This window comes from Neobacillus sedimentimangrovi (genome assembly GCF_010614825.1).
Classification (GTDB): Bacteria; Bacillota; Bacilli; order Bacillales; family Cytobacillaceae; genus Neobacillus; species Neobacillus thermocopriae.
This window is the reverse complement of sequence record NZ_JAAFZF010000027.1, coordinates 1-40,864: the sequence shown is the minus strand read 5'-3', so window position 1 is coordinate 40,864 and position 40,864 is coordinate 1. Positions and strand designations below refer to the sequence as shown.

Here is a 40,864-nt window from a genome sequence, read left to right as displayed (position 1 = left end):
TTACTCTGTATCACCTTCGGCAGAAAGGGCTTTGTTTTGTCATGCAAACTCACCCAGTGATACCTAGCCTCATATGAAGTTCGTGTTCCTCAGACCGGAAGTTTGCCGCTCGCTTCCTTCAGATTCCGCGTCACCACGGACACCCTTGCGTTAAGCTAACTGCTACTTCTGCCTTCGCAGCTCGGGACTTTCACCCTATAGATTACACCCATGCCGGGCGCACACAAAAAAGGATTGCCGTTTTAAACGTGCAATCCTTCTCGAAAATGCTAGGGTCGTTCAAAATTATACCATAATTTTACAAATATTATTCGTAAACTCTACTGGATCTTCGATTGGGAGCCCTTCAATAAGAAGCGCTTGGTTGTATAATAATCCAGTATATAGTGTCAATCGATCTTTATCTTTTTCAAAGGCATCCTTCAATGATTGGAACACCTCATGGTTAACGTTGATCTCCAACACCTTATCAGCTTTAACATTTTGACTGTTTGGCATCGCATTTAAAATCTTTTCCATTTCAATGGATAAAGCGCCATCGGTAGTCAAGCAGACAGGATGTGATTTCAGACGTTTGGAGATACGAACATCTTTGACTTTCCCATCAAGAACCTTTTTCATAAAGTCAAACAGTTCTTTATGTTCTTTTTCCTCAGCAGCAGTATCTTCTTGCTTGTCATCCGCGTCCAAACCTAAATCTCCGCTTGAAACGGATTTAAATTCCTTATCTTTATAAGACATTAACATACGTATAGCAAATTCATCGATATCGTCCGTGAAGTATAAAATTTCATAGCCTTTATCTGCGACAAGCTCGGTTTGAGGTAGTTTTTCAATACGTTCATTTGTTTCGCCGGTTGCATAGTAAATATATTTTTGATCTTCAGGCATTCTAGAAACATATTCATCTAAAGTAACAAGTTTCTTTTCTTTAGAAGAATAGAACATTAAGAGATCTTTTAATTCCTCTTTATGTGCACCAAAATCGCTATAAACGCCAAATTTCAGCTGTCTACCAAATGACTGATAAAATTTCTCATATTTCTCTCTGTCATTTTTCAATAGGTTTAATAACTCACTTTTAATTTTCTTATTAATATTTTTGGCAATTAGCTTTAATTGGCGATCATGTTGTAACATTTCTCTTGAAATGTTCAGTGATAAATCTTCTGAATCTACCATACCCTTAACAAAAGAGAAATAATCAGGTAATAGATCCGCACATTTATTCATAATCAAGACTCCACTTGAATACAGCTCCAAGCCTTTTTCATATTCGGCTGTATAATAATCGAATGGAATCTTTTCTGGAATGTATAAAATGGCTTGATAACGTACCGCACCATCTACATTAATATGGATGTGTTTAAGCGGTTTATCAAATCCGTAATGTTTTTCTGAATAGAAATTATTGTAATCTTCCTCAGTCAATTCTTTTTTATTTTTTCGCCAAATTGGAACCATGCTGTTAATGGTTTCTTCTTCTTTGTATTGCTCATATTCTGACTCGCTGCCTTCTTTGAGCCTGCTTTTTGTCACATCCATCTTAATTGGATAACGGATGAAGTCAGAGTACTTTTTAATGATGGATTTTAAGCGGTATTCTTCCAAATACTCATCATAATTTTCTTCTTCTGTGTTTTCTTTAATTTTTAAAATAATCTCTGTTCCAACGGATTCTTTTTCACAAGGTTCAATGGTGTAGCCTTCTGCCCCTCTTGATTCCCATTTATAGGCTTCTTTACTACCTAAAGCTTTACTAATAACCGTAACCACATCTGCGACCATAAAGGCGGAATAGAAACCAACACCGAACTGGCCAATGATATCATAACCATCCTTTAGTTCGTTTTCGGTTTTAAATGCCAAAGAGCCACTCTTTGCAATGGTTCCAAGGTTATTTTCAAGCTCTTCTTTCGTCATTCCGATTCCTGTATCGATGATTTTTAATGTACGGCTTTCTTTATCTGCTTCTATTTTTATATAGTAATTGTCTTTGTCAAAAGTTAATGATTCATCTGTTAGCGCTTTATAATATATTTTGTCAATGGCATCGCTTGCATTGGAGATTAACTCTCTTAAAAAAATCTCGCGATGGGTGTAAATGGAATTGATCATCATGTCTAATAACCGTTTGGATTCCGCTTTAAACTGCTTCGTTTCCATTTAAGACCTCTCTCCTTTGTTTTGTAACGTTTACATTCAATCGATTATATATTTAAAAACAATTAGCACTCTATCAATCAGAGTGCTAATCCAATAATTAAATAACATAAAATACCGGTTCCGTCAATAGGACTCCACTAGGTACCAAACTTTCCTTGCCCCCCGCTCACTATCGACTATGTAAGGGAGTCTATCCAATAAGTGAAACTTCCGAACTGCTTATTCGTCACATTCCTCAGGTTTAGACATTTGTAGTAATTCGTTTAGGATCCATTCCATCCGATTCACTTCTGTTTGAATCCTTTCAATATACTTTGAATTCATCTTTTGTTCTGCTTCCATTTGCAAAAGCACTTCTTTTATTGAGGATAATGGGTGATTAATTTCATGGACAATACCGGCTGCCAACTGCCTAGCGGCTGAAAGTTTTTCCGTTTGTAGTAGCATTTCTTGCCTTTTTTTCTTTTCAGTTATATCGCGTATCATAATATGGCGTACAGGTTGATTCTGGTAGATCGCTGGAATCGATTTTATCTCTGCGTAAATGATTTCCCCGTCTTTCCTAATCAGTTTTTCTTCCATTATTTCAGCCGTTTTTCCAGACTCGACCTCTTCCACTCGTTTTCTAACAATGTCGCAGTAAGCATCATCCAAGTAATCATAAACACTTTTTCCAATCAATTCACTTTTATCTTTAGCCCCAATTAATGCGACCGCGGTGTCGTTTGCATAGAGTATCTCCTCTTTCTTTGCAATGACGACTGCATCAGGAGAATGTTCCACGATGGCCATATAAACTTCTTCTCTTTGCCGGAGTTCTTCATTCTGTTTTCTTCTTCTTTCCTTTATTTCGGTGATATCTTTGGCAATCGCATATACCCCAACAATCTCTTCTGAAATGACAATCGGATAGATAGTAATATTGATATCAACGAGTTTTCCACTTTTATGGATGATTTGGCAATCGAAATTTTGCAGTTTTCCTTCCAGCGATTTATAAAAAAAGGAAATAGCTCGATCCAAATGCTCCAATTTGACTACTTTAACATACGACATTTTTGATAGCTCAGAAGCTTCATAACCAAAAATTTGTTCACAAGCTGGATTTAATGGAATGAAATATCCATCCAAATCCATCGCATAAATCGCATCAGAATCACAAGCAAATAAGGATTCATAACTGCTTAGCCCTTTTGACAAATGCTTTTCCAGCAAGATTTTCTTTTTTCGCTTTATATTTGATATAGAACTTGTCATCTCTCTTAAAAAGTTCCTTTCTTTATGATTAAAATTAGCAAAAAGCCAAATTAGAAAAAGTCAAATTTACGACTTCTAATTTGGCTCTTGTCTTAGATCAAGTATTCCTGTCCATCATACTTACGATTTCCCAATCAACAATGATTCTCATTATTACTCCTACTATCTTATAGTAATAGGAAATGGATATTTTATCAACAATCATATTTTAACATGCTTTTACATAAAATAGACAAGCAAAGCTAGTCCAGGGGGAATGAATGTGGCAATAATCCAAAAAATTCTTAAAGTTCCATATCAATAGGATGAAACGATTCATCATTACTTATAGCTGTTTGTTTTTTGGAGCTACTCTACAAGGTATGGCCATGTCCTTGTTTTTATTCCCACATTCCATTCCTTCTGGGGGTGCGGCAGGACTAGCCATATTGATGAACCATTGGTTTAATCTCTCACTCGGTTTTTCCTTATGGTTGGCCAATATTGTCTTTCTCCTATTTGCCTTAAAATTTTTTGGGTTTACATGGACGATTCGGACAATCCTTTCCGTGGCAACCACTTCTATGACAGTTAGTCATTTCACTACCCATATTCCACATATACATACTCATATGATATTAGACTTGATTGCTGGAAGTCTGTTTTTTGGAATCGGGGTAGGGCTATTAATCAGATCAGGTGCCTCTAGCGGGGGAATGGTGATTCCTGCCTTGATGATTGCAAACTATAAGAACTGGAGCCCCGGCAAAGTAATGATGGGGATTAATTTGTTCATCTTTTTATTAACCGCTATGGTCATTGATTATAAAATTGTCCTTTTTGCGGTGATCTGCCAATTTTTCTCAACCAATATTATTGATTTTATCTATCATTTACGATTTGAAAAATTAATGTTCCTGACGGCGAATTGGCGAAGGAGATAGAAGATCCAGTCAGAGGATCTTTCTATCTTCTAAATAGGTGATGATTTTATGGACCGCTTCCTCCATACTCTCACGATTGGATTCAATGATGATCTCTGGATGTTGGGGGATTTCATAGGGAGAAGAAATTCCTGTAAATTCCGAAATTTCTCCTTTTCTTGCCTTTTCGTATAATCCTTTTGGATCACGCTCCTCACATACTTGTATCGGACAGTTTAAGTAAATTTCAATAAACTCTCCTGGTTCAAACATGTTTCGGACTAACTGTCGATCTGCAAGATAGGGAGAAATAAAAGCAGCAGAAACAATTTGGCCACTGTCCACAAAGAGTTTTGCTACTTCCCCAATTCGGCGGATATTTTCCCTTCGATCTTCTTTATTAAATTGTAAATCTCGATTTAATCCATGACGAACATTATCTCCATCCAATACATAACTATGGACTCCTCTCTGATATAAGGCTTGATCAACAGCATTTGCCAAAGTGGACTTTCCTGATCCTGATAAACCAGTAAACCAAAGGACACAACTTTTATGGCCGTTTAAAACATGTCTATCCTCTTTCGTCACTGAAGAGTGATGCCATGTAAGATGATTGCTTTTTCCCATGTTCCTCCCCCCTAATGTTTGTAATATAGTTCCTTCATGCCTTGGATTAATATCTCCACAACCTCCGGACGGCTAAATTCTTTTGGCGGCTGCTCCCCGTTGGATAACATACTTCTCACCTTTGTACCAGAGAGAATGACATGGTATTGAGGATCATGGGGGCATGTTTTTTCAGATGCCATATTTTCGCATTTTTTGCAGTAAAAACTATGTTCAAAAAATAGCGGTTTGATTCCCAACTCCTCCTCACTAAAGTTGGAAAAGATTTTCTGAGCGTCGTACGTACCATAATAATTCCCTACTCCAGCGTGATCTCTTCCCACAATAAAATGAGTGCAGCCAAAATTTTTCCTAACGAGTGCATGAAAAATGGCTTCCCTCGGGCCTGCGTAACGCATTGCTGCAGGGAAAACGGACAAGAACACTCTATTTTTCGGATAATAATGTTCTAATAATACTTGATAACTTTTCATTCGTATTTCACTTGGAATATCATCAGATTTCGTCTCACCCACTAATGGATGTAAAAATAATCCATCAACTGTCTCTAATGCCGTTTTTTGAATGTATTCGTGAGCCCGATGGACTGGATTTCGAGTTTGAAAGCCAACCACCGTTTTCCACCCTAATTTTTGAAACGTTTCTCTTGTCTCTTTCGGGTCTAGAAAATATCGATCAAACATGCCTTTTTCCGGTCTGTTGATAAGGGTAATCGGTCCACCGATGTACACATCTGGCCGTTCAAACAGTTTTTTAACCCCTGGATGTGCGAGTTCAGTGGCTTTATAAACTTTTTCAGCTTCCAGCCTTTTATCTGGATAAAATTTTTCTTTTACCTCCATGACTCCATAGACTTTTTGCTTATAAGTAAGATGAATATGTTCCCCTAATTTTAGCTCTTTCGCTTTATTATGGGGGACGGCCAATGTTATCGGCAGTGACCAAGGAAGACCTGATGTAAGCCTCATATGATATAACACGGATTCATAATCCGCTTCTCCCATAAAACCTTCTAGAGGACTGTATGCTCCATTTGCAATTAATTCTAAATCACTTAGTTCTAATCGACTTAATTCCACATGGTTCAAAGAGGGATCAACTTTTAGATTTTCATTGATTCGATGAATCAGTATTCCTCCGTGTGGGATACTTCTTGTCATTTGCTTCTCCTCCTCAAAAATGAAACGACTCTCTATGTTAGATGGATCCCGCATTCGGTTTTATTATGGCCTGCCCATCTGCCGGCCCGTTGGTTTCCAGGCTCTGATACAGGTGAGGTGCAAGGTGCACAGCCAATACTTGGGTACCCGTTATCATGCAAAGGATTGTATGGAAGTTGATTCAAATCTATATAGGTTAAAACATCCTCCCATGTCCAATGGATCAGTGGACAAATTTTGATCTTATGAAATTTTTCATCTTTATTTATATATTGGGTATTCATTCGGGTGGGCGATTGTTCCCTTCGTAATCCGGAGATCCATGCAAGTGAATTCCTTAATGCTTGCTGTAATGGTACGATCTTCCTCAAATAACAGCATACATTCGGATCACGAAGCCATAACTTTTCCCCATATGTTTTCGCTTGCTCCTCCAATGACATGGTTGGTTTAATAAGGGAAATTTCTAAAGAAGGGTAGCGTTTTTTCACTTTTTCAATTAATTCGTATGTTTCAGGAAAATGGAGACCTGTATCGAGGAAAATAATCTTCGCTTTTTTGTTAATCTTATAAATGAGATCGATTAACACGATCCCTTCTGCTCCAAAACTACATGCATACACAATGTCATCCTTGTATTCCTTATAGGCCCATTTTAAAATATCGAGATAATCCCGATGTTCCTTTAAAATTTCAGCGATCTTTACGTCACTCCAATTTTCATACGTCAGTTTGTCACTCACGTTTCACCCCTCCGATCTAATGGTTATTTCTGGTAAAATCTTACATGTATTATTTGGGACGACCACTTTGTTCATATGATTGACATGACCATGTTCTGCATAAGAGAGCATCGCCCGAATCCAGGAACCATGACCAAAAATTAATACCTTTTTATAACTTCGATACTTTTGTAAAAATGCAACTAATCTTTCTTCCAGTTGTAAAATACTCTCTCCAAGCAAGAGTGCTTTTGGATTTTCAATCCATGTTTCTCCATAAGTTTCCATTAATTTCTCCCGAGGTTTACCTTCGAAGGGGCCAAAATCTAATTCATCTAACAAGGGATCAATTTCTGGTTCAAATTCGTAGAGTCTTGCCGTCTGTTGGGTTCGTTTTAAGCTGCTTGCTAATACAAGATCAAATGGCATTTGCTGTCTTAATATAGACAAATTACGGTTCATTCCTTTTCTCCATTCCTCGGTAATCGGGGCAATCGAGATATCCCTTCTCCCTTGAAGGATTTGATTTTTATTCCATTCTGTGGGCAGGTGCCGAATCATAGTAAGTTGCATTCATGCTCCTCCAAATAAAAGGTCTCACTTCTTAATCCACAACGTTGTGCCTCTAGCATTAATACATCGTTTATTTTTACATTACCTAAATTTACATTCGGACCAATTTCCTTGATAAAGTACATTTGGTACTTAGGAGTTGGAGCTTCAAATATGATTTTCTTCGGATCAATATTTTTTATTAATTCATGTATTAACTCACATCGAACTGTACCGCATTCTTCATAAATACCGGATGTTCCCGAATCCCTTCCTTCTGTAATCACATACTCACAGCCAGCTTCCAAAAGGAGCTGGATTTCTTCTATCCACTCGGAAATCCTCATTTCTTTCCTACAATCTTTTGAACCAACTTCAGCAATTACATGAAACGACTTTTTTAATTGTGAAATCAATTCAATCCTTGTTTGTAAGGGAATATCCAAAGTACCGTTCGAAACCTCGATCCATTCGATCCCGAGATCATGCAAATAATGGATATATTCGCTCATTTTATTTTGGTAGTAGCATTTTTCAAATAACGTCCCACCACAATAAGGTTTTATCTCATGCTCTTTATAGAGGTTTATTTTTGTTCTGAAGTTGGGTGTCACATATGCAGAACCAATACCGATTTTTGCGATATCAATAATGGTATGATAATCGGCTAATATATTCCTCAATTCTCCCATGGGAGTTCCGAAATCAGCGATACATGTTAAGCCATATACTCGATTTCCGGTCGTCCTTTTGGGCAAGCTTAAAAAATCCATAGGGAAAATACCTCCTTTTTTCTAGGATAGATTATTCAACTAATGGGTGAATGTGTAGATAAAAGGACCTTCTCCATCGAAATTAGGCGTTTGCCTTGTATAAATCTATCATCCAATTCAAACAATAAAATAGCTTATATTTTCAGTTAGGGGTGTCATCAGTGCCAAAGCAAAAACACAAAGGCATGACCATCTTTGCCATCAGTTCGATTCCGCTTATTTTAGTATTAGGAAATTCCATGCTCATACCGATTTTGCCAAAAATGAAATCAGTCCTTCATATAAGCCAATTGAAAGTCAGCTTGGTGATTTCCGCTTTTTCCATTGCAGCTGCAATTTCAATACCGATTCTTGGTTATTTATCTGACCGGTTTTCCCGAAAAGCGGTGATCATACCTGCTCTGATTTTATATGGCAGTGGAGGACTTTTAGCAGGCGTAGCAGCGGCTTGGTTTTCCAATGCTTATGTATGGATTATGGTAGGAAGAATTATGCAAGGGATTGGGGCTGCTGGTACTGCACCCATTGCCATGGCATTAACCGGTGATTTATTTAAGGGCGGAGAGCAAAGTAAAGTGTTAGGCTTGGTCGAGGCATCCAATGGAATCGGAAAAGTAATTAGCCCCCTTATTGGGGCTTTATTTGCCTTATTGTTTTGGTATGTCGCCTTTTTTGCCTTCCCTATCTTTTGTTTCTTATCGGTCTTATTGACTATTTTTTTTATTAAAGAAAAGAAAACGAAAAAAGAACCCCCTTCCTTCGGTACATATGTAAAAGGATTGGCATCTGTATTTAAAACAGAAGGGCGATGGCTATTTGCTGCCTATTTAACAGGAGCGATTTGTCTTTTTACTTTATTTGGGATCTTGTTTTACATCTCTGATATCCTTGAAAAACGATATCAGATTGATGGGGTTTTAAAAGGAGGAATCTTAGCTATTCCTCTGTTATTCATGACCACGACTTCCTATTTTACAGGGGCGAAGATCGGCAAAAGAATGAAACGAATGAAATCACTTATCATTTTGGGGTTACTGTTAATGACAGTTTCGTTTGCATCCTTGATTTTCTTTCAAAAGCTTGTTCCCTTTTTTACCGTATTAGCAGTGAGCAGTATTGGTACCGGCCTTGTGCTGCCATGTATCAATAGCTTTATTTCCGGTTCAGTCCCAACTGACAAAAGAGGCTTCGTGACATCACTATATGGGTCGGTACGCTTTCTCGGAGTCGCAATAGGGCCTCCAATTTTCAGTAAATTAATGGAATGGTCCCGTACTGGGATGTTTTTAACAACAGCAGGATTAACATTCATTTGCGCCCTCCTTTGCATGTTTCTTATTCGAGTGGCCAAGAAAGAATCCTCAAAAGAAAAAGAAAAGGATACCTTATTTGAGAAGCTTCAATTTACTTAATAAACTCGCTTACTTATGAACTGGATCTGAACGGAAAGGAGGCAATCAAAGGTGCAAATATTTTTCTCACCAGAAGTGATTACCCCCCAATTTCAAGTGCTAAATGTGGTGGATTCCAAAAATAAAGCAGTAGGGAATGTGGCCTTTTTATTTGAAGAAAAAAAGTTATATGTTTTTGGAATTTTAGAAGAAGAAGGGGTTGGGGCTGATTTTAAAGATTTAGTCACTCCGTATGTGAAAGGATTAGCTAAAGCAAAACCAGACGTAGAAATCTTCTCTTGCTTATATATCGGCTGTAAAAAAATTAAACTAAATGATGAGGAAGAAGAAGAAAAATAACGGAATAGAGAGCGGCTCATGAAATGGGAGGGCCCTCTCTTTTTTTATTCTTTTAGAAAATGGGCTAACAAGGCACTTACCTACTTCATATTTTAGTGATGTATATAAAGATCAAAATAACTGAGGTGTGTGTGCCTAATGAGTATCGGCATCATCATAATGGGGCTCTTAATCGGTTTTATGGTTGGATTGACAGGTGTTGGCGGTGCAGCCATGCTTACACCAATTTTAATTTTATTGGGGATAAATCCTTCCATTGCAGTAGGAACAGATCTTTTTTATAACTCGATTACAAAGCTTTTTGGTTCCATCCAACATTACCGGCAAAAAACCATTGATTTAAAGCTAGTCAAATATTTAGCGATCGGAAGTATTCCAAGCGCCATTTTCGCCGTTGGCATGCTCCATCTTTTTGACACCTATTTTCATAACCAAGAGCAAATCATTAAACATGCGCTAGGCTATGTGCTCATATTAGTGGCTATTGCTACTTTAATAAAAACATTTATGAAGAAAAAGATGGAATGGAATAGATGGCAATTAATCCCTCTAAAAGAGAAGCGAATGTTAACGATCACGATTGGTGCCATCTTAGGCTTTATTGTTGGAATGACTTCCATTGGGTCTGGTTCCTTATTTGCCCTAGTCATGCTTTATCTTTACCGAATGAGTCCTTCACAGCTGGTAGGAACAGATATCGCTCATGCCTTTCTACTAGTAACTGCTGCTGGTTTGATGCATGCCGGAATCGGAAATGTTGATTACTTATTAACGATCAACCTATTATTGGGATCTATTCCCGGTGTTCTTTTTGGAAGTACACTATCTTCTAAACTCCCTGCGAAGCCATTAAGAACCGTAATGGCCTTAATGATCTTATTTAGTGGGATTAAACTCATTTAGCTGCTAGGTGTTTTCATTTTACTCCCCCCAAGATGAAGGTCCCTTCATCAACGATAAGGGGGCTGTCTAAAAAGTCCATTTAAGAGAAAAATGAACCCAAATTAAAAACCCAAGAATGTTGATTTAACAGCATTCTTGGGTTTTGCTTTTATAAAGATTTCGGCTGAAATACCACTTTCCGGACAGCCCCCTCCTTTAATTCGATTCATTGGATAATCCTTTCCTTTTTGCTGACTTTTTTACAATAATAAACAAGATGAGAATCATGAATTCCAATATCAATCCAAGGGAACACCAAGTTTCAAATGAAAAATGGAGATGTTCCATACTGTTTTTAAATAAAAGAACGGAAAGATACCCAAGAATAAAAGATATCGGAAATAAAAATTTATTTGTGTTCGATTTGTAATAAATGCTTAAACAATGATTGAATGCATAAAACAAAAATGCAATTTTTGTGATAATGGTGGGAAGCCAAATAGCAACAATAAATAAATCTAGTCGATCAAGAAAATCCGTTAGATGGATTTGTTGAAAAAGGATATAAGCAGGATACGTTGCTTCCGTCACAATTTTTGTTCCTAGTACTAGGATTTGAAAAACTAAAACAAGAAAAAAAAGGAAAAATCCAAGAGTTGTTCCTTGAATGACGGCCCTTCGTGCTGCTTTTATCGGATTGACATTCCCTATAATAAGAAGAAATAACAGAAATTCTCCCAACCATGAAAAACCAATGAAAGAAGACTGTAGAAGTGCCTTGATCACACTGAAATTAGGAAGTGGTAAAAGATTGCCCACTTCCGATTCATTTATTAACAGAAAAGGAATGATTAAGGTCACGATCGTTAAGAGAAAGAAGTGGATCCCATTGATCCTAGCAATCACTTCAAGCCCTGACATAGCAATATAGACAATTACTAGGATGGAGAGGATCATCAATATATCAATTGGAGTGTTGGGTAATAGAACCGAAGAGATAAAATCGATCATCGCCCGTAAATCACGTAAAAGAATAAGAAATACAAATAGGAGAAAAAGGAAGACAAACCCTTTTTCTAAAAGTCTCCCTTGTTTTCCAATAGCAAATAAATTCTTGTATTCATCTTTTGATGTTTTTCCGAAAATCAGAAAAATCATTAGTAAAAAAATAGGATATAAGATGATGGGAACAAGCCATGCATTTTGTCCCCCTACTTGGATAATGATCTGAGGCAAAGTGATAACAGAGCTACTTAGGATAAAATTAGCTACTAAAACAATCAACTGAAAATTTGAAATTTTTTGTGTCATATTTTCACAACCAATCTCGTTATTCTTCCAAACGTATTACCCAAAAAAGAGGTAATCCCATTTAAAAACATATTTTGCATGGCTAGAACTGAAACAGCAATGGCCAAGGCAAGAACAAGAATGACCCATTTTCGTTCTTTCTTATCGATCATTTTGGCTTTCCAAATAATGATGGCATAAATGGCTAGTGCTATCCAAACGAAAATTACACCTATGGTCATATCATCATTCCTTCTTCCATTCCCCCGAATTTGTCGTTCTTTGAATATCTGCATCTACATCGACTGATACATCTACATGGGGTAGTCTCTGTTCCCAATCATTCTTCCATTGTTCCTGCCATTTTTGGTGACGCGTCTTGTAGAGGTGCCAACCAAAACCAACAATGTCAGCCCCCTTTGAATGAGAGTGTTTGATCACGGACTGAATATTCCGTTTGATTTCTTGTTCCATTTTCCTTTTCACCAATTGATAGGTTTTCGGATCTTCAATTCGAAGATTGGCCTCATTTTCAATGAGGATCCCTGTTACCCTCACTTTTAAATGGAACGAAGGATAGGCACCATTCCCCGTGAACTGAGGTTTCACTTGATTTTCCAAAATATTAATCGTCATTTCATTATCTTTTGACACTGAAAAGGTAAAAGATTTCTTTTTCATTTTTTCTAATAACCACAAAATACCTTGTGTTTCCTCGATATTCGTAATAAAAGACACCTTATCCCCCTTGAAGACTGCAAATTTCTCTATTTCTAATTCTTTTCCTTTCTTGTCCTCTTTTATTAATCCTGTCACATTAACGAATGGGATGACCGGATCCTTTCCAGGCCGGTCCAAATCTATAAGTGTATCCTTAACCGTTTTGTTGGCCATTGCCTTTGCCATTTCACGAAGGGCTTCCCCTGAATACTGTTCCATTCTGGGTTGTGCTTTTAATACTTGAATGGCATCCCCTTTGGAAATAAGGAGCAGAGTAGATAATCTAGACTCCGGCTGAATAACGACAGCCCTTAATGACTTTGAAATTCCTTCCTTAGCCAAATCCTCCCCAATGACTAAAACTCTTCGATGGGCAAAGTATAATTTTCTTGATAATCGAAGTTGTACATCTTCCATACTTTCTCTTATGTTTTTTCCTGTTCCTTGTGCAATAAGCACCGGGCCTTCTCCACTGGTTCCACCGCCACCGCCGCTAGAACCTGCTCCTCCCATGGAACTTGGCAGAGGAACTTGTACCGTATATCGATATTTTTTGTTTCCCGCTTTATCTATACCAGATGTCACAACAAAAGCATTGTCATTAATTTCTGTGCGATCCCAACATCCTGTTAGACATACAACAATGCTTATAAGGCATATAATCAGTATTTTCTTTATGATGGATCCCCTCCTTCCCCCATCTTTGGAGGCGATGGCATTAAATGATCGACTTGTCTTTGCTGATCTTCTTTCACAAATTGATCCGGTCTTCGGTTCATTGCCCACCAAGGTACACGTATAAGGACATCTTTTAAGGATTTAAATGATATAGGTGCCAACGGCCAAAAATACGGAATCCCAAATGACCGTAATTTACATAAATGTGTTAAGATAAGAAGAAATCCCAATATGACGCCATAAAATCCAAACATCGCGCCTAAAATCATTAATGGGAAACGTAGCATACGAACGGAAATCGACATATTAAATCTTGGGATCGTAAAAGAGGCGATTCCCGTAATAGACACAATAATAACGGTTGGTGCCGAAACGATACCGGCCTCCACCGCAGCTGTCCCTATGACAAGAGCTCCAAGAATTCCCACTGCCTGTCCAACTACCTGTGGAAGCCGAACCCCCGCTTCGCGCAAAGCCTCAAACGAAACTTCCATGATTAATGCCTCTACAAACATAGGAAACGGAATGGCTTCCCTACTTGCTGCTATGCTAAATAGCAAGGAAGTAGGAATCATTTCCTGATGATATGTCGTGACAGCCACGTAAATACCAGGTAAGGTAAGGGCAATAAATAAGAAAAAAACTCGAAGCAATCTTAAAAAAACTGAAATGTGGTAACGTCCATAATAATCCTCGCTTGATTGAAAAAACTGCCAGAAGGTCGCCGGCATGATTAAGACAAAGGGGGTTCCATCAACGATAATGGCAACTCTCCCCTCAAGGAGGTTAGCTGCAACCGTATCCGGTCGCTCCGTATTTTGAATTTGAGGAAACATACTCCAAGGACTATCCTCAATAAACTCCTCAATATATCCACTTTCTAATATACTGTCAGTTTTAATCCGATCTAGTCTTGATAATACTTCTTTCACTAATTCGGGGGCTGCCAGGCCTTCCACATATAAAATGGCAATTTGTGTTTTCGTTTCTTCACCAATATCTCTTGCTAAAATTTTCAAGCGATTCGAACGGATTTTATGACGAACTAAAGCCGTATTGGTTCTAATCCGTTCCGTAAATCCTTCTCTCGGCCCTCTTACGACCGATTCCGTTGTCGGCTCAGAGACCGTCCTCCTGTCTCCTCCCTTTGCATCAAAAATAATGGCCGTTGATACCCCATCCACTAACAAAACGGTATTTCCTTTTAACACATTACTGACCACTTCATCGAGTTCGGTCGTTTCATCAATCGAGCTAATGGAAATCATTTTTTCTTTAAGTATTTCCGCTGTTACCCGCTCGCCCTGTAATTCATCTAATAATTGGCGAAGACCATTTAACTCAACCGCTAATGTATTGATAAAACCATCGACAAACAGCAAATAGGCCTTCTTTCTTCCCGCAAGAAAAGGACGAAAGACGATATCTGAACAGTCTTTAAATAACTCTTTCAAAATTTCAATATTTTCCATAATATTTGGTTCAACATTTTTATTTGTTTCATCACTAGCCAATGCCTGATTTTTAGTCGATTTCTTCCTCAACAATTTTTTCATGGAAACAACCTCGGAAAGAATATTTTTTATAATTTAACCCACAATTTGAAAATTATCCCTTTTTAAGACAGTAGAAGCAAAACCAAAGTTTGAACTTAAAAAAACTTGTCCTTCTATGAAGCTCCATCTCATACAATGTGTAATAACGATTTTTTTTGGAGGTACAAATGTTTATTTTTATTGAAAAAGCGGTATTAGGTATGGCCTTATTACGAATTTTATCAGGGGGTATTGAAATTTTTGCAGCGTTTTTAATGATTAAATTCCATACAGTGGAAAAAGCATTAATCATTAATAGTTCCCTCGCCTTTGTCGGTCCCACGGTATTGGTTATAACGACTACCATTGGTGTACTTGGTTTGTCTGGCGATCTTTCCTTAATGAAAATTTTTTGGATTTTTCTAGGAGTTAGCAGTATTTTAATTGGGGTAAAATGGTAATTTGATTTGTTGATGGAGAGAACGAAACGCTTATTGCTTTTTTCAAGCAATGAGCGTTTTTTTGTATTCCCTTTAAAAGGGATATTTAATTTTTAACGTCCTAATAAAACTAACGTTGTGCTTAAAAGAAAGGTGGCACGAATGATGAACAAAATTGCAAACACTGTCAGGAGGTTAACGATGGGAATTTTAAGTGGAAATCCTAAAGAAGAACCTTTACATTATGGAGAGGTCTTTCATATATGGTCATCCAATTTAATTAGAAACGGTAAAATCGCCGCTTATCAAACCATGTTGAATCATGCGGGGGACGAGGATTTAAAAAAATTGTTAAAAGAAGCGATTGAATTAGCACAACAAGAAAAGAAAGAAATCGAAGCATTATTAAAAGAAAATGGAGTTGGATTGCCCCCTGCATCCCCAGAACCACCGGAAGCATGTTTGGAAGAAATTCCAGTCGGGGCTAGAATCCCTGACCCGGCTATTGCAGCCACCCTCTCAGCGGATATTGCTGCAGGATTAGTAACTTGCAGCCAAATCATCGGACAGTCCATTCGAGAAGACGTTGCCATGATGTATGGACAATTCCATATCCAAAAAGCGCAGTTAGGCGCAAAAGTCCTTCGCTTAAATAAAGAAAAAGGTTGGCTCATTCCACCGTCACTACATCTTCATAAAAATCATGAGTGTTAACGATAAACAAGGGGCTGTCTAAAAAGTCCATTTAAGAGAAAAATGAACCCAAATTAAAAACCCAAGAATGTTGATTTAACAGCATTCTTGGGTTTTGCTTTTATAAAGATTTCGGCTGAAATACCACTTTCCGGACAGCCCCTTCCAGTGTCATTACCTATTTAAACGAAAACCGCACCGAAACGTTATTCATTTTTGTGAAATAAAACTAGCTGGCTCCTTAATGCATGAAACCTGGCTGTAAGTAGAAATAATTCATCATAGTGATTGTTTACATACTCATCAATGATATAGAAACCCTTTGTAAAATGATCTACCAAATAATATGTGTACTTGCCATCCCAATCATATTCATTCACTCTTTTCAATTCATCAGCAATGATGGAAAACTTAAAGTCTTCGATGATAAGTTTGATTTGAAACCATTTGTCTTTATCAAGGTAAAGGTTATTTGGATTTTCATACGTTTTTTGGACAAAATCGATCAAACCCCGAATTTGTTCAGCGAGCATCATTGCCTTTTGCCTTTCATAAATCATGACTTTCTCTCCCTAATGAACATTTATAAAAAGAGTGTATGATTGGAATTTTACTTCTATCACGTTGAATTTCGATTAAATCAATCTTCAGCCATTGATGGTTGGTCGTTTTTCTTGTAATAATCGCTCTTTCGCTTCCATATATTCTAAATAAAGTTTCTCTACAAAGTCTCCTGCCCCGGTAATTTTATGAATAACACCGATTCCTTGACCACAGCCCCAAATATCCTTCCACACCTTGGTCTGGGCATCCCCTTTAAAACTCATTTTGGAAGGATCACTTTCAGCGAGATGATCAGGATCTAACCCTGCTGCTCGAATGGACGGGGCCAAATAGTTTCCATGCACACCCGTAAATAAGTTGGTATAAACAATATCATCAGACGTCGAGTCAACAATTGTCTGTTTATACTCCTCTTTTGCATTGGCTTCATGTGTAGCAATAAACGGGGAACCGATATACGCAAAATCAGCCCCCATCGCTTGGGCTGCAAGGATGGCCCCACCTGTAGCAATAGAGCCGGATAAAGCGAGCGGACCGTCAAACCATTGACGGATTTCTTGAATCAATGCGAACGGACTCTTTGTCCCTGCATGACCGCCAGCTCCGGCCGCAACTGCAATTAACCCATCGGCTCCTTTCGATATGGCCTTATGGGCGAACGTATTATTAATGACATCATGAAAAACAATTCCACCATAACTATGGATCTCATCATTTACATCTTCGCGTGCTCCCAAAGAGGTAATGATGATGGGAACTTTATATTTTTTACATAGTTCTACATCCTGTTCAAGGCGATCATTGGATTTATGGACGATTTGATTGATCGCAAATGGGGCAGCCGGCCGCTCCGGATTTTTTTCATTGTACGCGGTCAATTCCTCAGTGATTTCGGCTAACCATTCATCAAGCAAGGAAGCAGGTCTGGCATTTAGTGCCGGCATCGATCCAACAATCCCCGCTTTACATTGAGCAATGACAAGTTTCGGATTACTAATAATAAACATCGGTGCACCAATGACCGGGAGACGCAAACCTTTTAGAATAGATGATATTTTTGACATATGTGTATATATTCCCCCATTCGAAAAATAGAAAATGCCACAACTTTTTTTAAAATAATAGTTTTAAATCCTTCTATTTGACTCCATCTTACCATATATTTATTTGAAATTTCAAAATTATTATAACTGTATTGCTGTTTTATGAACCTTCCTATTTTAATACAAAAATACTACTCTTTCATTTCCATTCAAGAATGAGATTCCCTATGCAGTAAAGGATGAATCATCAAAATGATCAAATTGACAAGTTTGGAAAAAAAGTATAATTTTAATCAAAATCTCCCTTAAATCCTATGTTCCATCAACAACAGGCGTCTCAAAACTCCCAAAAATAAGCATTAAATGAAGCCAAGCTATTCTTCCTTTCATAAAAAAATGTTGGGAAAATTTTCTCATGGTAAAAATTAAAATTCATATTCTTTTGAATTTTGAAAATACTTTTATCATCAAAATTTTCCAATTTTGATATAATGGTAATACACCAAGATTTACCTTAGGTCAAAAATACAGGCTTAAGGAGTGTGAGAAACAAGTGGTAGATGACATTATTTTCTCTGTTGTAATTGGTGGAACTGTAGGCATTGTTGGACATGTTCGGAAACATGGCAAATTGATTATGCCTCGTCGAACAAAAAAGTTTTTGTATCTCGGTTTCCTCGAAGAATGGCTTCTAGGTGCCATTGCTGCTCTTCTTCTCGTATTGTATACCTCTCCTCGTTCTTATGTAGAAACGATCATCCTCTCTTTCATTGCCGGAATTGCTGGTGATGCCACTCTTTCAGGTTACCAACTCTTCAAGCAGAGCCATGAAGAATCGCACTCAAAATCCAATAATGAATAAGCCCCTTGAATCAAAAATCGTAATCCTCTCCTCAAATCCCCCTATAAAATAGAATAAATAATTAGCCAAGAGCGGAAATCCCTCTTGGCCCCTGTTTTTAATTAAAAAGTTGAACCACTTTTTTGACTCACCTTTTCTCTTCCTAATTCCTTTTTAAACTGTTCGATCAAAAGTGGGATAATTTCTAAGGCATCACCAACGATTCCATAATGACAGTTTTGAAATATAGGGGCTTCTTTGTCCTTATTAATCGCAATAATTAATCCGGAATTTTTCATCCCGACGATATGTTGAATGGCGCCAGAAATACCAATCGCAAAATAGATTTTTGGTGTTACCGTTACGCCGGTTTGCCCCACTTGGTGAGCATGATCAATCCAACCTGCTTCCACGACATCCCTGCTGGCACCAACTGCTCCACCGAGAGTTTCGGCTAATTGGTGGATGAGCTGAAATCCCTCATAGCTTCCCATTCCTTTTCCGCCAGCGACAATGATATCCGCTTCATCGATTCTTACTTTCTTTACCGTTTCCTTCACAATTTCCAACACTTTTGTCCGAATCTCTTCTTCATGTAAGGATATCGTTTCTTCCACCACTTTTCCTGTTCTTCCTGGCACCGGGTCAAGCGCCTTCATGACTTTGGCTCGTACGGTCGCCATTTGAGGTCGGTATTTTTTACATAAAATAGTTGCCATAATATTTCCACCAAATGCCGGTCGACTCGCCAATAATAACCCTGTTTCCTCCTCCACATCGAGCTCTGTCGTATCTGCTGTCAAACCTGTCGGCAAATCCGTAGCTACTGCACTTGCCAGGTCTTTACCGGTTGACGTGGCACCGAAGAGAATAATTTCTGGTTTATATTTTTCCGTACATTCTAATAGTGCCTTCATGAAAGGTTCCGTCCGATAATGTTTAAAGATTGGTTGATCATATACATATACAGTGTCTGCACCATATTCAAACACGGTTTTTGTTAAAGGCTTAACATTTTCCCCGATCAAAATTCCCGCCAATTCCACTCCCCGTTTGTCAGCCAATTTCCTCCCCGCTCCTAAAAGCTCAAGGGAAACGGGGGCAACTACTCCGTCCTTTTGTTCGATGAAAACCCAAACACCTTTATAATCTTGTAAATTCACTTACCTTTCCCCCTTTTGTTCGAACAGTTCTTTCTTTTCAAGAATAATAGAGAGTAATTGTTCCACTTGCTCCGTTGGGCTTCCTTCTATAAATGTCCCTCCTGTTGGTTTCGGCGGAGCCCATACTTTGGAGACGATCGTTGGGGACCCTTTTAAACCAAGCTGTTTCACATCGACTCCTTCCAAATCATCGACAGACCAAATATGCGGCTTATATCTAGCGGCTCTGATCATGTTTGGAAGGGGTGAGTATGGTACTTCGTTAATCGTTTTTTCAACAGAAAACAAACATGGCAAAGTGGAACGGACGACTTCATATCCGTCCTCTAACTTGCGGTGGACGATGGCATAACCTTCCTCTTTATTAATTTCCACTACTTTGTTCACTGAAGTTAATGGTGGGATATCAAGTCTTCTTGCGATTCCCGGCCCAACTTGACCTGTATCTCCATCAATAGACATTTTTCCGCAGATGATCAGATCGACGGGCTTTGTTTTAGCGATTTTTTCAATCGCTTTTGTCACCGCATAACTTGTTGCCAATGTATCGGCTCCTGCAAATCGACGGTCGGTGATTAAATACCCTTCATCCGCGCCAATTTCAATACATTTTTTTATGGCACTGACGGCAGGAGGTGGACCCATTGTCACAACAGAAACAGTCCCTCCATATCTTTTCTTTAATCGAACCGCTTCTTCCACCGCATGGGCATCATATGGATTTAAAATGGCTGGAGCCGTCCGGCGGTCCATCGTATTTGTTTTCGGATTCAACTTAATAATTTTCGTATCAGGCACTTGCTTAATACACGCTACAATATGCAGCATGGAATCCCTCCCTTGATCAATCACATCATTCTTTCTTTTATTCTAGAAGCTTTCTATTCATTCATCAGTCATTGATAGCCCGTTACCACTACTATATTAATCGTCTCCCTCTCACATTCGAGTTTTCTGATAAGTTTAAAAGTAATGTTTTAAAAAAATATACGCCCTCGGAAATATTTAATTTTTACAAAATTCTGATAATGATATATGATAGGAATAATAATATAAAGGCGGGAGATGAGTGAGCATGAGCAAGAACAATAAGGTGGTTAGTTTACAAAAGTATAAAAAAGCGAAAGAAAAGAAGAAAAATCGATTCCTATTAATACCACTCTATCTAACTATTATTCTTGCCATATATGCTTCGTTTTATCTTTATGTGGCACCGTTTGCCAATAAGGATGTAAAAACAGTGACGGAAACTAATTTGTATTTATATAAATAGTCAATTTAGGATGTTTCTCCTTATCGGTGTTCATAATAAACATGAATCCTGATAAGAGAGGAGGATCGAAATGCAAAAGAGACAGCAAACAAATAAGACGTTAAGCGCAAATTCGATTATGCAACCAGACTTTGCGGGTACCGATGCCCAAAAAGTGAAACAGGAAATTCAACATGATGTCAGTGCTGGACAAGGTGCGATCACTTCCCGAGAAGCAGGAGCACTTAGGAAAAATGATTGATTGAAAGAAGGAAATACTTTGATTTAATTGGGGTTTAATCATTTAGGTGGCAATCATTTGGCTAGCAAGGCTATGTAGATGTGAACCCGCCAGCCAGTCTTTTGCCACCAATCTTATTTGGAGAAAAGGATCATATAGGAAGGCAAATAAAGGATTTGCACCAGTGATGAGGCCGTACCAAATGGGAATTCTTTTTCCTATCCATCCTTTTATTATACAAATTGAATGGATCCATACTCCCCATGAGGATGTATTTGTGATCGATATCTTCTATATTCATTTTTTAATTTTGAAAGAGACATCTCATAAAGTTTTTGATCATCTTTGTCGTATACATTTAAGAAAATAAGTTTATTAATTAGTTTTTGTCGCTTTTTATCATCACTTCTTCTCATCCCGAAACACCTCTTTCACGATTCGTTCGAACAATTGAATAAGATTAATTGCATTATAAACCTTAAATTCCTATCTGTAAAGTATGAATTGAAAGTCTATTCCATTCTTTTGAAAAATTCCACACAAATAATAACTATTCAAGCAGATTAGTTTTGTTTATATAGTTCGCTTCTCCTTCCTATTTACCCTATTACTTCAGCCTAGGCATATCATTTGCTATACCTCCTTCAATAGCTTTATAATAAATGTCAGAAAATTATTTATTTACAAAAAGTAACATTTAATTTTCTTCCTTTCGTACCCCTTTTTCACCATCAAGTAGACGAAAACCCGCATGAATTAGTTGTTGCAATTCATCATTTTCTTCCAAGTGCACTCATAAATAATTAATATCATGCTAGTTTTTATGTAAAAAACTAGATGAATCACCTATTGACCTTAATTTCATAGAAGGAGTGATAAGATTAATGGATTTGAAGAACAATCATTCAAACGAAAAATGTCCATTTCACGGTAGTGCCACAAAGGCCAAATCAAGTGGTACGACCAATCGGGACTGGTGGCCAAATGCCTTAAACTTAAATATTCTTCATCAACATGATCGAAAATCAAATCCGATGGGAGAAGACTTTGATTATGCGGAGGAATTTCAAAAGTTAGACTATGAAGCCCTGAAGCAAGATCTTCGTAAACTTATGACCGATAGTCAAGATTGGTGGCCAGCGGACTATGGGCATTACGGTCCTTTGTTTATTCGCATGTCGTGGCACGCTGCCGGTACATACCGTATTGGTGATGGACGAGGTGGCGGCGGCACAGGCAACCAGCGTTTTGCCCCGCTCAATAGCTGGCCGGACAATGCCAGTCTTGATAAAGCAAGAAGACTCCTATGGCCGATTAAGCAAAAGTATGGCAATAAAATCTCATGGGCAGACTTGCTGCTTTTGGCAGGGAATGTAGCGATTGAATCGATGGGTGGCCCAACCATCGGTTTCGGTGCTGGACGCCCAGACATTTGGCACCCGGAAGAAGATATTTATTGGGGATCCGAAACAACATGGCTTGGTGATAATCGGTACACAGGCGATCAAGAGCTTGAAAATCCATTGGCAGCGGTCCAAATGGGACTGATCTATGTAAACCCAGAAGGTCCAAATGGTAAACCAGACCCTATTGCGGCAGCAAGAGACATTCGTGAAACATTTGCACGGATGGGGATGAATGATGAAGAAACCGTGGCCCTTATAGCCGGAGGTCATACTTTCGGTAAGGCCCATGGTGCTGGAGATCCTTCCCATGTCGGTCCGGAACCGGAGGCGGCACCTATTGAAGCCCAAGGATTAGGGTGGCTGAGCACGTACGGTTCAGGCAAAGGCCGTGACACAATTACAAGTGGGATTGAAGGGGCTTGGACCGCCAACCCAACAAAGTGGGATAATGGATATTTTGAGCTGTTGTTTGGATATGAATGGTGGTTAACAAAGAGCCCTGCTGGAGCATGGCAGTGGATGATCGTAGACCCGGCTGAGGAGCATCTGGCACCCGATCCAGAAGATCCATCCATTAAAGTACCAACCATGATGACCACTGCCGATATGGCCTTGCGTCATGATCCAGTATACGAAAAGATTGCCCGCCGTTACTATGAGAATCCGCAGGAGTTTGCCGATGCCTTTGCCCGTGCTTGGTTTAAACTATTACACCGTGATATGGGACCTAAAACGAGATATTTGGGTCCAGAAGTGCCAGAAGAAGATTTCATTTGGCAAGATCCTGTACCAGCAGGAAATTATGATTTAACAGAAGATGATATTGCTCTCATAAAAGCCAAAATCTTAGACTCAGGGCTTACTGTTAGCAGGTTGGTAACTACGGCTTGGGCATCTGCTAGCACCTACCGTGGATCCGATCATCGCGGAGGAGCCACTGGCGCCCGCATTCGACTTGCTCCACAGAAGGATTGGGAAGTGAATGAGCCCGAACAATTGGCTCAAGTCCTTCAAGTATTGGAAAACATCCAAAAAGAACTGGATGTGGAAGTCAGTTTGGCTGATTTGATTGTCCTGGGTGGTTGTGCTGCCATTGAAAAAGCCTCAAGAGATGCTGGCTTTGATGTAACGGTTCCTTTTGCCCCAGGACGAGGTGATGCCACGCTCGAACAAACCGATGTCGAAAGCTTTAACGTGCTGGAGCCTGTGGCGGACGGTTTCCGAAACTATTTAAAGAAATCCTATAGTGTAAGTCCAGAAGAGTTACTCGTTGATAAAGCTCAACTGTTAGGCCTTACAGCACCAGAAATGACCGTTCTAATTGGCGGTATGCGTGTTCTAGGTACAAACTTTGGAGGAACGAAGCATGGCGTATTTACGGATCGCGTCGGTCAACTCACGAATGACTTCTTTGTCAACCTTCTCGATATGAGCGTGGAATGGAAACCAGTCGGCGAAAACGTCTATGAAGGACGTGATCGCAAAACAGGAAAAGTCGTACGTACAGCAACGAGAGTGGATCTTGTGTTTGGATCCAACTCTGTTCTACGCGCCATTGCCGAAGTTTATGCTCAAGATGATAACAAGGAGAAATTTGTGAACGACTTTATCTCTGCTTGGGTTAAGGTCATGAATGCCGACCGATTCGATCTAAAAGCCATTGACCGTAAGAAAGCGCAATTAACAAGAAAATAAGGGACGAAGTAACCGCCGGTTCAATTACGGCGGTTACAATTTTATCGAAGGAAGGATGAAAAAACGCAAATTGACTTGTAACCATCCTTTCCCCCTTCTCACCAGTCTCGACGGAAATACCCCGCTATCGCCGGAAATCGCTCAAATTCTTTTCTCATTTCCCGAAACGAAATCACCTCATTTCCTCTTTCTATTTGAAAATCAAGTGGATATTCGTGACAGTTCAATGGAGCTTGTTGAAAGGTGTTGGTAAAAAATTCGATTGCCTCTTCTTTGTTGGCTGCAAAGATAAAGACAAAATCCTTCTTGTTCACCTTCAAGGAGTAGATCCCTATCTTATGAAGCCCCAACACATTTTTTCGAATCAATTCCTCTATTTTTTGCCGATCCATTTGATTGAAATGGATGTTGGATATATCGTCGTGTAATGAAATTTTCTTCTCCATAAGCAAATAATAAAGGCAATGAGCCAAAGTGGAGACTCCAGATTGTAAACATTCCTCGTACAACTCACTCACCAACATACCGAAACACCTCGTAATTGTTATTGCTTCCAACTATGTATTGCCTTTTCCAGCTAGACGCTCTATTCCTTTAAATTGTCAATCGCACCTGTATGCTCATTGTAATTCACTGCAATGGTACCCACTGGGCCATTTCGGTTTTTCGCCACGATAATCTCAAGAGAGCGATTCTGAGTTTCCTTGTCATAATACGCTTCACGATATAAGAACAATATGACATCTGCATCCTGTTCCACACTGCCCGATTCCCGAATATCTGACATCAACGGCCGTTTATTCGCTCGCGATTCTACCGAACGATTCAGTTGTGCTAAACAGATCACAGGGCATTCAAAATCTTTTGCCATTATTTTGAGAGATTTCGATATTTCGGTTACTTGTAAATGGGAATTCCCTCCATAAAATTGGCCCGATGGGATCAGTGTTAAGTAATCGATAAAAATGATCGGTTTCTTGGATGGATATTGATGCATCATTTTTCGTATTTTCGCTCTCATTTCCGGGATCGTTTGCCCAGCCCCATCAAAAATTTGTATATTGGTTTCATTGAGATCGGCAATCACTTCTGACCATTTCTTCTTCTGTTTGGGTGTAAGCATTTTTTTCGGATCCCGCATTTTTATCCGGTTAAATCCTCCCGTTGAAGCTATTAATCTGGATGTGATCAGCCCCACAGGCATTTCCAGGGAAAATACGAGTGGCAAATACCCTGCCCATCCCGACATTTTGGCGAAATGAAGCATCACATCCGTTTTTCCCATTGATGGTCTTGCTGCCAGAATCGTTACTTCCCCTTTCTGAAAGCCTCCTGTTACTTCGTCCAATTTTTTAATACCTGTGGTCACACTTGTCTGTGGCTTCCGGTCCTCCCAAGGTGCTTCATACATTTTGGCTAACGATTGTGTTAAAGGGGTATGATCCTCCATCTTCGACTGGTTAATTTTATCCAATTCGGCAATCACCTTCGCAATCTCCCAATCATTCATGGCAGCAACCGTCAAAATGTTCCGTTTCTCCCGTTCCTTCCATTGTTCAAGAATGAGCTTCTCCGTTTTGTCGATATTTTCTATATCTGCATACGATTGGAGCTCTACAAGATAAGACATCCCTCCATATGTTTCAAGATCAGGTAAAGTGGTCAACGTAAGCAAATCAATATTTTTACCAGATTGGTTGAATTCCAGAAACCGACGCATTAATTCTTGATGGCGCGTACTTTCAAGCTGTTCGGGTCGAACCACGGTATCTTTGAGTAAATACTCCGCCTTCATCAAGCTTCCTAGGAACGTTTTTTCAACGATACTCATGATTCTTCACCTGCTGTGAGATCAAGTGTAAATTCATTTGGAATCACTCTTCCGCCAGAAAAAGAATGGGCTTTCCCCCGAGCTTTATGTTCAAACTGTGGGTACTCTTCAGACGAATCCACTTCTTCTACTGTCAATAAAGATTTATTTTCCCAGTTTTTGAGAATCCCAACAATATACCCTAGATTTCGCTTGTTGTTTGCACATGCAATATGCATCGCTTTTAAAATCATTTCTTTTGGCTGTAAAAAGCTTGAATCATCTAACCACGACAACAGCTGTTGTTTCGCATATATGTTTGAAATTCCAAATCCATTTGCATCCCAAAACTCAATAATTTCTTTTACCTCTTCTGACTGTTGGAATACCGATAAAGATGGCTCTAAGTTTGAATAACTCTGTACATCTGGATATATGTTTTGTTGTTGTTTTTGTTTTTCTTTTTTATTTTCTTTTTCTTTTTGTTTTTGCCCACGTATCGTATGACGAGTCACAAACGTATCGTCAATCATTTCTTCTTCTGTTCTGTTTGGTTTTTTGTCAACGGGATCAGAAGTCAAATTCATTTCTTGTTCGTAAAAAGATTCATAGAGATTTCGAATTTCTTGTTTAGGGATCGATGCTGAAACATAAAGGATAAGGGAAAGGTCCTCGACGTCTTTTAATTCGGATAAAATACAATCCATGATTGGCTTTCCGCCTTTCTGCAAGTTATCTCTTCCCCAATTTTTAATGGCGAGCTCTCTTGTTTCTGGATTGTATCGAATCAATTGATGATGGTTTGTGAATCGTTCCATTAATGCATTTACACTCTCCATCGAATATCCTAAATCAAAAGCCATCTGTTTTTTCGTTATACGATAGATGCCAATTTGAGTCGTATATGGATTTGTTAAAAGATACAGATAAAAATATTTATCCTCAGGCGTCATCTCTTCCAAAACAATCGGATTCTTCCAAAACTCTGTACGCACCATTCGATACCTTGCCATGTTCAACCACTATCCTTTCTCTAAAAATACTTTTCAACTCTTATATAGGTAGAAAGATAGAAAAAGGACAGGGGGAATGGTGAAAATTTTGTGACAAAATATAAATCTCCAAATTCAATTGTCCAATAAACAATGCGTGTTAGGAAAAGCCGGGAATATTCACCTACAGAGGTTGGGGAGGGTTAAGCGTTCATATGTTTCAATAGGTAGCAAAACGGAATAAACAAAAAACGGGGCTGTCTAAAAAGTCCATTTAAGAGAAAAATGAACCCAAATTAAAAACCCAAGAATGTTGATTTAACAGCATTCTTGGGTTTTGCTTTTATAAAGATTTCGGCTGAAATACCACTTTCCGGATAGCCCCTCTTTTCATTACTTAAATATTTTTTAGTTTTTGAGGAAAGCGAATGAATTGATTTTCACTCACAAAAGTTGAGCCTAATAGTAATCCCCCACCTATCATTTGAACAAACGTCATATGTTCTTGCAAGATGATCGCCGAAATAAGGATGGCTACAAAAGGGTCGATATAACTTAACATGGCAATGTTTTGTCCTTTTAACTTTTCCATTCCAGAGAAGAATAACCAAAAGCCAACACCAGTATTTACAACGCCCAAAATGAAAATGTAAGGAATCGAAGTTGGAGAAACTTCGAATATTCCAAAACCTTCCGTAACAAAAACATATGGCATGAGAAGCAAAGCAGTTAATCCAAGTTGAATAATGGTAAGCTCCAGTTTTCCGATCCCTTTAATAAATTTATTTAACAATAGTAAGCAAGCATAAAAAGCTGCCGCTATTAAACCATAAGAAAAGCCAAGGATATCGTTTGTACGAGATGCGCTTATCCCTTCTGCAACGATTAGGACGAGGCCAGTAATCGCAACAAAAATACAAATCACTTTTTTCATAGAAAGTGATTCTTTAAGTATCCAAGGAGAAAGTAACATAACCATTACTGGTGCAAAGTGTCGCATTTGCAATTGTTGTATAATCGTAGGATTTATAAAGAAAAACCCAATTCCCACCTAACGCAATAGCTGAAAAAACTAAAATCAAAGCATTAGATTTCACTAAATGCCACACTATTTTTTTCTTCATCATAAAAAGGATACAGGTTAAAAATAAGCACCCTATGAAACTGCTAAGTAAAGCTCTTTCGCTCGAAGAAAGGTCAATGAAACGAACAACTAAACCAATTGCCCCAAAAATGACCATTGATAAGATAAACTGAACTTTTGATTTCATTGTTTACTCCTTCGAATCTGCGAAACAGCTTACATTTCGCAGATTCTTACTCTATTTTTATTTTAAGTTTTTTTAAAGGAGTAAACGGTGGTGGCGGTGATGTAGAAAATGCTTTCCAATTGTAAGGATTTGAATTTAATAATGGCATGAAATTTCCCCCTTATTTTTTGGTAATTTAAGTATACCAAATACAATATTTATTGACGCACTCACATGATTATTCTTCTTTTATTTATTAAAGTTAGGTAATCAAACTATTAGGCGAGACGGTGGAAGAGGTGTAGCCAGATGGACAATGAATAGTGCAGTTAAGAATCCTACCAAGATAATACCACAAGCAAATAGGGTTTTACGTTGTGAAAATTCATACGCTGTTGTTGTTTTAAATAAGTGTGGTAAAGTAATTACAACATACGCTAAAACACTTTATAAGACTACATAATCAATGTGTCCTGGTTAAATATCGAGGCACGATAGTTAAGTGTTTAAACATGTTTATCAAATTTTGATCTTCAACAATCAAACGCAATAGTTGTATAAGCAATAGTAAAAGAAGAAAGGGATTTACATCATTTATACTATGTAAATCCCTTTAATTTTCTATCTTTTTAAATTAGGCCTTTATAAACCAACTACAAGAGAGATCTTTTATGATTCAGTTAATAATTGTTTTTATAAAAACTAATTCCAAAACCTTTTAGTGAAACTAAGAAAGTCATTTGGGTATCCATCCAAACATGAAATCGATATACTTAAAGAATTTTTGATTGGCGGGACTGTGTGGGAATCGAACCCACCAGACCACACACGGTGGTCTCAGGCGGTTTTGAAGACCGTGGAGAACACCAGTCTCTCATCCAGCCCCATCTTAGAAAGTGAATGGATTGGTCACAATTATATTACAATAGAACATCCATTAGTTCAATAGAGGAGCAAAGTGCTCATTATTAAGTGGTACCTTCACCTTTATAGGAATAAGCATGGCTTGTCATTTTTCTTTCAAACAGACTATAATAAGGATATCATTAGTCTTTGTAGGTGAATAAGCATGCTTCAAGGTTGGTTTTTATGGTTTATCCTTATTTGGATTTTTCTATTAGTTTTCATGTTTGCCATTGGCGGCTATTTTATGTTCCGGAAATTTTTAAAACGAATGCCAAAGGAAGATGGCAAGTCTGAAATGGATTGGGAAGAATATTATGTGAAAGAATCTCAGCATTTATGGGGGCCTGAAGAAAAAGCGCTCCTTGAGGATCTTGTCAGTCCTGTTCCTGAATTATTCCGGGATGTAGCAAGACATAAAATTGCCGGAAAAATTGGCGAACTTGCCTTAAAAGAAAAAGTTCCGAAAATTACCGAGGATTTGGTGATTCGCGGCTACATTCAAGCCACACCAAAACGAGATCATAAATTTTTGCGTAAAAAGCTATTTGAAAATAAAATTGACATTACGCCATATGAGCATTTATTCTAAACCGTACCTTTTTAGGTGACGGTTTATTTTTTTCTAAAAATTTACTTCCCCTCTCCTTTCTAACCATTTGAGGAAGATCTTATGATTTCGGAACCACATGGTGACTTCCTTTTCTATCGTGAATTTTAAAAGATGGTTTCTTAATGCTTGTCATTCAATTATCTAAATTATTTTAATTTTATAAACTCTGTTATCATATAGTTTAGGGGGTGATAATAAATGAATTGTAAGAATTGCGGAGGAAATTCATTTATACAAGCAACGGATTATATAAATCTACGACCTTTAAATAAAAAAATGGCAATTGGTTCAGAGAAAGTGTATACCGTTTGCTTGGATTGTGGAAAAGTAGCATCAATCAAAATTAAGAATCCTGAGAAATTAAAATAAAAATCATCGGTTATCATCTAAGATGACTATTAACTGACCTCATTTTTCGAGGTCTTTTATTATATACTATTAAACCTATTTACAGTTGGATCATTTGATTTTGGATATGCTAAAATTTTGTTCTACATTAAGTTTTCCCCTATCAAGCCAACGGGCATCAGTAGGATTAGTTGTAAAAATAAAAAGCAACAATTTATACGTAAAACAGCCAATAAAAAACACTGATCCACTAAAAGGATCAATGTTTCTCATTTTTTCCCATGGAGCTGTTGATAGAGTTTTTTATAAGAGAGGTACATCGCAAGGCGCCATGGTACAATCATACTAAACGCCAGCAAGAAAAACATACCGCTCAATTCCCCAAAATCGATCGTTGAGCTTAAGATCGATTTCAATCCTAAACGGAAAATTAACAATCCTACTAAGATATAAATAAACGCTTTGGAACGTTTTAAATAAATTTCATTGTCTCGAATTTCAAACTTCGATGTTTTGATTAAAAGGATGGAAAAAATCATACCAAGTGCGATCGACTCTAACATTTCTAAAGGAGTCAACCGAAATTCAGGCACGACATACATCAAGGCTCCGGTGGACATAAAAAAGGGCGGCATGATGATTTTCCTTACATTCGTTGGTTTTTTGGCTGCTTTCATGCGGACATAAAGTGCAAGAAACCCCATAAAAACCGCACCAATTGAAGAAATAACAACATAATTCATTGGAATCCTTCTTCCCTTAATGAAATGTTTACTTCCCCATTATATCGAATTTTATAGTAGATGTAAGTGATTTTGACACATTTTAGTCCCCATTTTTGGCCAATTATCATCATAAAAGAAAAAACCATTCTGGGATTCCACCCAAAACGGTTTCCAACCATTAAAATCCAGTAAAGCCACCAAATAATGGTGACAAAAACTGAATGATTTTCGTCATCCAATCAAAGAACAGCACTACTCCCATGACAATCATGATGGAACCACCGATTTTCATGATTTTCACGCTGTTTCTCTTGATCCAATTGAGTCGGCCAACAAAGAACGATAAAATGAAAAATGGAACAGCAAATCCAAGAGAATAGGCTGTCATATAGATGACGCCCTGGCTTGGATTCGAAGCCGCGAGTGAAATAACAAATCCTAATATCGGTCCGGTACAAGGTGTCCATCCAGCCGCAAATGCCATCCCAATGAGTACCGAGCCAAGGTATCCAGAGGGACGGTTTTTGAATTCGATTCGGCGATCTTTCATCAAAAACTCTGGCTTTAAAACACCAACAATCATTAAACCAAAGAAAACAATAAAAATAGCTCCCAATTGGCGGATTAAATCCTTATATTCCCGGAAAAAACTTCCCACAAATGAAGTTCCAAACCCAATGGCGATAAAGATGACAGAAAAGCCGATTAAGAAAAACAAAGTGTGCAGGAGACTCCGTTTTTGTAGCATAGCGTTTTCTGATTTTATTTCTCCCACAGACATGCCCGTTATGTAAGATAGGAAAGCTGGATACAACGGCAAACAGCAAGGAGAAATAAAGCTCAAAAAGCCTGCACCGATGGCCATAAAAATATTAACATCTGACATAAAAACACTCCTAATATGGTCAATCCCTCTTCATTCTAACAAAATTTTCATCCAAAAGGTAAAGATGAACATAAATATTTTGTGACAAGTTTGGGATTCTTCCCTTTCCCCACCGCTGTAATTTGATATTTTTTTACAATTCCCTTTGAAAAAATTGACAAGTTAGGTTATACTAGTAAAACAATGTCATTTTGATAGACTCAGGTTCTACTACTATTTTCAAACACAGGAGTCTTCCAGAAAGGACCGCGGCCGTGATCAAAAATGATTTAATCACATTAATTGAAAAAAAGCGAGCTGAATTAATTAAAGTCGCTAATAGCAACGGCTTAACGTCTACCGTTGCGATTCGTTACAGCCAAGAACTTGATCATTTAATCAATGAATATTATCGACAACATTTGAATCATGTTTCTTCTTCAAGATATTAAAAAACCTGGTCAGTGAACTGCTTCAATCATTAGGCATACCTAATCATTGGAGTATCGTTCATTAGCCCAGGTTTTTTCTTTTTTATAGCAAAGTTTTTGATGAAACCAAAAGGAAATTTAACCATATTATACAATTATTGGGTTCACTTATAGTACAATAAAAATATTCCATCTAATAAGAATAAAAGGAGGTTAAACCATGTCCAAAATTGTCCCCTATATATTACTTGCCATATCCCTTATTCTTTTTAGTCTCATCCAATCGGGCATTTCGCTCGGAAGTTTAGGACCATTCGTTGTAATTGCCATGATCCTATGCCCTATTCTCGCTCTTATATTAGGTATTCGAAATTCAGGAAAAGGGAAATGGATTTCTGTTGTTCTTAGTGTCGTTGTAATCCTTACTGTATCCCTAATAGGAATCATAGGTACTGCATTTCTCAACGAATTTTAATAAACCAAAAAACGACCATCCAACAATGGACGTTCTTTTTTTGCGGTCAAAGCTAAAAAGAGTTTTCATTTTCGACCAAAACATCCCACTAGGATTTCCTAGTGGGGAAACATTTATTTATTTGTAGCTAGCAAGTTTCTTACTATTTTATATACTAAAAAGATAAATAAAATAAAACAACAAGTGAAAATCCCATCCCTTTTCAATGGTTTGATCTCATAAAAAAAAGAGCCACATGATTTCCCATTTCTAATCCCCTCTTAGTGTAAAAGTAACCCAACTTTTTCAATAGAGAGTAAAAAAGGATCATCAGTATGACTCCATTTCATCCTATCAAATTTTTACTCTGTTTCAGACAGCAACAAGAGGCCTTAACTTTTAATCATCGATACCTGTCTACAATGGAAAAGAATACTTAGAAGATCTTACCTTACAACGCGCCCGCCAATTCCTATTCGACTGGGGAGAGTCGCACATTATTTTACAGGGTATGTTCCACTGCACCGTTTTGAAGAAGAAACATTTTATAATAGAGACCACCGAGTGAAAGCAGTTCTTGATGGGTTCCTCGTTCAACGATTTCACCTTGGTGTAGAACGAGAATTAAATCGGCATCCTGGATGGTCGATAATCGATGGGCAATCGCAATCGTTGTCCTTCCTTTTCTCATTTTGGAAAGGGCCGTTTGAATCTCTTCCTCTGTTTCTGTATCAATATTGGCTGTGGCTTCATCGAGAATGAGAATTTTCGGATTTGCCGCGATCGTCCGTGCAAACGCAATTAATTGTCGCTGACCGCTAGAGAAGGTGGCCCCTCTCTCCACCACTTGATGTTCATAGCCATTTTCCAATCGTTCAATAAAGCTATGTGCTTGAACAAATTTTGCCGCTTCTCTCACCTGCTCATCCGTCAAATCTTTGTTATGGAGGCGGATATTATCTTTTACCGTTCCAAAAAATAAAAACGGATCCTGTTGGACAAGACCTAGTTTATTCCGTAACTCCTTTTTTGAATAATTTCGAATGGATTCTCCATCAATGAAAATATCTCCGCGATCAAATTCGTAAAACCGCATCATCAAGTTGATGATCGAACTTTTTCCACTTCCCGTATGGCCAACAAGCGCTACTGTTTCTCCGGGATGAGCTGTAAACGATATATTTTTCAAGACATCCCTTTTCCCGTCATAAGAGAAACTCACATTCTTAAATTCTATTTTCCCTTGTTCAATGGTATTCGAATTGTCCTTTTGCGCGGGTGCCAATTCTTCCTCGTCGAGCAGTTTAAACACGCGAGAACCAGCGACGATGGCTTGCTGGAAAAGAGAAAGCCTCATCATCATCTGATTCACAGGTTCGAAAAAGCGTTCCAAATAATTGATAAAGGCATAAATGACACCAATTTTTACCGTTGTATCGAAAGAGGTAACACCGAAGTAACTTAAGACCAGTATTAAAGCAAATATATAAATTAAATCAATGGCTGGGCGTAAAAGGAGTCCATCAATTTTAATATTCTTCATTCCTGCATGATAATGTTGATTATTGATTACCCCAAATTCTTGTCGTAGGCGTTTTTCCTGACGAAATACCTGAATGATAGCCATCCCTTGTAAAGACTCGTTTAACTTTGCATTTAACTGACTGAGTCTTTCACGCATATCGAGGTAATACCTTGAACTCCATTTCCTGTATAAGCGAATGACAAAGATTAAGATAGGAATGAGCACTACACAAAATAATGCAAGTTTTACATTTAATAGAAACATCGCAACGAAAATACCGCTCAGTAGAAAACCGCTTTGAATAAACGTAGCGAGGACTGTGACAAACATATCTTTAATGGCTTCTGTATCGTTCGTTACTCTGGAGACAATACTACCGGCTGGTGTTTTATCAAAATATTTCAATCCTAGAGCTTGAACTTTTGAAAACACATCAATCCGAAGTTGCTGAATAATTAAAAGCGCAATTTCTTGGAATTTCACTAGCTGAAAAAATAATAATAGGGCTTTCACTACCTGAATTCCCATATACAAAATACCGAGTAAAAGCAATGGCTGAAACTCCAAATTTCCTGGTGTTAAATAATCATCAATAAAGATTTTCACCAAAATGGGAAGGATAATTTCTAATATCGTGGTCATGAGTAATAATAGAAAGGCCATCGCCAATCGCTTTTTATGCGGTTTTGTATAGGAAAGAAGGCGGAATAACACTTCCCTTTGTTCCTGTTTCGATAAATGAAATTTTTCTTTCATATTAATGTCCCCCATGCTCCACCAACTCTTCCAGCTGCTGGCATAAATACATTTCTTTGTACCAACCGTTTTGGCCCATCAATTCCTCATGTGTACCTCGTTCAATGATTTTTCCGTCCTCAAGAACAAGAATAAGATTGGCATGTTGGATGGCACTTAATCGATGGGAGGTGATGATGGTTGTTTTTCCTTCTCGATTTTGTTTAAGTGAGGAGAGGATGGCTTCTTCTGTTTTCGCGTCTACAGCAGATAAAGAATCATCCAAGATTAACACTTCGGGATTCATTAATAAAGCACGCGCAATGGAAATTCTCTGCTTTTGTCCGCCTGATAATGATACTCCCCGCTCTCCTACGATCGTCTTGTATCCATTTGTAAATTGAAGAATATCTTCATGAATATGGGCCAGTTTTGCCACCTGTTCAATCTCTTTCTGATCCGACTCAGGATTCGTAAAGGCAATGTTTTCCGCTACAGTCGCAGAAAACAAAAAATGATCCTGTGGGACATAGCCAATGGCCTCCCTTAATCTCTCTATCTTATATTCTGGTAACGTATGTTCTCCAAAAGTGATGGTTCCTTGATACCCTTCAAATTCCCGAATCAAGAGCTTCAATAAGGTGGTTTTCCCTGCTCCTGTTTTTCCGACGATCCCGAGCGTTTCTCCTTTTTTTAGGGTAAAATAAATTTCTTTTAAAACTGGTGAGGATTCCCCAGGATAAGTGAATTCGGAAATGGAATAGACAATATCACCGCACGGAACGATATCCAATGCTCCATCAGCATTTTTGATTTCTACTCTTTCCTTTAATAGAGTGGAAACCCGGTCATAAGAAGCACGACCTCGTTCAACAATATTAAACAACCAGCCAAATGCAAGCATGGGCCAAATTAACAAACCTAAATAGGTTGTAAACGATATTAAATCACCGATCGTCAATTCACCATTGAGTACATATTTTGCACCAAACACGATAGATAAAAAAAAGGAGATTCCAACAATAATAGAAATTGTAGGGTCGTATAAAGAGTCAATTTTAGCCACAACGATATTTTTGCGAACAACATCCTCTGAGTGCTTTCTAAAATCCTCTACTTCTTCTTTTTCCTGGCCAAATGTTTTTATGACCTTGATTCCCGTAATACTTTCCTGTGTCTTATCATTTAAGGAGGAAAAGGCTTCTTGTGCTTGATGAAAACTTCTATGTAGCATTGTACCAAACCAGCTAGTCAGTATTGCCATAAAAGGCATCGGAAGTAAACAAATCAACGTTAATTTCCAGCTAATCGTAAATCCCATCATCAATATCACAAATCCGCCAGTGGAGAGAGAATCAACAAGGGTTAAAATTCCTGCTCCTGCCGTCTGTTGAATCGCTTGCAGGTCGTTGGTCGCATGAGCCATTAGATCTCCAATCCGACTTTTTTGATAAAAAGATGGAGACATTTTGGTGAAATGATGATATAAACGGTCCCTTAAAATCTTACTTAGCTTTACAGCTGAACCAAAAATCATGATTCTCCAGTAATATCGTAATCCATACAAAAGGAGCCCGATACCAATCAAAAGGAACACATATTGAACGAGTAATCCTTTTGTCAAGGTTCCTTCGTTAATATGGTCCGTCACACGCCCGATGATTTTGGGCGGTATCACTTGCAAGAAAGCGACCAATAACAAAAAGAAGATTCCAGAAAGATATGCCTTTTTCTCTTGTTTAAAAAACCAGCTAAGTTCTAAAAAGACCCTCATATACCCTCCCCCAAAACATGAAGTCATTCCACTCCAATAATGATCTAAAACTATTTCGCATTCCGAGGTTTTTATTTTACCAAATATTTATAAAATAATAAAGATTTAGAATTTATTCTTTTAAATAAAGGCTCTGTTAAAGGTAGATGTTGATATTTGATAATTGTTCAAAATCTTTGTGCAATTATGATAAGAACGTACATTCTAGGAAGGAGCAAAGGTGAGCAAAGCGTTTAGTAATTTGTTAAAGTATATCGACAAACTACCCCATACAAAAAAAGAACAAGTCTACCAATGGGTTAAACGCTATGTTGAACCTTCTTCTTCTGCTAGTGGTAGTCTAATCAACGAAATGAGAGAAACTCGTTTCAAAGAAGGTTTTGAGTGTCCTCACTGTTCATCAGAACACGTTGTACGATTTGGAAAATACAAAGGGCGCCAACGCTATCATTGTAAATGTTGTAGCAAGACTTTTACTGACACAACTAATACTGTTCTGTATCGTACTCGAAAAGGTAACGAATGGATTACATTTGTTGAATGTAGGTTCAAAGGTTATTCCCTACGAAAATCAACTGAAATCGTGGGGGGTACTTAGGTTACTCTATTTTATTGGAGACACAAACTGTTAAATGCATTGAAACAAATGGATTTTGAACATTTTGAAGGAATTGTTGAAATTGACGAGACTTATTTCCTATACTCTCAAAAAGGGCAACGTGATATTAATGACCGCAAACCTCGTAAACGTGGTGGTAAATCTAAACATCGAGGAATAAGCCACGAACAAGTCTGACACATATGATAGTTTAAGAATGTTAAAATTTAGTGTGTAGTATTGTGTAAGAGTGAAGGGAGGGCTTTTAATTGTCAAGGATTCAATTTTTAGCTTCATCTAAACCATTAATAATGCCTAAAGAAATAGAAGATTACAATAATAATGGTATTTATGAATTAGGTATGTGTTTCTCAGTATATGAAGCAGATCAATGGTGGTGTGATATTGTTAAACCAGTTTTATCAATGCCATATATATATGAAGCTAGTGGTATTGGTAATCATTATTTTTTCGTTTATTTGGAGAAATATATGGATATAGGTGATGTCTTGGAACTTTATGAAATACCTGTACAAAAATGGTATGAAGAATATATTCAACGTGTACTTGAAAATCCAGAGCCAATTACAATCAACGTTGCTAGCTATACATACCAAAATCAATATGGAATTTATCAGCTTAACCCTAAAAAATGGGTAGAAGAACTCAGCCATCGAACATTGTTAACTGAACGTGGTGTAACAACAATTGTAAAATATTAATAATGTGCTTTTGTTTTTTTGGGTATTTTTTACAAATTAACTTATACCAATTTAAGTAGGAAACCTTTTTAGAACGGGTTTCCTTAAATTTTACTCATTTTTCAACATTAAAATTTAACAGAGCCCAAATTAAAAGAGCACCCCTTGAGTTTATCAAGACCTAATTTAAAAAAAGATTGAAAAATGAAAGGGTTCTACATATTAGTCATATTTAATATGTAGAACCCTTTCTTCTTTTACTAAAGCCCCCTTTAGTTGAATAACTTTCTAAACAAACTTTTCTTTATTTTTATTTAGCCAGGTAATAGAAATTAGGTAACCAATAATGGGTGATATTCCATATCCCATGATTGGCATTGGGAAATGACCAATTAAAGTTACAATCATCGTCATTAGAAAGTAAACCCCTAATGATAAAGAAATAATACTTTTCCGACCATAAAAAAAGAATGGAAATAATAATAATATAAGTGAGAAAATACCTAAAATAAACCAAAAATTCCCTAAGTCTGCAACTAAAAAGATAATATGTTCCACATAAGGAACTGGTGCTAAATCATCGAGAAAAACCCACGATATAACACAAATGGCTGCTGTAAATGTGATAAATAGTATCTTTATCATCCTATTACTAATTATTTTCCATACAATGAATGCAATCGCACATGCAAATGCAGTTAATTGACCTGCATCTGGCTGAAATAGCAATATCACTGATGTAATAATGGCTAATCCTAATACATAGTGTTCACGTTTATTTAATGCTAATTTCCATATATGAATAATTAACAAAGGCAAAATAATACTTGCTATATATAGATGGATTGGTCCAAAAGATAGCCAGCGATGGACACCATCTAATCCATTAAAGAAAAACGGCAAAATTAATAAAGCTACAATAATAATGGTGTAACTAAAATTACCAATAAAAAATTTTCTTTTCTTGTTCTTAATTATAAAGACCGAACTCAAAGTAGTTCCTATTATCCAAATTATTATGTTTTGAATCCAAAGACTTATAGTCACACCATATGACACCATTGCAAGAGTTCCTATAAGGATAGAAGGTAGCATAAGAAAATAAATTCTTACATCTTTAAAATCATTCATATTGTACGTCCTTTTATAAATTTATTATCCATAAAGTGTAACACAAAGTCATCAAAATTATTTTCCATTCTTAACCTATCCTGCCCGTTACTTAAATAAGACTTAATAACTTTCATAACAACTTACTTGTAAGGGAATACCTAATTCACCAATTAACTTAATAGCTTTTGGTTCAAATATAAAATTGCACTATCCTTCATAAAACACGCTAATTACTAAATCAATGCCTTTGGCTCCATAACTACGAAAAACATCTATGTATTTTTGTAGAGTCTCTGCTATCCAAAGTAGCCCGTAATCTTCCGAATTTTTATACTCATCTTGTGGGCATAATTCACCATTACCATAAGAAGAAGGTTCTCCTTTATATCTTCCTTTGGATAATATACGCTTTTCTTTTTGTATCTTCTATTATTAGTATAGTCTATTTAATATCATGGAGTGCTCTTTTCTAGTAAGATTGATCTTTCATTCCCATTAAAAAAACCGCTCCTCTGGTTCTGATTTCACCAAAAAGCGGCTTTTTCGGCGTTAACCCCTTATTTCCTAAGGGAGTCCTAGCCATTCGTTTTATTTCATATGCTTGTTCATTGCTTGCATCATTTGATTGATCTTCTTTTGAGATGGCTTTTGACCCATCTGCATCATCATAGTTTTTAACATTTGCTCATTGATTGGTGGATTTTTCTTTAAATAGCTCATCATGTATTTACGAGCAATGAAAAATCCTAGTGCTACACCAGCAAGCAGTGCTAGTATACCAACTAGAACATACATCATTCTAATTTCCTCCTTCATGTTGTCTACCATACTACAGTGTACTAAATAAAATGGAATTACACAATATTTCGTTTCAATTAGACATATTTTCTTTCTTTAATGGGTTTTAGCCATCCAAAACGCTCATGTTCGAGATCAATCGCTAAAATCGGTGATTCATACTTTCTTAACACTTCAAAAAATATCGTTTCCGCTTCATAGCTGCCATCTGCTTCAATCGTGAGGAGGTCTTGATAAATTTCTAATTTCGCCTTACTTATTTTTCCACTTAATTCAATCGTATATGCGCCATGATCGGCTTTAAATCCCTTTCTTTTTCCAAGATGTTTTTGAATAAGCTGGTGTATTTTCAATACTTCTACTTTTTTGGTGATATAGGCAATTTGCTTATTAATAATAAAAGCAAGTTCTCCACTAGCATTCAAATGTTCTTTGAAAAGTTGAAAAAATAATCTCTCGCGTCCGAAGTAATGAGTGGCAAATTCATCTTCTATTAAATATAGTTGATATTTTCTCACACAGACCTCTCCTTTGCCGACTTTCCTTTTATTTATTATAAAAAATCAAAAAAGAAACATTTGTCTGAAAGCGACAAAAACTTTCACTATTTTTGTCGATTCAAAGAAGGGTCGAACTTTTCTATTAATCCAGCCTAAATCTTTCATTCAAAAAAAAAGAGAGAACGATTTAAAATGGTACCTGTAGGTAGGACACTCGAACAAAAGAGTGTTCAACCTACAGGTATATTTATATACTTGAATTTCAGAATATGGAGATTAGGGGACAACATGAGTAAAATAACATTTTCATCTAAAGAGATAAACATGCTTCAAAAAAATCCAAATGTACAGCGTGTCAGCGAAAGGTCTATTA

General features: G+C 37.5%; 41 protein-coding genes, 1 tRNA gene and 2 pseudogenes. 16 read left to right on the top strand and 28 right to left on the bottom strand.

Features of this window, described 5'->3' with window-relative positions:
- Positions 1-285 precede the first annotated feature (285 nt).
- Positions 286-2,166 (bottom strand): molecular chaperone HtpG, encoded by a 1,881-nt coding sequence (gene htpG / locus GZA11_RS10285; protein ID WP_163183723.1) that lies wholly within the window; start codon positions 2,164-2,166, stop codon positions 286-288.
- Between the two features lie 219 nt (positions 2,167-2,385).
- Complete coding sequence (locus GZA11_RS10280; RefSeq protein WP_163183721.1) at positions 2,386-3,366, bottom strand: PAS domain S-box protein; 981 nt, start codon at positions 3,364-3,366, stop codon at positions 2,386-2,388.
- A gap of 362 nt (positions 3,367-3,728) precedes the next feature.
- Here GZA11_RS10280 and GZA11_RS10275 point away from each other — a divergent pair, with 362 nt between their 5' ends.
- Entirely contained in the window at positions 3,729-4,346 is a 618-nt protein-coding gene (locus tag GZA11_RS10275; protein WP_038541443.1) for a YitT family protein, read from the top strand.
- A gap of 9 nt (positions 4,347-4,355) precedes the next feature.
- Here GZA11_RS10275 and cysC read toward each other — a convergent pair whose 3' ends face one another.
- Genes cysC through GZA11_RS10250 form a run of 5 tightly spaced genes read right to left on the bottom strand, consistent with a single transcriptional unit; the run spans position 4,356 to position 8,162 of the window.
- Positions 4,356-4,955: an adenylyl-sulfate kinase gene (gene cysC, locus GZA11_RS10270; protein ID WP_163183718.1), complete on the bottom strand. Its 600-nt coding sequence runs from the start codon at positions 4,953-4,955 to the stop codon at positions 4,356-4,358.
- Between the two features lie 11 nt (positions 4,956-4,966).
- Positions 4,967-6,115 carry a sulfate adenylyltransferase gene (gene sat, locus GZA11_RS10265; protein ID WP_163183717.1) on the bottom strand — a complete coding sequence of 383 codons (1,149 nt, stop codon included), beginning with the start codon at positions 6,113-6,115 and terminating at the stop codon, positions 4,967-4,969.
- 32 nt (positions 6,116-6,147) lie between these two features.
- Entirely contained in the window at positions 6,148-6,858 is a 711-nt protein-coding gene (locus tag GZA11_RS10260) for a phosphoadenylyl-sulfate reductase (protein ID WP_163183715.1), read from the bottom strand.
- Between the two features lie 3 nt (positions 6,859-6,861).
- A complete protein-coding gene (locus tag GZA11_RS10255) occupies positions 6,862-7,410 on the bottom strand; it encodes a histidine phosphatase family protein (protein WP_163183713.1) in 549 nt (182 codons plus the stop codon).
- Positions 7,395-8,162: a phosphosulfolactate synthase gene (locus GZA11_RS10250; RefSeq protein WP_163183711.1), complete on the bottom strand. Its 768-nt coding sequence runs from the start codon at positions 8,160-8,162 to the stop codon at positions 7,395-7,397. Before GZA11_RS10250 ends, GZA11_RS10255 begins: the two co-directional genes overlap by 16 nt.
- A gap of 185 nt (positions 8,163-8,347) precedes the next feature.
- Here GZA11_RS10250 and GZA11_RS10245 point away from each other — a divergent pair, with 185 nt between their 5' ends.
- The 3 genes from GZA11_RS10245 to GZA11_RS10235 all read left to right on the top strand — a co-directional run bounded on the left by GZA11_RS10245 (position 8,348) and on the right by GZA11_RS10235 (position 10,816).
- Entirely contained in the window at positions 8,348-9,574 is a 1,227-nt protein-coding gene (locus GZA11_RS10245; RefSeq protein WP_235212214.1) for an MFS transporter, read from the top strand.
- Between the two features lie 51 nt (positions 9,575-9,625).
- Positions 9,626-9,913: a hypothetical protein gene (locus tag GZA11_RS10240; protein WP_038541424.1), complete on the top strand. Its 288-nt coding sequence runs from the start codon at positions 9,626-9,628 to the stop codon at positions 9,911-9,913.
- A gap of 138 nt (positions 9,914-10,051) precedes the next feature.
- Complete coding sequence (locus tag GZA11_RS10235; protein ID WP_038541421.1) at positions 10,052-10,816, top strand: sulfite exporter TauE/SafE family protein; 765 nt, start codon at positions 10,052-10,054, stop codon at positions 10,814-10,816.
- Positions 10,817-11,011: 195 nt separating this feature from the next.
- On the opposite strand, the gene GZA11_RS10230 is transcribed toward GZA11_RS10235, so the two are convergent.
- The 4 genes from GZA11_RS10230 to GZA11_RS10215 are packed head-to-tail and all read right to left on the bottom strand — an operon-like array spanning position 11,012 to position 15,039.
- The gene (locus GZA11_RS10230; RefSeq protein WP_038541418.1) at positions 11,012-12,106 is read right to left on the bottom strand and encodes a GerAB/ArcD/ProY family transporter; all 1,095 of its coding nucleotides are present in this window, start codon (positions 12,104-12,106) and stop codon (positions 11,012-11,014) included.
- Entirely contained in the window at positions 12,103-12,327 is a 225-nt protein-coding gene (locus GZA11_RS10225) for a hypothetical protein (protein WP_038541415.1), read from the bottom strand. The genes GZA11_RS10230 and GZA11_RS10225 overlap by 4 nt, the downstream gene beginning before the upstream one ends.
- A 4-nt stretch (positions 12,328-12,331) precedes the next feature.
- Entirely contained in the window at positions 12,332-13,591 is a 1,260-nt protein-coding gene (locus GZA11_RS10220; RefSeq protein WP_163183709.1) for a Ger(x)C family spore germination protein, read from the bottom strand.
- Positions 13,480-15,039, bottom strand: coding sequence for a spore germination protein (locus GZA11_RS10215; RefSeq protein ID WP_163183707.1), 1,560 nt, complete (start codon positions 15,037-15,039; stop codon positions 13,480-13,482). Before GZA11_RS10215 ends, GZA11_RS10220 begins: the two co-directional genes overlap by 112 nt.
- Before the next feature lie 167 nt (positions 15,040-15,206).
- Here GZA11_RS10215 and GZA11_RS10210 point away from each other — a divergent pair, with 167 nt between their 5' ends.
- Both GZA11_RS10210 and GZA11_RS10205 read left to right on the top strand, forming a co-directional pair.
- Positions 15,207-15,479, top strand: a complete 273-nt coding sequence (locus GZA11_RS10210) for a YqhV family protein (RefSeq protein ID WP_163183705.1) — start codon at positions 15,207-15,209, stop codon at positions 15,477-15,479.
- A 180-nt stretch (positions 15,480-15,659) separates the two neighbouring features.
- A complete protein-coding gene (locus GZA11_RS10205) occupies positions 15,660-16,172 on the top strand; it encodes a DUF3231 family protein (RefSeq protein ID WP_163183703.1) in 513 nt (170 codons plus the stop codon).
- A 185-nt stretch (positions 16,173-16,357) separates the two neighbouring features.
- Here GZA11_RS10205 and GZA11_RS10200 read toward each other — a convergent pair whose 3' ends face one another.
- Together GZA11_RS10200 and GZA11_RS10195 are read right to left on the bottom strand one after the other, a co-directional pair.
- The gene (locus GZA11_RS10200) at positions 16,358-16,711 is read right to left on the bottom strand and encodes a hypothetical protein (protein WP_163183702.1); all 354 of its coding nucleotides are present in this window, start codon (positions 16,709-16,711) and stop codon (positions 16,358-16,360) included.
- An 87-nt stretch (positions 16,712-16,798) separates the two neighbouring features.
- The gene (locus GZA11_RS10195; protein WP_163183700.1) at positions 16,799-17,779 is read right to left on the bottom strand and encodes an NAD(P)H-dependent flavin oxidoreductase; all 981 of its coding nucleotides are present in this window, start codon (positions 17,777-17,779) and stop codon (positions 16,799-16,801) included.
- Positions 17,780-18,311: 532 nt separating this feature from the next.
- Here GZA11_RS10195 and GZA11_RS10190 point away from each other — a divergent pair.
- The gene (locus tag GZA11_RS10190; protein WP_163183698.1) at positions 18,312-18,620 is read left to right on the top strand and encodes a DUF4257 domain-containing protein; all 309 of its coding nucleotides are present in this window, start codon (positions 18,312-18,314) and stop codon (positions 18,618-18,620) included.
- Positions 18,621-18,721: 101 nt separating this feature from the next.
- On the opposite strand, the gene GZA11_RS10185 is transcribed toward GZA11_RS10190, so the two are convergent.
- Both GZA11_RS10185 and GZA11_RS10180 read right to left on the bottom strand, forming a co-directional pair.
- Entirely contained in the window at positions 18,722-19,762 is a 1,041-nt protein-coding gene (locus GZA11_RS10185; protein ID WP_163183696.1) for an electron transfer flavoprotein subunit alpha/FixB family protein, read from the bottom strand.
- Complete coding sequence (locus tag GZA11_RS10180; RefSeq protein WP_163183694.1) at positions 19,763-20,590, bottom strand: electron transfer flavoprotein subunit beta/FixA family protein; 828 nt, start codon at positions 20,588-20,590, stop codon at positions 19,763-19,765.
- Between the two features lie 247 nt (positions 20,591-20,837).
- Between GZA11_RS10180 and GZA11_RS10175 the strand changes: the two genes are divergently transcribed.
- Together GZA11_RS10175 and GZA11_RS16500 are read left to right on the top strand one after the other, a co-directional pair.
- Complete coding sequence (locus GZA11_RS10175) at positions 20,838-21,035, top strand: hypothetical protein (RefSeq protein WP_038541387.1); 198 nt, start codon at positions 20,838-20,840, stop codon at positions 21,033-21,035.
- 70 nt (positions 21,036-21,105) lie between these two features.
- Entirely contained in the window at positions 21,106-21,276 is a 171-nt protein-coding gene (locus GZA11_RS16500; protein ID WP_200878207.1) for a hypothetical protein, read from the top strand.
- Positions 21,277-21,488: 212 nt separating this feature from the next.
- Here GZA11_RS16500 and GZA11_RS10170 read toward each other — a convergent pair whose 3' ends face one another.
- A complete protein-coding gene (locus GZA11_RS10170; RefSeq protein ID WP_163183692.1) occupies positions 21,489-21,671 on the bottom strand; it encodes a Fur-regulated basic protein FbpA in 183 nt (60 codons plus the stop codon).
- 468 nt (positions 21,672-22,139) lie between these two features.
- Here GZA11_RS10170 and katG point away from each other — a divergent pair, with 468 nt between their 5' ends.
- A complete protein-coding gene (gene katG, locus GZA11_RS10165; protein ID WP_163183690.1) occupies positions 22,140-24,356 on the top strand; it encodes a catalase/peroxidase HPI in 2,217 nt (738 codons plus the stop codon).
- 98 nt (positions 24,357-24,454) lie between these two features.
- On the opposite strand, the gene GZA11_RS10160 is transcribed toward katG, so the two are convergent.
- The 5 genes and pseudogenes from GZA11_RS10160 to GZA11_RS10140 all read right to left on the bottom strand — a co-directional run bounded on the left by GZA11_RS10160 (position 24,455) and on the right by GZA11_RS10140 (position 29,294).
- On the bottom strand, positions 24,455-24,880 hold the full coding sequence (locus GZA11_RS10160) for a hypothetical protein (RefSeq protein ID WP_163183688.1): 426 nt from the start codon (positions 24,878-24,880) through the stop codon (positions 24,455-24,457).
- Positions 24,881-24,942: 62 nt separating this feature from the next.
- A complete protein-coding gene (locus GZA11_RS10155) occupies positions 24,943-26,187 on the bottom strand; it encodes a replicative DNA helicase (RefSeq protein ID WP_163183686.1) in 1,245 nt (414 codons plus the stop codon).
- A complete protein-coding gene (locus GZA11_RS10150) occupies positions 26,184-27,179 on the bottom strand; it encodes a DnaD domain protein (protein WP_235212146.1) in 996 nt (331 codons plus the stop codon). The genes GZA11_RS10155 and GZA11_RS10150 overlap by 4 nt, the downstream gene beginning before the upstream one ends.
- A 376-nt stretch (positions 27,180-27,555) precedes the next feature.
- Positions 27,556-28,429 (bottom strand): annotated as a pseudogene (locus tag GZA11_RS10145) (DMT family transporter).
- A 768-nt stretch (positions 28,430-29,197) separates the two neighbouring features.
- Positions 29,198-29,294: transfer RNA gene (locus GZA11_RS10140), tRNA-Sec, on the bottom strand.
- A gap of 183 nt (positions 29,295-29,477) precedes the next feature.
- Here GZA11_RS10140 and GZA11_RS10135 point away from each other — a divergent pair.
- Together GZA11_RS10135 and GZA11_RS16495 are read left to right on the top strand one after the other, a co-directional pair.
- Positions 29,478-29,903: a DUF2621 domain-containing protein gene (locus tag GZA11_RS10135; RefSeq protein WP_038541377.1), complete on the top strand. Its 426-nt coding sequence runs from the start codon at positions 29,478-29,480 to the stop codon at positions 29,901-29,903.
- Positions 29,904-30,122: 219 nt separating this feature from the next.
- Positions 30,123-30,293, top strand: coding sequence for a hypothetical protein (locus tag GZA11_RS16495; protein WP_200878206.1), 171 nt, complete (start codon positions 30,123-30,125; stop codon positions 30,291-30,293).
- A gap of 248 nt (positions 30,294-30,541) precedes the next feature.
- Here the strand turns inward: GZA11_RS16495 and GZA11_RS10130 are convergent, their stop codons facing one another.
- Both GZA11_RS10130 and GZA11_RS10125 read right to left on the bottom strand, forming a co-directional pair.
- The gene (locus GZA11_RS10130) at positions 30,542-31,015 is read right to left on the bottom strand and encodes a CcdC family protein (RefSeq protein WP_038541375.1); all 474 of its coding nucleotides are present in this window, start codon (positions 31,013-31,015) and stop codon (positions 30,542-30,544) included.
- Positions 31,016-31,175: 160 nt separating this feature from the next.
- Complete coding sequence (locus tag GZA11_RS10125) at positions 31,176-31,883, bottom strand: cytochrome c biogenesis CcdA family protein (protein ID WP_038541373.1); 708 nt, start codon at positions 31,881-31,883, stop codon at positions 31,176-31,178.
- A gap of 254 nt (positions 31,884-32,137) precedes the next feature.
- On the opposite strand from GZA11_RS10125, the gene GZA11_RS10120 reads away from it, so the two are divergent.
- Complete coding sequence (locus tag GZA11_RS10120; protein ID WP_163183685.1) at positions 32,138-32,314, top strand: aspartyl-phosphate phosphatase Spo0E family protein; 177 nt, start codon at positions 32,138-32,140, stop codon at positions 32,312-32,314.
- A gap of 199 nt (positions 32,315-32,513) precedes the next feature.
- The gene (locus tag GZA11_RS10115) at positions 32,514-32,768 is read left to right on the top strand and encodes a hypothetical protein (protein WP_163183684.1); all 255 of its coding nucleotides are present in this window, start codon (positions 32,514-32,516) and stop codon (positions 32,766-32,768) included.
- A gap of 481 nt (positions 32,769-33,249) precedes the next feature.
- Here the strand turns inward: GZA11_RS10115 and GZA11_RS10110 are convergent, their stop codons facing one another.
- Complete coding sequence (locus GZA11_RS10110) at positions 33,250-35,028, bottom strand: ABC transporter ATP-binding protein (protein WP_163183683.1); 1,779 nt, start codon at positions 35,026-35,028, stop codon at positions 33,250-33,252.
- A 1-nt stretch (position 35,029) separates the two neighbouring features.
- On the bottom strand, positions 35,030-36,781 hold the full coding sequence (locus GZA11_RS10105; protein ID WP_038541366.1) for an ABC transporter transmembrane domain-containing protein: 1,752 nt from the start codon (positions 36,779-36,781) through the stop codon (positions 35,030-35,032).
- A 220-nt stretch (positions 36,782-37,001) separates the two neighbouring features.
- On the opposite strand from GZA11_RS10105, the pseudogene GZA11_RS10100 reads away from it, so the two are divergent.
- Together GZA11_RS10100 and GZA11_RS10095 are read left to right on the top strand one after the other, a co-directional pair.
- Positions 37,002-37,574: pseudogene (locus GZA11_RS10100) on the top strand (transposase); the annotation flags it as partial.
- Between the two features lie 74 nt (positions 37,575-37,648).
- Complete coding sequence (locus GZA11_RS10095; RefSeq protein ID WP_038541364.1) at positions 37,649-38,101, top strand: hypothetical protein; 453 nt, start codon at positions 37,649-37,651, stop codon at positions 38,099-38,101.
- A 267-nt stretch (positions 38,102-38,368) separates the two neighbouring features.
- On the opposite strand, the gene GZA11_RS10090 is transcribed toward GZA11_RS10095, so the two are convergent.
- The 3 genes from GZA11_RS10090 to sirA all read right to left on the bottom strand — a co-directional run bounded on the left by GZA11_RS10090 (position 38,369) and on the right by sirA (position 40,509).
- A complete protein-coding gene (locus GZA11_RS10090) occupies positions 38,369-39,211 on the bottom strand; it encodes a hypothetical protein (RefSeq protein WP_038541362.1) in 843 nt (280 codons plus the stop codon).
- Between the two features lie 570 nt (positions 39,212-39,781).
- Positions 39,782-39,991, bottom strand: a complete 210-nt coding sequence (locus GZA11_RS10085) for a YneF family protein (protein ID WP_038541360.1) — start codon at positions 39,989-39,991, stop codon at positions 39,782-39,784.
- A gap of 77 nt (positions 39,992-40,068) precedes the next feature.
- On the bottom strand, positions 40,069-40,509 hold the full coding sequence (gene sirA, locus GZA11_RS10080) for a sporulation inhibitor of replication protein SirA (RefSeq protein WP_038541358.1): 441 nt from the start codon (positions 40,507-40,509) through the stop codon (positions 40,069-40,071).
- Positions 40,510-40,864 lie beyond the last annotated feature (355 nt).

Bases quoted from the DNA above. Each gene is read 5' to 3' on its own strand.
- htpG (WP_163183723.1), bottom strand. From the start codon at position 2,166: ATGGAAACGAAGCAGTTTAAAGCGGAATCCAAACGGTTATTAGACATG.
- GZA11_RS10275 (WP_038541443.1), top strand. From the start codon at position 3,729: ATGAAACGATTCATCATTACTTATAGCTGTTTGTTTTTTGGAGCTACT.
- cysC (WP_163183718.1), bottom strand. From the start codon at position 4,955: ATGGGAAAAAGCAATCATCTTACATGGCATCACTCTTCAGTGACGAAA.
- sat (WP_163183717.1), bottom strand. From the start codon at position 6,115: ATGACAAGAAGTATCCCACACGGAGGAATACTGATTCATCGAATCAAT.
- GZA11_RS10255 (WP_163183713.1), bottom strand. From the start codon at position 7,410: ATGCAACTTACTATGATTCGGCACCTGCCCACAGAATGGAATAAAAAT.
- GZA11_RS10250 (WP_163183711.1), bottom strand. From the start codon at position 8,162: ATGGATTTTTTAAGCTTGCCCAAAAGGACGACCGGAAATCGAGTATAT.
- GZA11_RS10245 (WP_235212214.1), top strand. From the start codon at position 8,348: ATGACCATCTTTGCCATCAGTTCGATTCCGCTTATTTTAGTATTAGGA.
- GZA11_RS10235 (WP_038541421.1), top strand. From the start codon at position 10,052: ATGAGTATCGGCATCATCATAATGGGGCTCTTAATCGGTTTTATGGTT.
- GZA11_RS10230 (WP_038541418.1), bottom strand. From the start codon at position 12,106: ATGACACAAAAAATTTCAAATTTTCAGTTGATTGTTTTAGTAGCTAAT.
- GZA11_RS10225 (WP_038541415.1), bottom strand. From the start codon at position 12,327: ATGACCATAGGTGTAATTTTCGTTTGGATAGCACTAGCCATTTATGCC.
- GZA11_RS10215 (WP_163183707.1), bottom strand. From the start codon at position 15,039: ATGAAAAAATTGTTGAGGAAGAAATCGACTAAAAATCAGGCATTGGCT.
- GZA11_RS10210 (WP_163183705.1), top strand. From the start codon at position 15,207: ATGTTTATTTTTATTGAAAAAGCGGTATTAGGTATGGCCTTATTACGA.
- GZA11_RS10205 (WP_163183703.1), top strand. From the start codon at position 15,660: ATGGGAATTTTAAGTGGAAATCCTAAAGAAGAACCTTTACATTATGGA.
- GZA11_RS10200 (WP_163183702.1), bottom strand. From the start codon at position 16,711: ATGATTTATGAAAGGCAAAAGGCAATGATGCTCGCTGAACAAATTCGG.
- GZA11_RS10195 (WP_163183700.1), bottom strand. From the start codon at position 17,779: ATGTCAAAAATATCATCTATTCTAAAAGGTTTGCGTCTCCCGGTCATT.
- GZA11_RS10180 (WP_163183694.1), bottom strand. From the start codon at position 20,590: ATGCTGCATATTGTAGCGTGTATTAAGCAAGTGCCTGATACGAAAATT.
- GZA11_RS10175 (WP_038541387.1), top strand. From the start codon at position 20,838: ATGAGCAAGAACAATAAGGTGGTTAGTTTACAAAAGTATAAAAAAGCG.
- GZA11_RS16500 (WP_200878207.1), top strand. From the start codon at position 21,106: ATGCAAAAGAGACAGCAAACAAATAAGACGTTAAGCGCAAATTCGATT.
- GZA11_RS10170 (WP_163183692.1), bottom strand. From the start codon at position 21,671: ATGAGAAGAAGTGATGATAAAAAGCGACAAAAACTAATTAATAAACTT.
- katG (WP_163183690.1), top strand. From the start codon at position 22,140: ATGGATTTGAAGAACAATCATTCAAACGAAAAATGTCCATTTCACGGT.
- GZA11_RS10160 (WP_163183688.1), bottom strand. From the start codon at position 24,880: ATGTTGGTGAGTGAGTTGTACGAGGAATGTTTACAATCTGGAGTCTCC.
- GZA11_RS10155 (WP_163183686.1), bottom strand. From the start codon at position 26,187: ATGAGTATCGTTGAAAAAACGTTCCTAGGAAGCTTGATGAAGGCGGAG.
- GZA11_RS10150 (WP_235212146.1), bottom strand. From the start codon at position 27,179: ATGGCAAGGTATCGAATGGTGCGTACAGAGTTTTGGAAGAATCCGATT.
- GZA11_RS10135 (WP_038541377.1), top strand. From the start codon at position 29,478: ATGCTTCAAGGTTGGTTTTTATGGTTTATCCTTATTTGGATTTTTCTA.
- GZA11_RS16495 (WP_200878206.1), top strand. From the start codon at position 30,123: ATGAATTGTAAGAATTGCGGAGGAAATTCATTTATACAAGCAACGGAT.
- GZA11_RS10130 (WP_038541375.1), bottom strand. From the start codon at position 31,015: ATGAATTATGTTGTTATTTCTTCAATTGGTGCGGTTTTTATGGGGTTT.
- GZA11_RS10125 (WP_038541373.1), bottom strand. From the start codon at position 31,883: ATGTCAGATGTTAATATTTTTATGGCCATCGGTGCAGGCTTTTTGAGC.
- GZA11_RS10115 (WP_163183684.1), top strand. From the start codon at position 32,514: ATGTCCAAAATTGTCCCCTATATATTACTTGCCATATCCCTTATTCTT.
- GZA11_RS10110 (WP_163183683.1), bottom strand. From the start codon at position 35,028: ATGAAAGAAAAATTTCATTTATCGAAACAGGAACAAAGGGAAGTGTTA.
- GZA11_RS10105 (WP_038541366.1), bottom strand. From the start codon at position 36,781: ATGAGGGTCTTTTTAGAACTTAGCTGGTTTTTTAAACAAGAGAAAAAG.
- GZA11_RS10090 (WP_038541362.1), bottom strand. From the start codon at position 39,211: ATGAATGATTTTAAAGATGTAAGAATTTATTTTCTTATGCTACCTTCT.
- GZA11_RS10085 (WP_038541360.1), bottom strand. From the start codon at position 39,991: ATGATGTATGTTCTAGTTGGTATACTAGCACTGCTTGCTGGTGTAGCA.